At 36.0% G+C, this 57,671-nt stretch carries 61 protein-coding genes, 2 tRNA genes and 1 riboswitch (2 of these 64 cut by a window edge); of the genes, 7 read left to right on the forward strand and 56 right to left on the reverse strand.

All coding sequences use genetic code 11. The annotated features are described in order from the left end of the window. A protein-coding gene (locus tag RU87_RS04215; RefSeq protein WP_068161252.1) for a DNA polymerase III subunit alpha crosses the window boundary here: on the reverse strand, positions 1-85 show its 5' portion. Its footprint begins 3,041 nt before the window's first position; 85 of the gene's 3,126 nt are visible here — the first part of the coding sequence; the start codon lies at positions 83-85; the stop codon falls past the left edge of the window. A gap of 215 nt (positions 86-300) precedes the next feature. Here RU87_RS04215 and RU87_RS04220 point away from each other — a divergent pair, with 215 nt between their 5' ends. After that, complete coding sequence (locus tag RU87_RS04220; protein ID WP_068161249.1) at positions 301-492, forward strand: YjzD family protein; 192 nt, start codon at positions 301-303, stop codon at positions 490-492. Positions 493-570: 78 nt separating this feature from the next. Here the strand turns inward: RU87_RS04220 and pyrG are convergent, their stop codons facing one another. From pyrG to RU87_RS09625, 7 genes are all read right to left on the reverse strand, one after another. Next, the gene (gene pyrG / locus RU87_RS04225) at positions 571-2,178 is read right to left on the reverse strand and encodes a CTP synthase (RefSeq protein WP_197456615.1); all 1,608 of its coding nucleotides are present in this window, start codon (positions 2,176-2,178) and stop codon (positions 571-573) included. 435 nt (positions 2,179-2,613) lie between these two features. Then, positions 2,614-3,600, reverse strand: coding sequence for a GNAT family N-acetyltransferase (locus RU87_RS04230; protein ID WP_068161244.1), 987 nt, complete (start codon positions 3,598-3,600; stop codon positions 2,614-2,616). Between the two features lie 109 nt (positions 3,601-3,709). Next, complete coding sequence (truA, locus tag RU87_RS04235) at positions 3,710-4,471, reverse strand: tRNA pseudouridine(38-40) synthase TruA (RefSeq protein WP_068161241.1); 762 nt, start codon at positions 4,469-4,471, stop codon at positions 3,710-3,712. A 105-nt stretch (positions 4,472-4,576) separates the two neighbouring features. Next, positions 4,577-6,571: an ABC transporter ATP-binding protein/permease gene (locus RU87_RS04240; protein ID WP_068161238.1), complete on the reverse strand. Its 1,995-nt coding sequence runs from the start codon at positions 6,569-6,571 to the stop codon at positions 4,577-4,579. A 130-nt stretch (positions 6,572-6,701) separates the two neighbouring features. Beyond that, on the reverse strand, positions 6,702-7,016 hold the full coding sequence (locus RU87_RS04245; protein ID WP_068161236.1) for an AzlD domain-containing protein: 315 nt from the start codon (positions 7,014-7,016) through the stop codon (positions 6,702-6,704). Then, entirely contained in the window at positions 7,016-7,744 is a 729-nt protein-coding gene (locus tag RU87_RS04250; RefSeq protein WP_068161234.1) for an AzlC family ABC transporter permease, read from the reverse strand. Before RU87_RS04250 ends, RU87_RS04245 begins: the two co-directional genes overlap by 1 nt. Before the next feature lie 53 nt (positions 7,745-7,797). Then, a complete protein-coding gene (locus RU87_RS09625) occupies positions 7,798-8,013 on the reverse strand; it encodes a hypothetical protein (protein WP_068161232.1) in 216 nt (71 codons plus the stop codon). 272 nt (positions 8,014-8,285) lie between these two features. Between RU87_RS09625 and RU87_RS04260 the strand changes: the two genes are divergently transcribed. Next, the gene (locus RU87_RS04260; RefSeq protein ID WP_068161229.1) at positions 8,286-8,813 is read left to right on the forward strand and encodes a hypothetical protein; all 528 of its coding nucleotides are present in this window, start codon (positions 8,286-8,288) and stop codon (positions 8,811-8,813) included. Positions 8,814-9,105: 292 nt separating this feature from the next. On the opposite strand, the gene rpsD is transcribed toward RU87_RS04260, so the two are convergent. The 5 genes from rpsD to RU87_RS04285 form a co-directional block, all read right to left on the reverse strand. Continuing rightward, the gene (gene rpsD, locus RU87_RS04265) at positions 9,106-9,717 is read right to left on the reverse strand and encodes a 30S ribosomal protein S4 (protein ID WP_068161226.1); all 612 of its coding nucleotides are present in this window, start codon (positions 9,715-9,717) and stop codon (positions 9,106-9,108) included. A 169-nt stretch (positions 9,718-9,886) separates the two neighbouring features. Then, entirely contained in the window at positions 9,887-10,621 is a 735-nt protein-coding gene (locus RU87_RS04270) for a TrmH family RNA methyltransferase (protein WP_068161223.1), read from the reverse strand. A gap of 157 nt (positions 10,622-10,778) precedes the next feature. Further along, positions 10,779-11,531: a nicotinamide riboside transporter PnuC gene (pnuC, locus tag RU87_RS04275; RefSeq protein WP_068161221.1), complete on the reverse strand. Its 753-nt coding sequence runs from the start codon at positions 11,529-11,531 to the stop codon at positions 10,779-10,781. A gap of 18 nt (positions 11,532-11,549) precedes the next feature. Next, positions 11,550-12,680, reverse strand: coding sequence for a nicotinamide-nucleotide adenylyltransferase (locus RU87_RS04280; RefSeq protein WP_096835810.1), 1,131 nt, complete (start codon positions 12,678-12,680; stop codon positions 11,550-11,552). A 71-nt stretch (positions 12,681-12,751) separates the two neighbouring features. After that, positions 12,752-13,537, reverse strand: a complete 786-nt coding sequence (locus tag RU87_RS04285; protein WP_068161217.1) for an NUDIX domain-containing protein — start codon at positions 13,535-13,537, stop codon at positions 12,752-12,754. A gap of 164 nt (positions 13,538-13,701) precedes the next feature. Here RU87_RS04285 and RU87_RS04290 point away from each other — a divergent pair, with 164 nt between their 5' ends. Next, entirely contained in the window at positions 13,702-13,977 is a 276-nt protein-coding gene (locus RU87_RS04290; RefSeq protein WP_068161215.1) for an acylphosphatase, read from the forward strand. A gap of 88 nt (positions 13,978-14,065) precedes the next feature. On the opposite strand, the gene RU87_RS04295 is transcribed toward RU87_RS04290, so the two are convergent. The 16 genes from RU87_RS04295 to RU87_RS04370 form a co-directional block, all read right to left on the reverse strand. Next, positions 14,066-14,935, reverse strand: coding sequence for a methylenetetrahydrofolate reductase (locus RU87_RS04295; RefSeq protein WP_068161212.1), 870 nt, complete (start codon positions 14,933-14,935; stop codon positions 14,066-14,068). 69 nt (positions 14,936-15,004) lie between these two features. After that, positions 15,005-16,615: a chorismate-binding protein gene (locus RU87_RS04300; protein WP_068161208.1), complete on the reverse strand. Its 1,611-nt coding sequence runs from the start codon at positions 16,613-16,615 to the stop codon at positions 15,005-15,007. Positions 16,616-16,704: 89 nt separating this feature from the next. Continuing rightward, positions 16,705-17,298, reverse strand: coding sequence for a lysozyme family protein (locus RU87_RS04305; protein WP_068161205.1), 594 nt, complete (start codon positions 17,296-17,298; stop codon positions 16,705-16,707). A 40-nt stretch (positions 17,299-17,338) separates the two neighbouring features. Next, positions 17,339-18,322 (reverse strand): nucleoid-associated protein, encoded by a 984-nt coding sequence (locus RU87_RS04310; RefSeq protein WP_068161204.1) that lies wholly within the window; start codon positions 18,320-18,322, stop codon positions 17,339-17,341. A 6-nt stretch (positions 18,323-18,328) separates the two neighbouring features. After that, entirely contained in the window at positions 18,329-19,579 is a 1,251-nt protein-coding gene (gene glyA, locus RU87_RS04315; RefSeq protein ID WP_068161202.1) for a serine hydroxymethyltransferase, read from the reverse strand. Beyond that, positions 19,576-20,193 carry an L-threonylcarbamoyladenylate synthase gene (locus RU87_RS04320; RefSeq protein WP_068161199.1) on the reverse strand — a complete coding sequence of 206 codons (618 nt, stop codon included), beginning with the start codon at positions 20,191-20,193 and terminating at the stop codon, positions 19,576-19,578. The genes glyA and RU87_RS04320 overlap by 4 nt, the downstream gene beginning before the upstream one ends. Next, positions 20,180-20,998, reverse strand: coding sequence for a peptide chain release factor N(5)-glutamine methyltransferase (gene prmC / locus RU87_RS04325; RefSeq protein WP_068161196.1), 819 nt, complete (start codon positions 20,996-20,998; stop codon positions 20,180-20,182). The genes RU87_RS04320 and prmC overlap by 14 nt, the downstream gene beginning before the upstream one ends. Beyond that, positions 20,995-22,062, reverse strand: coding sequence for an A/G-specific adenine glycosylase (gene mutY / locus RU87_RS04330; protein WP_068161194.1), 1,068 nt, complete (start codon positions 22,060-22,062; stop codon positions 20,995-20,997). Before mutY ends, prmC begins: the two co-directional genes overlap by 4 nt. Next, positions 22,059-23,132 (reverse strand): peptide chain release factor 1, encoded by a 1,074-nt coding sequence (gene prfA / locus RU87_RS04335; RefSeq protein ID WP_068161191.1) that lies wholly within the window; start codon positions 23,130-23,132, stop codon positions 22,059-22,061. Before prfA ends, mutY begins: the two co-directional genes overlap by 4 nt. Continuing rightward, a complete protein-coding gene (locus RU87_RS04340; protein ID WP_068161189.1) occupies positions 23,125-23,724 on the reverse strand; it encodes a thymidine kinase in 600 nt (199 codons plus the stop codon). The genes prfA and RU87_RS04340 overlap by 8 nt, the downstream gene beginning before the upstream one ends. 350 nt (positions 23,725-24,074) lie before the next feature. Beyond that, on the reverse strand, positions 24,075-24,395 hold the full coding sequence (locus RU87_RS04345; RefSeq protein WP_082782142.1) for a bacteriocin immunity protein: 321 nt from the start codon (positions 24,393-24,395) through the stop codon (positions 24,075-24,077). Positions 24,396-24,877: 482 nt separating this feature from the next. Next, the gene (locus tag RU87_RS04350; RefSeq protein ID WP_082782141.1) at positions 24,878-25,231 is read right to left on the reverse strand and encodes an ATP-binding cassette domain-containing protein; all 354 of its coding nucleotides are present in this window, start codon (positions 25,229-25,231) and stop codon (positions 24,878-24,880) included. A 17-nt stretch (positions 25,232-25,248) separates the two neighbouring features. Beyond that, on the reverse strand, positions 25,249-26,205 hold the full coding sequence (locus RU87_RS04355; protein WP_068161181.1) for an ABC transporter permease: 957 nt from the start codon (positions 26,203-26,205) through the stop codon (positions 25,249-25,251). A gap of 2 nt (positions 26,206-26,207) precedes the next feature. Then, positions 26,208-26,948, reverse strand: coding sequence for an ABC transporter permease (locus RU87_RS04360; protein WP_068161178.1), 741 nt, complete (start codon positions 26,946-26,948; stop codon positions 26,208-26,210). A 22-nt stretch (positions 26,949-26,970) separates the two neighbouring features. Further along, positions 26,971-27,909, reverse strand: coding sequence for an ABC transporter ATP-binding protein (locus RU87_RS04365; RefSeq protein WP_068161175.1), 939 nt, complete (start codon positions 27,907-27,909; stop codon positions 26,971-26,973). Positions 27,910-28,132: 223 nt separating this feature from the next. Then, complete coding sequence (locus RU87_RS04370) at positions 28,133-28,720, reverse strand: TetR/AcrR family transcriptional regulator (protein ID WP_068161172.1); 588 nt, start codon at positions 28,718-28,720, stop codon at positions 28,133-28,135. A gap of 452 nt (positions 28,721-29,172) precedes the next feature. Between RU87_RS04370 and RU87_RS04375 the strand changes: the two genes are divergently transcribed. Next, on the forward strand, positions 29,173-29,718 hold the full coding sequence (locus RU87_RS04375) for a folate family ECF transporter S component (RefSeq protein WP_068161169.1): 546 nt from the start codon (positions 29,173-29,175) through the stop codon (positions 29,716-29,718). Positions 29,719-30,017: 299 nt separating this feature from the next. Here RU87_RS04375 and RU87_RS04380 read toward each other — a convergent pair whose 3' ends face one another. After that, positions 30,018-30,362, reverse strand: a complete 345-nt coding sequence (locus RU87_RS04380) for a bacteriocin immunity protein (protein WP_068161165.1) — start codon at positions 30,360-30,362, stop codon at positions 30,018-30,020. A 195-nt stretch (positions 30,363-30,557) separates the two neighbouring features. Beyond that, on the reverse strand, positions 30,558-31,979 hold the full coding sequence (locus tag RU87_RS04385) for a cryptochrome/photolyase family protein (RefSeq protein ID WP_068161162.1): 1,422 nt from the start codon (positions 31,977-31,979) through the stop codon (positions 30,558-30,560). A 328-nt stretch (positions 31,980-32,307) separates the two neighbouring features. On the opposite strand from RU87_RS04385, the gene RU87_RS04390 reads away from it, so the two are divergent. Next, positions 32,308-33,069, forward strand: a complete 762-nt coding sequence (locus tag RU87_RS04390; RefSeq protein WP_068161161.1) for a (S)-acetoin forming diacetyl reductase — start codon at positions 32,308-32,310, stop codon at positions 33,067-33,069. A 530-nt stretch (positions 33,070-33,599) separates the two neighbouring features. Here RU87_RS04390 and RU87_RS04395 read toward each other — a convergent pair. The 7 genes from RU87_RS04395 to RU87_RS04425 all read right to left on the reverse strand — a co-directional run bounded on the left by RU87_RS04395 (position 33,600) and on the right by RU87_RS04425 (position 38,815). After that, positions 33,600-34,874 carry a nucleobase:cation symporter-2 family protein gene (locus RU87_RS04395; RefSeq protein WP_068161157.1) on the reverse strand — a complete coding sequence of 425 codons (1,275 nt, stop codon included), beginning with the start codon at positions 34,872-34,874 and terminating at the stop codon, positions 33,600-33,602. Continuing rightward, positions 34,874-35,455 (reverse strand): xanthine phosphoribosyltransferase, encoded by a 582-nt coding sequence (locus RU87_RS04400; RefSeq protein ID WP_068161577.1) that lies wholly within the window; start codon positions 35,453-35,455, stop codon positions 34,874-34,876. Before RU87_RS04400 ends, RU87_RS04395 begins: the two co-directional genes overlap by 1 nt. 45 nt (positions 35,456-35,500) lie before the next feature. After that, positions 35,501-35,596: riboswitch (purine riboswitch) on the reverse strand. A 382-nt stretch (positions 35,597-35,978) separates the two neighbouring features. Then, positions 35,979-36,944 (reverse strand): ETX/MTX2 family pore-forming toxin, encoded by a 966-nt coding sequence (locus tag RU87_RS04405; protein WP_068161155.1) that lies wholly within the window; start codon positions 36,942-36,944, stop codon positions 35,979-35,981. A 352-nt stretch (positions 36,945-37,296) separates the two neighbouring features. Beyond that, positions 37,297-37,369: transfer RNA gene (locus RU87_RS04410), tRNA-Thr, on the reverse strand. Positions 37,370-37,415: 46 nt separating this feature from the next. Then, positions 37,416-37,488, reverse strand: a tRNA-Thr gene (locus RU87_RS04415). Between the two features lie 129 nt (positions 37,489-37,617). Next, positions 37,618-38,376 (reverse strand): DUF1803 domain-containing protein, encoded by a 759-nt coding sequence (locus RU87_RS04420; RefSeq protein ID WP_068161152.1) that lies wholly within the window; start codon positions 38,374-38,376, stop codon positions 37,618-37,620. A 196-nt stretch (positions 38,377-38,572) separates the two neighbouring features. Next, positions 38,573-38,815: a type B 50S ribosomal protein L31 gene (locus tag RU87_RS04425; RefSeq protein ID WP_068161150.1), complete on the reverse strand. Its 243-nt coding sequence runs from the start codon at positions 38,813-38,815 to the stop codon at positions 38,573-38,575. A 170-nt stretch (positions 38,816-38,985) separates the two neighbouring features. On the opposite strand from RU87_RS04425, the gene RU87_RS04430 reads away from it, so the two are divergent. Further along, positions 38,986-39,624 (forward strand): MBL fold metallo-hydrolase, encoded by a 639-nt coding sequence (locus tag RU87_RS04430; RefSeq protein ID WP_068161574.1) that lies wholly within the window; start codon positions 38,986-38,988, stop codon positions 39,622-39,624. Positions 39,625-39,691: 67 nt separating this feature from the next. Here the strand turns inward: RU87_RS04430 and thrS are convergent, their stop codons facing one another. From thrS to RU87_RS04470, 8 genes are all read right to left on the reverse strand, one after another. Continuing rightward, complete coding sequence (thrS, locus tag RU87_RS04435; RefSeq protein WP_068161146.1) at positions 39,692-41,632, reverse strand: threonine--tRNA ligase; 1,941 nt, start codon at positions 41,630-41,632, stop codon at positions 39,692-39,694. Between the two features lie 333 nt (positions 41,633-41,965). Continuing rightward, positions 41,966-42,901 (reverse strand): metal ABC transporter substrate-binding protein, encoded by a 936-nt coding sequence (locus RU87_RS04440; protein ID WP_068161144.1) that lies wholly within the window; start codon positions 42,899-42,901, stop codon positions 41,966-41,968. Between the two features lie 23 nt (positions 42,902-42,924). Next, entirely contained in the window at positions 42,925-43,764 is an 840-nt protein-coding gene (locus RU87_RS04445) for a metal ABC transporter permease (RefSeq protein ID WP_068161141.1), read from the reverse strand. Between the two features lie 8 nt (positions 43,765-43,772). Next, positions 43,773-44,504: a metal ABC transporter ATP-binding protein gene (locus tag RU87_RS04450; protein WP_068161138.1), complete on the reverse strand. Its 732-nt coding sequence runs from the start codon at positions 44,502-44,504 to the stop codon at positions 43,773-43,775. A gap of 13 nt (positions 44,505-44,517) precedes the next feature. After that, positions 44,518-45,858: an Nramp family divalent metal transporter gene (locus RU87_RS04455; RefSeq protein WP_068161136.1), complete on the reverse strand. Its 1,341-nt coding sequence runs from the start codon at positions 45,856-45,858 to the stop codon at positions 44,518-44,520. Between the two features lie 122 nt (positions 45,859-45,980). Continuing rightward, positions 45,981-46,640 (reverse strand): metal-dependent transcriptional regulator, encoded by a 660-nt coding sequence (locus tag RU87_RS04460; RefSeq protein WP_068161133.1) that lies wholly within the window; start codon positions 46,638-46,640, stop codon positions 45,981-45,983. A gap of 253 nt (positions 46,641-46,893) precedes the next feature. Next, the gene (locus RU87_RS04465) at positions 46,894-48,609 is read right to left on the reverse strand and encodes an ABC transporter permease/substrate binding protein (RefSeq protein ID WP_068161132.1); all 1,716 of its coding nucleotides are present in this window, start codon (positions 48,607-48,609) and stop codon (positions 46,894-46,896) included. Then, positions 48,602-49,825: a quaternary amine ABC transporter ATP-binding protein gene (locus RU87_RS04470; RefSeq protein ID WP_068161129.1), complete on the reverse strand. Its 1,224-nt coding sequence runs from the start codon at positions 49,823-49,825 to the stop codon at positions 48,602-48,604. The genes RU87_RS04465 and RU87_RS04470 overlap by 8 nt, the downstream gene beginning before the upstream one ends. A gap of 323 nt (positions 49,826-50,148) precedes the next feature. On the opposite strand from RU87_RS04470, the gene RU87_RS04475 reads away from it, so the two are divergent. Beyond that, entirely contained in the window at positions 50,149-50,766 is a 618-nt protein-coding gene (locus tag RU87_RS04475) for a GntR family transcriptional regulator (protein WP_068161124.1), read from the forward strand. Positions 50,767-50,856: 90 nt separating this feature from the next. Here RU87_RS04475 and RU87_RS04480 read toward each other — a convergent pair whose 3' ends face one another. The 10 genes from RU87_RS04480 to epsC all read right to left on the reverse strand — a co-directional run. Continuing rightward, positions 50,857-51,117, reverse strand: coding sequence for a hypothetical protein (locus RU87_RS04480; RefSeq protein WP_068161119.1), 261 nt, complete (start codon positions 51,115-51,117; stop codon positions 50,857-50,859). Between the two features lie 2 nt (positions 51,118-51,119). Further along, positions 51,120-51,437, reverse strand: a complete 318-nt coding sequence (locus tag RU87_RS04485; protein WP_068161117.1) for a hypothetical protein — start codon at positions 51,435-51,437, stop codon at positions 51,120-51,122. A 12-nt stretch (positions 51,438-51,449) separates the two neighbouring features. Next, complete coding sequence (locus RU87_RS04490; protein WP_068161114.1) at positions 51,450-52,712, reverse strand: Tle-like phospholipase domain-containing protein; 1,263 nt, start codon at positions 52,710-52,712, stop codon at positions 51,450-51,452. After that, entirely contained in the window at positions 52,709-53,080 is a 372-nt protein-coding gene (locus RU87_RS04495; protein ID WP_068161112.1) for a hypothetical protein, read from the reverse strand. The genes RU87_RS04490 and RU87_RS04495 overlap by 4 nt, the downstream gene beginning before the upstream one ends. Positions 53,081-53,473: 393 nt before the next feature. Continuing rightward, positions 53,474-54,082 (reverse strand): nitroreductase family protein, encoded by a 609-nt coding sequence (locus tag RU87_RS04500; protein ID WP_068161109.1) that lies wholly within the window; start codon positions 54,080-54,082, stop codon positions 53,474-53,476. Positions 54,083-54,397: 315 nt separating this feature from the next. Continuing rightward, positions 54,398-55,006, reverse strand: a complete 609-nt coding sequence (locus tag RU87_RS04505) for a nitroreductase family protein (RefSeq protein WP_068161104.1) — start codon at positions 55,004-55,006, stop codon at positions 54,398-54,400. Between the two features lie 179 nt (positions 55,007-55,185). Continuing rightward, positions 55,186-55,548: a DUF1033 family protein gene (locus RU87_RS04510; RefSeq protein WP_068161100.1), complete on the reverse strand. Its 363-nt coding sequence runs from the start codon at positions 55,546-55,548 to the stop codon at positions 55,186-55,188. A gap of 62 nt (positions 55,549-55,610) precedes the next feature. Next, a complete protein-coding gene (locus RU87_RS04515) occupies positions 55,611-56,012 on the reverse strand; it encodes a Mini-ribonuclease 3 (RefSeq protein WP_068161099.1) in 402 nt (133 codons plus the stop codon). Next, entirely contained in the window at positions 56,005-57,378 is a 1,374-nt protein-coding gene (cysS, locus tag RU87_RS04520) for a cysteine--tRNA ligase (protein ID WP_068161095.1), read from the reverse strand. Before cysS ends, RU87_RS04515 begins: the two co-directional genes overlap by 8 nt. A gap of 32 nt (positions 57,379-57,410) precedes the next feature. Beyond that, positions 57,411-57,671: the end of a serine O-acetyltransferase EpsC gene (gene epsC / locus RU87_RS04525; RefSeq protein WP_068161092.1), read on the reverse strand. The gene runs 333 nt beyond the window's last position; only the last 261 of its 594 coding nucleotides appear in the window; its start codon lies off the right edge, out of view; the stop codon is at positions 57,411-57,413.

Here is a 57,671-nt window from a genome sequence, read left to right on the forward strand (position 1 = left end):
TCTTGGCAGTCGTTAGATAGTCCTTTAATTTTACCGTAGACGACATAAAACTAAAAACAGTTTTTGTATTCAGTTGTGCGTACATCAAAACTCCTTTCAGTTGCTCAACGATAAGCGGTCATACAACATTACTGATTCACCGAAATGTATCCTATGGCTTACCTGTTCAAGCTTATATAATTCTTGCAAATTTGCTTTATTTCTATTATACTTTATTTTGTGAGAAGAAACAGACTAAGAGATATCTAAAAGAGAGACAATGTACTTTAGGTATTTCATTTGTAGAAAGAAGATGAGTTTATGAAATTTTTAGTTGTCCTATTCTGGTCACTAATTCTAAGTGAAGTTGCGGGATTTATCATCTCTAAACTGAATGACACTGCCATGAATCCTAGTTTATCAGCAATTATTGCCGTGGCCTTCGTTATCTTTATTTTTGTTTTAGATAAAGTGGGTATCTTACCAGATTCTGAGCCTTACAAAGCGAAATAAACCTTAGGGTTTATTTTTTTAGCTATCACATAAGACCTAAAAAAACATCAGAAGTTAACTTCTGATGTTTTTTGTCTATTAGTTAGCTGCATTTTCTACAGCTGCTTCGATAAATGCTTTATAAAGTCCTTCTGAACGATTTGGACGACTTGACAATTCTGGATGATATTGACATGCAACAAAGAATTTATTTTCAGGAATTTCAACAATCTCAACTAAGCGATTATCTGGCGAAACACCAGAGAAAACAAAACCAGCTTTTTCAAATTGTTCACGATAGGCATTATTAAACTCATAACGATGACGATGACGACGTTGAATCACTTCTTGGTTATCATAAGCTGCTGCAGTCACAGAATGTGCTTTTAATTTTGCAGGATAAAGTCCTAAACGCAACGTTCCACCCATATCCTCAACATCAATTTGATCACGCATCAAATCAATAATTGGATATTTTGTATCAGGATTTAACTCACTAGAGTTTGCACCTTCAAGTCCTAACACATTACGACCAAACTCGACACATGTTAACTGCATACCAAGACAAATACCAAACATTGGCACATCATGTTCACGCGCATATTGAATTGCTGCAATCTTACCTTCTGTACCACGTGGACCAAATCCACCAGGAACAATAATACCATCTGCATCCCCTAAAAGTTCCGCAGCATTTTCAGGCGTAATATCGTTAGATTGGACCCAGTTTAAATCAATATCAGTGTCAGCCGAATACCCTGCATGTTTTAAGGCTTCAACTACAGAGATATAAGCATCTGGCAACTCGATATATTTACCAACTAATGTAATCTTAGTCGTCTTCTTAAGGTTCATCACATGATCAACCATGTCACGCCACTCAGTCATATCAGCTTTAGGTAAATCAAGCTTCAAGTGATCTAAGATGATTTGATCCATATTTTGCGCTTGTAAGTTTAAAGGAATTTGATATAAATGTTCTACATCAAGTGACTCAATCACTGCTTCTGGTGCTACATCAGTGAATTGCGCAATTTTATTTTTTATGCCTTGTTCTGCTGGTGTCTCCGTACGGATAACGATCATGTTAGGTTGGATACCTAAGCCACGTAATTCTTTTACCGAATGTTGCGTTGGTTTTGTTTTCATCTCAGCAGATGCTTTCAAGTAAGGTAATAGTGTCGTATGGATATAAAATACGTTACTTGAGCCAACATCTGATTTCATTTGGCGAAGTGCTTCAAGAAATGGTAATGACTCGATATCACCAACCGTCCCACCAACTTCAGTAATGATAACATCTGAATCAGTCGTTGCTGCTGCACGTTTAATTTTTTCTTTCAGTGCATCTGTAATATGTGGAATGACCTGAACTGTCGCACCTAAATATTCACCTTTACGTTCCTTACGCAAAACCTCTGAATAAATTTTACCAGTTGTTACGTTAGAATATTTATTAAGATTCACATCCATAAAACGCTCATAGTGACCTAAATCAAGGTCAGTTTCAGCGCCATCATCAGTCACATAAACCTCACCATGTTGATAAGGACTCATTGTCCCTGGGTCGATATTAATATAGGGGTCAAATTTTTGAATCGTTACTTTTAACCCTCTGTTTTTAAGTAAACGCCCAAGACTTGATGCAACGATTCCTTTACCAATTCCTGAAACCACACCACCTGTTACGAAAATATATTTTGTCATCATCTCTCCTTGATTAAAATTTTGAAGTAGTTCATTTAACACAAATTCATCATACACAAGATCATGTATCTGTGTTAATCAACTAAACTGCAACTCGATTGTTAACAAACGGGAGTTATCTATCCTGCTATCTAAACACAAGCCTCAAAAGCTAATACACGTCTTTTTCCAATGATTAGCAGTTGTGCACTTACTTGTTTTTCAAACAGTTTATTACAGATAAATATAAAAAGCTCCCCAAAATGGGAGCTCCTGTCTGACCGCTACTCACGGTGCCCGATAATTATTATAGCAAATTTTTGCTGATATTGTCAAACTCGATTTTTAAGGCAATGAATCAGTTGAATGAATTATCTTCACGCCACTAAGCTAATCGTTAAACTCCTTGTAAATCCTACTATCGAGACTAACTTCTAGTACCCATATCATATCTGCTTAAAAATACTCCCGCAAGATCACATCACGCATCACATATTTTGTGAATTCGCCGATGGTCATCGTGACTTTTTCACCTTCACCAAACGATAAGTTATTTTCTGGTAAGATATCATCTATGATGGTAAATTGTTTGTTTTCCTTAATAGGAAAATGTTTTAAAAATGCTTTGAGATTGACGATACGTGCCATCATGTAGGGGAGCAAGCTAATCTTTGCTTGACTCGGTTCAAGCATATCTGCTTCAAGACGGCTGTCTGAAGGTGCAGTATAGCTGATCTCATCAAATGCACCAGCATGGCTAGATACAAACCGATAGATGGCCTGTTTGGCAGTTTCATCTAAAAAAATCATCTCATGAATGACAAATGTCATGTCTTTAAATTCATAGATGACATAGCCTGTTGGGTGTTCACCTTGGTAAAAGATAGCAAAAAGTGGCTGCTTTTTAATCTCAAAATAATATGACCACTCAAAGTCTTGACGATATAAACTACCGTTATTATTTGCTTTGCCATGTACATCAGCTAAATCTGCTTTTGCTTGATCAAAAGATAGTCTTTTTACTGTCAAGTCTGTTTTCTTGCCTCTTGGAAAATCAGTAGAGTTTAAGTAATAGTGTTTTTGATCAAATACATAATGATAGCCAAATTGGCCATAAAAAGCATATGAAAAAGGTGCTAAGTAAGAAAAAATCGTCTCTTGCTTATAATTTTCTTGAAGAATTTCAGTCATCAACTGACTTGCTGCACCATTTCCTCTATATTCTGGGTAACTTGCGACATAACCGATACCAGACATTGGGACAATTTGGTCTCGAAAATAGACTTTAAACTGGGTATCGACAATCATACTTGTGACTTGGCTATCTACCTTATGCGTATGTAGTGTCGATTGTTCAAGTAACTTATAGAACGCGTCATCTCCACCTGTTGGCGCTTTGTGAAATGCGTATTTGGCTAAAGTTAAACACTCTTGTGCTGTCATTTTTTCTCCTTACGGTCTAGCGGACTATTGATCATAATATTATCTCATAATATCAGATAGTCGGCAACTAAATAGCTAGGTGATCATATTATCAAAAACTAAAAGTAGCTTACTCTGGACTCACATCATCTCTGTAAATGACTTCAACTAAGCATAAGCCGTGTGCTGGTGCGGTTGGCCCTGCCAAATCACGATTTTCTGCCTTGATAATCTCAGTTATTCTGCGAGCTGGCCACTTGCCAGATCCAATTTTTATAAGCGTACCGACCATATTTCTGACCTGTTTATATAAAAATCCATTACCAGAAAAACTAATCACTACCTCGTCTTCATTTTTGCGTTCAACTGTGACGTCTGTGATCGTTCTTACTTTATACTCAATCGTTGTACCAGAAGCTGTAAATCCGGTGAAATCATGCGTCCCAACTAATAAGTTAGCACCCGCTACCATTTCATCATAAGCATCAAGCTTAGGCACATGAAAACTCGTGCGTCTGGTCAACGGATTAGCCGCACGAGAAGTCGTCAGATGATAGCGATAAGTCTTATGATGTGGATTAAATCGTGAATGAAAGGCATCACTAACTGCTGTTACACTTAATATATTAATATCGCAAGGCGACTGTGTATCCAAAGCAAACCGTAATTTCTCTGGATCACGCGCATGAGGTAAATCAAAATGTATGACTTGTCCCAAGGCATGTACACCACTATCGGTCCGACCAGAGCCATGTATTTTAATCTCTTGCCCAGATGAGAGCTTCATCAAGACACGCTCGAGTTCTTCTTGGACTGTTCGGCCATTATCTTGTATTTGAAAACCAGAAAAATCTGTTCCATCATAGGCTATAATTGCTTTATATCTTATCATAGACACATTATAACACGTTCACAGCGCAACCTTCAACACCATCAACTATTCACGTTTTATCTTCGTAACCAATAAAAAAAGACTTAAACAGTCTTTTTTAAAAATTTAATCGTTTGATAACGCTTCGATTGGATTGAGTGATGCAGCTTTACCAGCAGGCATCAAACTAGCAAACAAGGCAATGATGATTGCAATGATAATGCTACCAATAACAGCTCCTGCAGATACTTGAATAATACTGTATTTATCAAGTAAGTTACTAACTGCTGAGTTAACGATTACTTGACCTATGAAAGCCACAATAATCCCTAAGACTGCTGAGGCTAGTCCTAAAATAATTGTTTCAACGACAAATAATGACCGAATATCACGTTTACGTGCACCTAAAGCGCGAAGAATACCAATTTCTTTCGTTCTTTCAGCGACTGACATGTAAGTTGTTGCGATAATCATCATCAAACTAACTAATAGTGAAATCCCCGCAATCATAGCTAAGACAATCGTTACGATAGAGGTAATCGTATTGATTGGCTCCAATACTGTCCCAACAGAGAACGTAACAAAGTCTTTTTTACCATTTGTTTTCAATGATTGGATTTTCTTAACCACACTATCTACATTATGACTATCATCAATCGTTGGTACGATATAGTTAGGTTCACTCACTAGCCCTTTATCTTTAAAAGTTTGTGACACTGTTTTAAAGTTCATCGTTAGGGCATTAGTTGCTGCATTTCCTTTGATGACACCTGAAACTTTGAGGTCTTGAGCGATATCAACTTCTTTTCCAGCTGCATCAGCCATCTTATAGCTGATATGGATTGTTTTACCAACTAATTTTTTCCAATTTGATTTATCCCATTTTTTGGCAAAAGTATCTGTCACAACCACTTCGTTTTGTCCAGGTTTTTCACCAGTTAAGAGTGAACTATCCGTATTCATGTCTGTCCAAGTTTGAATTTGTCTGAAAGGTTCTTTAGTCGTCCCAATCGTCACCTCTAAATTAGCAGGCATTACGTTAAAGCCTTTTTCAACTTTTTTAACATGATCTAACTTGGCGACTTTATCAACCAGTGTATCTGTAATCGCTGTTTTTTCACTATTAACGATCATCGACTGTTGACTTTCACCCATGGCTTCATCATTTTTCTTGTTATTATCTTCTGTCACACGCTTCATGACAAGAGGTACATTAGGATTAGCTAAATCAGTAACCATCTTATTCATATAGCCTTTAGCACCATTTCCTAGGCCAAGGAAAAACATAACAGAGAATAATCCGATGGCTACACCAATCATAATCATCAAATTTTGTTTCCAGTTATGTAGAAAGTGTTGTGAAGCCATTCTTGTTTTAGCAGAAAATGATAGTGTTTTTGTTTTAAAATCACGTGCTTTTTCAACTGCTGGGTAAGCTGGTTTGATCCGTTCATCAGACGTTACTTGACCATCTGCTAGATGAACGATTCTTGTCCCATGATCTGCTACTTCTTGTGAATGTGTTACCACGATGACTGTTTTACCACTTTTAGCAATATCTGACAGAATTGTCAATACGTCTTGTGTGTTTTGTGAATCAAGTGCACCAGTGGGCTCATCCGCAATAATAATATCAGGATCGTTAGCAAGTGCACGAGCAATCGCAACCCGTTGCTTTTGTCCTCCTGATAACTGATTTGGATTTTTCTTTTTATGTTCGAATAATCCTACTTGTTTTAATAGTGCTTCAGCTTTTTGTATTTGTGCTTTGTGAGATAGATTCGTCATCTTAAGTGAAATCAAGACATTATCTAAAACACTCAGATAGCTGACCAAGTTAAAGGATTGAAAAATAAAGCCAACAGTATCTCTACGATACTCATCCATTGATTTTTCTTTTTTATCAGCTTGCTTAACACCATTCACGATGACTTCACCATCGTATTTACGATCTAATCCACCGATGATATTCATCAAGGTAGATTTACCACCACCAGATTCACCAAGAATTGAGACAAAATCACCTTTGTCAAAACTCAAGTCAATCCCTTTTAGCACTGGAAATTCTTCTTTACCAAGAAAATAAGATTTCCTAATGTTGTTCAATGTTAAAATTGTCATTAATATGACCTTCCCTTTTCTAAAATTACTTTCTCATTTATTGTAAAGTTTTTTCAGTAAATTTTCATGGGTCTAAAGGCCTATTTTTCAGTTTATTAATGCGCAATTATCATTTTATAGGGCAACAACATCAACTCATCAAGCGTAGACAAGCCATCACAATAACACCAGTCAAGACAGATAACATTAAGGACTTTCGAAAGTAACCGACCAAAAAAGAAGGGATCATGGCTAAAGTTCGCATCCAATCAAGACTTGGCAAACTTCCCTGATGCAAGACCAGTAATTCAGAGAGTAATAAACTTGTCATCATTGATAAGGATAGATAGGTTAAAAAACGTTTAAAAAATGGCGGAAATTGGATTGCTTTAGCAAGTGGAAAAGGGATAACTCTGGTTATCCACGTGACACTGACGCTTAACACTAAAGTAAGATAGAAATACATCAGGCGACCTCCACTGTCTGATCTTGTTTAGGCGAGGTTAATAACGCACCAACCAAAGCACCGATAACCGTCGCAATTAATACAGCTAAGTAACTAGATGCCCAGATCCCCACAAAAACGTAAATGAGTATAGAGGCAATCATAACAGTAAACACTACCGATAATTTTTCATGTGTCACCATCGAGTCTATCGTCAAGGCTAATAAGCCAATGAACATGGCAACTAAGGCATAGTCGATACCGTATTTTTCTGGGTTTGGGATCAAACTACCTAAAGCTGTTACGATAACTGTCGATAATACCCATGTCAAGTAACTCATGACATTTACACCATGCATCCACATCGGTGTGATAGGCGAGCGTTTTGCCTGCTCTAGCGTTAATACCCCAAATGATTCATCTGTAATCAATGACCCCATCAGTAAACCAGATATCAAGGATTGATTCGGAAATACTTGACTCGTCACTAGACTTTGCAAAAACATCCTGAAATTCACTAAAAATACAGTCAAAACCATGATAGATATTGGCGTGTTAACTGCCATCATTGCAACGATAATAAACTGTGAAGCACCTGCATATAAAAAGACTGACAAACAAAATACTTGCCAAATACTATAGCCTTGGGCACTAGCCACGATCCCAAAAGCTGCACCAATACTAATATAGCTCAAACTAACTGGGATCGCTGAGCGTACACCGTCCCAAAACGTCACCTTATTTTTCATCTTATAAACTCCTAGAGTGTAATAGGCATATTATAACAAAAAAAAGTTAGGTTTTACATTAAATCAATAAACACAGAAAAAATAAGATAAAGTATAAAAACTGGTAAATATCCCAAGTTCAGTATGAATTTAGATAAGGCAAGTGCCATTTGCATCAGCGCAATAACTGTAAGTATCAACCAAATATAAAGATTATCAAAATTTATCTTTCTTGCAAACACTCCCGTGTTCAAATCTCCACCAATTATTCCCTGTTCTACTAGAACCATTTCTGTTGCAACATAGCATTATTAAAGTGATCTAAGATGAAAATTAAAAAATATCGTATCAGTAGAAACGACAGATAATAATCAGAATAAGCGTAATTAGGCAATCACACATGTCAGTATTACCGCTAATTACTTCATCAAGGATAGCGTTAAAGTAAGCTTCACTATAATCTAAATATTTCTTATTTTTGTTATATAAAATTAAGAGTTTAAGAAATGTATGATATAATTAGGTTAGCAAGGAATTAATTTTTAATAACAAAGGAGAGATTATGAAAAAGAAAATATTTACTATTTTAACTGCTACTGTTTTATTGGTAACGTTGTCGGGTTGTGGCAATAAAGATACAGCTACGTCTTCAAGTTCAAAATCCAGCATCTCAGAATCTAAAAAATCTGATTCATCTAAATCATCTGAATCATCTAAATCATCTGAATCAAAGTCGAATAACACTACAAGTAACACTAATTCAACTGATCACTTTGATACCATGATCAGTGCAGCTCAATCTCAAACTGAACAGATAAAAAAACAATCTGGTGGTACATACTCAGACATTGCAGTTGAAAAAGGTGATAATCATACTATTATCTACAAGTACACTTATGCAAAAGATCCTGGTATAGAGATAGATGCAACAGCTTTGAAACCTACTTTAGTAAAAGGAATGAAGCCTGTCATCGATGGTATTAAAGCAATGGTTCCTGACGTAAAAATACGAGTTATTTATCTGAAACCTGATAAAACTGAATTAGCAAATATCTTAATTACACAAAGTGATACAGATGCAGTCAACTAATTTCATCTGTTAAAAAACCAATGATCATATGGTCGTTGGTTTTTTAGTATCTTGCTTTATCGTATACATCCTTATATATCAATTCTCGCAGAATTAAAATTACCCACTAAAAGCGATAGTAGAAAGAGCTGGTCACTTTGACGAGAGATTGACACTAAGTATTGATACTCATGAAACAGAAAATACTAAATAAATTTGCTAGTTTTTGCCCCTTTCTCGCCACTTTTAATAAAAATCAAGAACAAAAAGAGCTCTAAGGCCTTTGAAACAAAGGCTTAGAGCTTTTATGATATTACATTTGTTTGTTGTAGTATTCAACGATAAGTGCTTCGTTGATTTCTGGGTTGATTTCGTCACGTTCTGGTAAACGTGTGAATGTACCTTCAAGTTTATCAGCATCAAAAGTGATAAAGCTTGGACGTCCAAGAGTTGCTTCAACAGCTTCAAGGATTGCTGGTACTTTGATTGATTTTTCGCGAACTGAAATCACATCACCAGTGTTTACACGGTATGAAGGGATATCAACGCGTGAACCGTTAACCAAGATATGACCGTGGTTAACGAATTGACGTGCTTGACGACGAGTTGTTGCTAAACCAAGACGGTAAACAACGTTATCAAGACGACGTTCAAGAAGTAACATGAAGTTAAAACCAAGTGTACCTTCTTTAGCTTTTGTTGCTTGAACAAACAAGTTACGGAATTGACGTTCAGAGATACCGTAAGTAAAACGAAGTTTTTGTTTTTCAGCCAATTGCAAACCGTACTCAGAAAGTTTAGAGCGGTTGTTTGGACCGTGTTGACCTGGTACGTAGTTACGACGTGAAATTTCTTTACCAGTACCTGTAAGTGATACGCCTAAGCGACGTGATTGTTTCCATGATGGACCTGTATAACGTGACATGAATATGTCTCCTTCAAAAATAATATTTGAAGAGCATGATTTGGCAAGCTTCCGGTTCGTGCATATCCAGTTCGCCTCACAGCTTTGGTTACTTGGTAACACTGGATATGTTGACGATGCCCTATCTCGCGGCTGCATAACTCAACCTTATCAGTATATCATGGTAACCCTAATCTGTCAAGGAGAACATTAAAATACCAGCCGCTACAGCAACATTTAAAGATTCTGCTTGTCCCGGCATCGAGATATGTGCTAAGATATCCGCCGTATTTGCTGTTTCAGTCGTAATACCTGATCCCTCATTTCCCATAATCAAGGCAAATTTTTCAGGTGTTTTAATCGTTTTATAATCTACTGATTCATCAGATAAGGTTGTCGCAATGACAGCAACATCTGCATCTGCTAACTGTTGATAACAGGTAAGTGCCTCTACATCTTGAACAACAGGTAAATGAAACTGTGAGCCTTGCATGGTTCTAAGGACTTTTGGCGAGTAAACATCTGCACTGCCTTTAGTCAATACCACACCAGAGAACCCTGCTGCATCTGCAGTACGGATCATCGTGCCAACATTTCCCGGGTCTTGCACGTTTTCTAAAATGAGTAATTTTGTAAACAAACTAGGTACGAGTTGATCAGATGGTAAACTGACTTCTGTTATAATCCCTTGAGGCGTTTCGGCATCCGATAAAAATTTCATTACCTCATCAGATACAAGTGTCACATCTGGTAAATGACCAAATTTTTCTGTCACAAAAACTTGCTTAATCTCAGCATCAGATTGGCAAGCTTCTTCATATAAATGGACACCTTCTACTAAATAAGTATCGACTCTATTTTTTTTCTTGTAAAGTTTTTTCGCATTTTTGATGCGTGCATTATCTTTTGATGTGATCATTTCCATTGCTCCATTATATCTGTAATACAAGGTTACTGTCAATAGCTAACCCCATTAGTAATATACTAGCGATGCTATATTTCCTCATAAAAAAATATCTTGATAAAGGACGGTTTGATCCTTTATAGCAAGATATTTATTTTTATCTAATCGTACCGATAGTCTATTTTTCTCCAGCAGCGGTTTTATGAAACCAGATATATGCGCCATACACAGCATTAACTAGCATGGCGATTTGTAAGATAAACATCCCAAACACTGAATTACCTGTACTTTGCCATGTATTAAACCAAATGATGACATTGATTGCGTCTATTAATAACCAACCGATCCATTGACTACGGTAACCATACGTCATTAACAGTTGACTAATGATCGCTAGTGGTAATAATGTCGCATCTAAAACAATTTGTTGGCCGCCAAGATGATGACTTGTCAATAAAACTAAACCATAGAGTATAGCGAAGCCAAGAATAGCAATCATCGCGCGAGTCATTGTGATTTTTTTAGGTGTGACTTCTGCTTTATGCGTTGATAGCATATCTTTTTGCCAAGCATAAATACCGATAAATTGCATGATGAGATAGTAACTTTGTGAAAAAACATCCCCTACTAAACGTGTTTGTGCCGCAACAATTAGCCAAAAAACAGTTGCAATAATCCCAAATGTAAAATTGGTCAAACGGCCTCTATTGACTAAAATCAAGTTCATAATCGTAACGACACCTACGATCAAAGATAAGATACTCATGGTATCAAAGGTACCTGAAAATATAAAAGCGACGACTTGTGACACAAGTAAGATAGCAAGTAAGAGATAGTCTTGACGTGAGAGTGATCCTAATTCTTGGAAGACGACTTTAGGCGTTAAACATTTTTTTAATCCGATAGCTAAAGTGCTGAGTTTTGTATGCATAATCTTTTCCTCTATTTTTCATTGTAGGTGCTCTATTTTGATGTTTAAATGTGTTTCTAAAGCTTGTACGGCCTGTTGGTACCTGAGATAAAATCCTTCTTGGGGTGTTTGACCTTCTTGATCTAATAAAACAATCTTGTCTTCAAACCCATACTGTTTAAAATACCACATGAGTTTCTGATGATAGTCATGTCGGCTATTTTCCCATTCCATATTCCGAAAGCCATCATCGACATAGGCTGTAACTGGAGGGATTACTAAAATTAAATCAAATGTCTCTTTGGCGATTGTAATGTCAAATAAATCATTCAGCTGTTCATTTTCTGTTTTCGATAAATACAAGTCAGCATAGGCTTTAGTTACAATCGCATCTGTATCAAAAAATGTGACACCGTTATTAGATGGGCTACAAATTTCATTATAATTGGCACGACTTTGTCCGATGATAAAATTTGCATAATCACTTGCAGTCAACTCTTCATCTGTGATGTTAGCCGTCTCTTCATATAATCTAGCATATTCTTCAGAAAATGGTGCATTGATAGAGCGTGCCAAGCGTCGCACTAACGTTGATTTACCGGTACTAGCTGACCCTGCAATGATTACTTTCTTTGTAAAATGACGTCTAAAGACACGATTGATTTTTTCCCAATGTCTAACAGGATTTTCTCGAATTTCAGTAGCTGATATGGCAATACTCTTTCTATTTTGAAGTGCGACCTGAACATTTTGAGGTAATCTTTTTTCAAGTTCTACTTGATATTCTGGTTCACTCACATAAATCGTAAAGTTAGTTGCTTCAAACACACCTTCGATATTTAAGGCAATACTTCTAAGCAAGTGTAATGTCCATTCATCCCAGCCTTGTGGATATGTTGGGATGTCATTTTCATTCAACATCGCAACGCGTAAGTTAGCTTCGTCATTATAGGCTTCTCTCAGATAGCGAAATCGCTTTTCTAGAGATAAACCAATCTTATCGCCACGATCACCATCACTGCCTGAGACGATAACAAGCGCTGCATCATGGTTCATCAAAGATTTATAGATTAATTGTTGGTGTCCAACATGGAGCGGTGCAAAAGTGCCAAAAGTAATGCCAATGTGCTGTCCTGTTAGTTTTCGCTTACTAATATTATTAATTTCCATCATTTGTTCCTCTTGTTATCTTCCTAGACTACTCTACTACTCAGCAGTAAATCGACTATAGAGATGTCTTATCAGCTTCTAAAACGCAAAATCTTTTTAGGTCTACCTGGTTTTTGGGGATTTTGTTCAAACAACCCTGTATCCATCAAGATTGGATTATTTTTAACATAGGTTTTCACAAAATTACCAGTCGAATAGTCTTCGAATTTTGTATCAAAGTGCTTTAAGACGACTAGGGCATCTGTCGAGATAAATGTTTCACCTAAGACACGCAGAATATCCGGTGTCACATCTAAACTCTCTTTAATACGCTTAAAAGTAGCCAACACGATTGCTTTATGGTCAAATGCTAAATCATCTAAGGTAACCGTTTCATCAGGATGCTTAAATGCTAATTCATTTTCTGCAGTATGCGTTATGGTAAACCACTTGGCTTGCAACGCATCATCTCCTGCTTGTGGTGAGACAAAAGGATATAGAAATGTCGCGTGAGCAATCGAGATGATCCATTGTCTAGGGTCTCGTTTTGGATCTGTAAATGCACCAATTTGCCACATTTGTCTATTATCTGTAATCCTGACACCTGTCTCTTCAGTCGTCTCACGTAATGCAGCTGCTTTAGCTGATTCAGTCGGCTCTACAAATCCACCAACCAAAGCGAATTTTCCTTTAAAGGGATGCGCTTTTCTCTCAATTAGCAGAATTTTTAATTGCTCATCTGATGGATCAAACCCAAAGATAAGGTTATCGACTGTCATCGCAGGTTTGTCATAACTGCCCCAATCTTGTGTTTTGTACCATGCGAGATACTCTGCTTCACTGGCTTTTGTTTCATAGTATCGTTTATCTTTTTTCATAATAAAAGTATAACATACTTTTATTAGAGGTGTCAACACCTAAGTTGATAAAAAATAATCTAGTCATTATACCCTAATCAACTTTTTCATGCTTATCTCAGCCTATCTTAGCCACTTTTGATATAATTTAATCAAACACACTAGATCAAAGGAAGGTAAGTCATATGTATAAAGTGACCTTGATTGCGACAGGACGTGTACAAGGGGTAGGGTTTCGCTATGCGACATTTCAATTAGCCAATCAACTGGGTATCAAAGGCACTGTCAAGAATATGGATGATGGCTCTGTCTTAATTCAAGCACAGGCTGATGATAAACTGAAACTTCAAAAATTTATCAGTGATATCCGAAAATCCCCTACACCCTTTGGTAAAGTCAGCTATCTAGATGTCAAATTAGCAAATTTTTCAGATTTTGATGACTTTAACATGCTTAACTAAATAAACCCCCACCTCACTTTATGTTGAGGTGGGGGTTTTTCTATATAACATCGTGAGACAAGCTGAGCGCTTAAACTCACTAACCGAGTCACAGATAGTGCTCCATCATGGTATTGGCAACAAATGGTTTATTCATCGTATAGATATGTACGCCATCAACGCCTCTTGCCAATAAATCATCTATTTGTTTACAGGCATATTCCATCCCTGCTTTTTGTAAATCATCTGGTGAATCTTTATATTTATTCACAATCTTGATTAACCGCGTTGGGAGACTTGCTCCGAAAAATATCATCCGTTCAATTTGAGATTTTTGAAGCACTGGCATAATACCTGCAGCGATAGGTGCTTCAATTCCTGAATGTCTGATATAATCGTTTAATCTTAAGAATTTTTCATTATCAAAGAAGAGCTGGCTGACAAATAGATTGGCACCCGCTTCATATTTTCGCTTGACATGCTCTATATTTTCTACCTCTAGGGCACTATTAACATGACCTTCTGGGTAGATAGCCGCAGCAACATCAAAATCACCATTTTTTTTGATGTCTTCAATTAATTCATAAGCATAATGGTAGTCATCAGGTAACTTGCTAATCTCAGCACCAACAGGCCTATCTCCTCTTAAGGCTAGGATATTATTAACGTTCTTTGCTTTAATATCGCTGAGTATTTTTGAGATTTCTTCTGGATCATTATTAATCGATGTTAGGTGGTGCATCGTTTCAATCCCGTAATCTTTCTTGATTTTTTCAGCAATTTTTAGGGTTTTATTCTCCTGAGTAGCACTCCCCATCGCACCATAGGTCACACTAATAAAATCAGGTTTATGGGTCAATCCTGCAACTGTCTTATAAATCGTCTCAACCCCAGCATCGGTTTTGGGCGGAAAAATCTCTAGTGATATAACAGCTTTGTCTTTTTTATTTTTTGTTTTATAGATATCGGTTATTTTCATAACACTATTCTAACAGCTTTTGTTATAGTTTAAAACTTGTTAAAAATAGGTGTTTGTTATAGCTTAAAGTTATACCAAAATAACTTCTTGTATCCCTTGTACAGCGTTACAACAGAAAATTTTATCTGCATTTAGTAAATCTGAGTGATATAATACTTGTTCTTGACACTTACCACTACTGATCAAGTAGTCTCGATAGATACCTGGTAATAAACCACTTGAAACTGGTGGCGTTAGCCATTGACCATTTATTTCTAGCACAACATTTGCCCTAGACATTTCTGTTAATTCGCCACGTTCATTAAAAAAAAGTTCATCTTTTAAATTGTAATACGGTCGATAACTTGACTTATGATACAAAAAGTCCTGTTTGCTATCTACACGCATAGGAGAAATCGTGACTTTATCAAATGGCCGTGGCGCGCGATAAGTGACGTCAAGCTCTCCCTCGCGAGAAAGCGCAACGCGCATCATCCCATCTTGAGTTGGTAAGTTATCCCATTGCTCCTCTTTAAGAGTGTAACCATAAACTTTAGCAGATTGTCTTAAGCGAGCTAAATGCTCATCTTTAAATACCAGTTGCCCATTTTCAACTTTTATCGTCTCAATTAACTTAGGGTCATCTTGTAAAAACTGTGTTTTTGCTTGTGTTTCTAGCCATTCATCACTTGTCTCTGAATCCCACACGATGGCACCACCTACGCGATATTTAAAATTTGGACTAGCTGTTTGTCGCTGTAAAATACGAATAGGCACGCTAAATATCTGTTTAGTGGGACTAAGGAAGCCAACAGCACCACAATAAATATCTCTAGATCCCTGCTCAATCTGATCAATAAGCGACATGGTAGATAACTTAGGTGCCCCTGTTACTGAGCCATTAGGAAAAAGCGCAGCTAAAATAGCATATAAAGATGTCCCTGCTAGCAAGTCCGCTTCTATTTGAGACGTCATCTGGTGGACAGTCGGATGTGTTTCCACATCAAATAATTTTGTGACCGCTACGCTCCCATTTTTCGCAATACGTCCGATATCATTTCTCATCAAGTCAACGATCATCACATTTTCAGCTTTATTTTTGATATCAGTCTTTAAAAAATTAATCAGAGCTGCATCTTCTTCAGGTGACTGCCCACGTTTGACAGTGCCTTTCATAGGACGTGTGATGATATGCTGATCCTCAATTTCAAAAAAAAGTTCAGGCGAAAAACTTAATAAAGTATCATACTCATTTTTAATAAACGTATTATACGGCGTCTTTTGCCGTGTTAGTAAGTACTCATACAGCTCAAACTCATCCCCATCAAATGCAACCTCATAATCATAGGTATAGTTCACCTCGTAGGTATCACCTTGGCGTTGTGCACGCTTTATCTGATCAATTGCTTCAGCATAGGCTTCAAAACTCAAGGTAGCCTGTGGTGCTAAACTTATCTTATCGACAGGTTTTGCTTGATAAGGACTGTACCTATCAAAGATTTGAAAATATAAAAGCGGTGTCTGACTAGTGATCATTTTACCTAAAAAAATATCTTTGGCTTCATAACGAATATAGCCTACAGCGTAATGTGTTGCTTGCCATTTTTCAAGCTCTGATAGGGCAGATATAAAGCTAGCAGTATCAAAAGCAGTTAGTGTGATAATTGCATCTTCAAATTTTTTATCATCATAAATTATCATAGTAGTTTTATTATATCAAAAATTTCCATACAGCTTTCTACACTTGACTCTACAGTATTGAGCCTAAAAATAACAAAAAAAACTGGTTTTCACCAGTTAAATAATTGAATCAGTCTCATATTCCAACGTACTTCTTTAGCGTAGAATATGTTTCCGCCATCTTTATAGAGTTTTCCTTTGTTAAACAAAAGAGAATTTATCGTCACATGATAATATTCATCGCCTGTCTTATTCCCAAGACTAGGCGCAACAACATCTCTAGAATAAGCTTCTGATAATGGTAGTGTATTCTTACCACCATTTTTGGCAATATAATCAACATACGCTTTACCAAAATTATAGGCTTGTACACCTGTCCAGATATCAACACCTTTTTCATTGGCGTAAGCTAACACTTCTGTTAAGTTTGTGATACCTTGGTGAATACTGTCCTCTTCTGTTTCAATCGTTTCATGCGTAGATTCAGTAGATTGCATGACATCCGTATGCTTACCTTTAGTTTCTGTATAAATAATCGCTAGTACTAAATCCCGATTACCAGAAACGCCATATTTGTTCAGAGTCTGTGTCACGTAGCCATCATATTGCATGACGCTTTTAACATTTTCGTGTGTCCGATATATCCAAAACCCAACACCTAGTATAATAACGATGAACAATACTCTTTTTATAAATTTTAGCACTGCTCCTCCTTTTTGTTGCTAGATGATTAACGGTAGATGATTACCATTTATTTTTTATTTCTTCAATATTTTTGATAATAATAGAATATGTGCCATCATTATTTTGAATGAATTCAACACTTTCTGCATCTTCATACAGTGTTTGAGGCACACTCATCTCGATACCATTTGATAACGATAATTTTTGATTGGATAATTTTTTTTCAATCTTATCCATAGGCATTTGCTCAAACCGTATCTGATTAGGTATCGCTTCTTTGACTTGATCTTTAAACGCTAGTTTAGCCGTCAAATTGTCCGAAAACAATTGATCTGCCAAATGCTCTGGACTAAGATTTTCTTGTTTTTCCACAGCATGAAAAACAGTATTTTGTACCTTTTGAGAAAAGGCAAAATCATCATCATCAAAAGACTTTGCAACAGATTCAGCAGTTTTTTTAATGGCTTTTATCGCCTTATTTACTGAAATTTCTGGTTGCTCACAAAGCAAATTTTCTGAAATATAATGATAGCTTTTTCCATTATACTTAATCCGTTTTTCGATTAGATGGTAAGCATATGTTGCGCAATTAATTGCGATCGCTTCATCTGCTGCAGTGCCTGCTCCAGGGAGTGAAGACTCTGTTTTAGCAATCTTAATCTGCCCATTACTATGATCAAATGCGTGCGAAAAACTATCTCTTAAAGATAATCGAACAAATGCAAAATGAGGCTGAGTATCGATCTCATAAGAGACAAATAACAGGTCATTTTGTTTTTGATTCTCAGATAAAACAAATGCTTCTCGCCAAAAATTAGCTACTGCTTTTGTTGAGGCTAGAAAATCATCTGTAATCAGGTTTAAAAATTGATTATCTGCTGATAAAATGCCACGTTTAGCCTCATCAGAGTATATTTTTTCTACTTTTTTCGTGACATAATCCAACATGACTGGTGTTAATTCCATCAGTGCTGGAGAAAATAGGATTTCTGGATTTCCCGGATCAAAAGCATGTAGGATTGCTTTTTTTATATAGATATCCATTATGAATTAATCGTATAATGGGAATTCATCTGTTAAAGCAACAACATCAGCTTTGATTTGGTCAAGTACGGCTTGATCATCTTTATTTTTGAATGCACGAATAATAAATTCTGCGACTTGAATAGCTTGATCTTCTTTAAATCCACGTGATGTGATAGCTGCTGAACCAACACGGACACCAGATGTTTTAAATGGACTTAGTGTTTCATATGGGACAGCATTTTTATTTAAGGTAATTGACACAGTATCTAGTAGATTTTGTGCTTCTTTACCGTTAATATCAAATCCTGTCACGTTAAGCATGAACATATGGTTGTCAGTCCCACCAGAAATAACATGAAGACCTGCTGATTCAAAAGTCTTAGCCATAGCTTGGCTGTTTTTAATGACTTGTGTTTGGTAATCTTTATAAGCAGGATCTAAAACTTCTTTAAACGCGACTGCTTTCGCTGCGATCACATGCATCAATGGGCCACCTTGGATACCTGGGAAGATCGCTGAGTTAATTTTCTTAGCTAGCGCTTCATCATTAGTCAAGATTAGGCCACCACGTGGTCCGCGTAATGTTTTATGTGTTGTAGATGTTGTAATATCTGCATATGGTACTGGATTTGGATGTAATCCTGCTGCAACAAGGCCAGCAATATGTGCCATATCCACCATGAGTTTTGCGCCAACTTCGTCAGCAATTTCTCTGAATTTTGCAAAGTCAATTGTACGAGAGTAGCTTGATGCACCCGCTACGATCAATTTAGGTTTAACTTCTTTTGCTTGTTCCAAAATTTGATCATAGTCTAGTAATTCTGTTTCTTTATCTACATTGTAACCGAAAAAGTGGTAAGTTTTACCTGAGAAATTCACTGGTGATCCGTGTGTCAAATGTCCACCTGCTGCAAGATCAAGTCCCATAACAGTGTCACCTGGTTCAATCAAAGCTAGGTATGCTGCTGCATTAGCTTGTGAACCTGAGTGAGGTTGTACATTTGCAAATTTTGCACCAAAGATTTCTTTAGCACGCTCAATCGCAAGGCTCTCAGCGATATCTACACATTCTGTACCACCATAGTAACGGTTACCTGGATAGCCTTCAGCGTATTTATTTGTTAAAAGTGTGCCTTGAGCTGCCATCACAGCTTTTGATACAACATTTTCAGAAGCAATAAGCTCTATATTTTGTTGTTGACGACGCTCTTCTGCGTGAATAGCATCCCACAGTTCTTGATCGTAAGCTTCATAGTTAGACTGGTCGAAAATCATCCTTTTATCACCTCATTAATTTGGGAAAGTGTCAGCGCACCTTGGCGCAGAATCGTCGGCATCTCGCCTGTCAAGTCAATGATTGTGGAGTCAACTCCAGAGATATTCGCATCATCTTTCAAAACTGCGGCAATCAGACCATTTAAATCATGTAGGACATCATCAGCCGTTTTAGGGCTGGGATTTCCTGTCAGGTTGGCAGATGGGCCAACCATTGGTCCTGTTTGACGCAAAATTTCAAGTGTCGCTTGGTTGTCTGGCATCCGAAAGCCAACTGTTGACATCCCATTATTGACAAGAGATGGAACTCTATCATTAGCCTCCAAAATCACTGTTAAACTGCCAGGCATAAATTTATTATACAACTTTTCCAAATATTTTGGTTGATTTTTGGAAAAAAAAGTCATTTGTTCAAAGCTAGCAATGTTTAAATTCAGCGCATGGTCAAGACTTCTATTTTTAACATGATAGATTTTTTCAACACACTTGTCATCGAGTGCCAAACCAAATAAACCATAAACTGTTTCGGTCGGTAATGCAACTAATTCACCTGCTTTTAATAAACCTACTGCTTTAGCTACGTCTTTTGGTGTGAGTAGTTTAGTCGATTGCAATCATTCTGTCCTTTCCACTTAGATCCTTGATGATTCTGATACGTTTGTCAGGAAACTGCATTTGAAACAGTTGACTGACAGCTTGTCCTTGTAAATAGCCAATTTCTAAATATATTTTTCCATTAGTTGCTAGATATTTTTTAGCATTTTCTGCAATTTTTGCATAGATAGCTAAGCCATCTTGTGCTGCAAATAAAGCGAGATGTGGTTCATAGTTTAGGACGTTATCTGCCATCTCTGCTTTTTCAAACTCAGCAATATATGGGGGATTAGATACAATAATATCATAGCAACCTGAAAGATTACTAAACACATCTGATTGGGTAAATGAGACTGTTGAGATCTTATTCAACTCAGCATTTTCTCGTGCTAAACTCAGGGCATCTGAGGAGATATCTGAAGCTGTTACTGCCCACTCTGGATTTGCTTTAGCAATTGATAAGGCAATCGCACCAGTACCAGTGCCGATATCTAGTAGCTTAATCTCTTTTTCTGCAGTGTTTTCAGCTAAGATCAAGTGCACTAACTCTTCCGTTTCTGGACGTGGAATCAAAGCACGTGCATCAACAGTTAGTGTTAAGCCACAAAATTCAGTATTTCCAACGATATATTGTGCTGGTTCATCTACTAATAATCGCTCAAAGATGGCAGCAATGAAGGCTAAATCCTCGTCTGAACTTTCCGAGTTTAATAGCAAGATAAACTCAGTATAGGTTAAGTTTTTCTTGTATCGATAAACATAGCGTAATTCTTCAGGACGTGCCAACTGTTTTTCATATTTTTGAAATATTTGTAAATAGGTCATTGCATCTCTTTCAAGGCAGCTTGTAGTTTTAATTGTAAAGTTGTTTGTGGCAAAACGTCATACGCCTCATCTGTGAGATAAGTCCACTTCTCTTCGATTTTATCGACTTGTACGAGCATCACTTGCCACTTTTGATGCGTAAAGAGATGAGTAACAGGAGAAATCGTCAGCTGTTTTGCATCCGGATACTGCGCACTAACACCATCATATATAGCATCCCATGAGTCAAATTCAAGTAAAGGAAAAGTCCAAAAGTTAGCCAGCAAGCCCGTTTTTGGCCGTTGCTCATAAGCTAGAGCACCACTGGTTTCAGAAATAATGGCAGCATAAAATTTAGGTATCTGCTTGACTTTTTTTGACTTGATCGGATAAGTTAATTCTGTCCCATCCTGAAAAGAGAGATTAAACCTAGCAAATGGCGACTCACTTTTCGTCTCAGCTTTGGCACGCATGAGTGATGTCCCAAGATCCATAATTGCCTGATTAAAATCACCAGGTCTTACTGGATCGACAATGGGTAAGATACGCGTATAAAATAATTTTCTAGAACTTGGTTGGGCGATATCCGCATCTATCTTTAGTAAACGCGCAAAAACGCGGAACATATTCCCATCAAGCGCTGGCACGACCTCCCCAAAGCTAATACTCGCAATCGCTGCCGCTGTATATGGCCCAATTCCTGATAAAGTTTGTAAGTCCTTTGCAGTGCTTGGAAAAACACCACCATGTTCCGTCATAATTTGGATGGCAGCTTTTTGCATATTTCGGACACGAGAATAGTAGCCAAGTCCTGACCATAATTTCAGTAATACCGCTTCATCTGCGTTAGCTAATGCCGCAACAGTTGGTAGGGCAGATAAAAAACGCTCATAATACGGAATCACCGTCTCCACTTGCGTTTGTTGCAACATAATCTCACTAATCCAGATATGGTAAGGTTCTTTATCCACGCGCCAAGGTAAGTGAGTTCGACCATTGTGATCGTACCACGCTAATAAGGTCGCCCTAAACGCAACAACATCTTGCTCAAGTAACTTACCTGTTTTGTCATACCATGTGATCACTGTTTTAATGCCTCTAATTTTTGCGTCTGATCAGATAAGATTAAGGCATCAATCACCTCATCAAGCTTACCTGAAATAATGGCATCTAATTTTTGTAAAGTTAAGCCAATCCGGTGATCTGTCACACGGTTTTGAGGGAAATTATAGGTACGAATACGCTCTGAACGATCTCCTGTCCCAACCGTTGATTTTCTCATTTCATCATTTTTATCTTGTTCGATTTGTGCAAAATGATCATAGACACGCGCATTAATAATTTTCATGGCTTTATCTCTATTTTTTTGTTGGTTACGCTCTTCTTGCATCTCAACTTTGATACCAGTCGGAATATGCACCATACGTACGGCAGTCGCAACCTTATTGACATTTTGTCCACCAGCACCAGAGGCGTGATAGATATCTATTCTTAAATCCTTTGGATCGATGTTGATATCAAAGTCTTCTATCTCAGGCATGACAAGTACAGTTGCCGTCGAGGTATGTACACGACCTTGTGTTTCAGTTTTTGGGACACGTTGCACGCGATGTGCACCACTTTCATATTTCAATTTTGAGTATACTGAATTCCCTGAAATCATGACAGACACTTCTTTAATCCCACCAATTTCAGTGACATTTGATTCTAGTATTTCAAATTTCCAACCTTGATTTTCAGAGTATTTTTGATACATGCCAAGTAAATCGCCAGCAAATAACGCTGCTTCATCCCCACCTGCTGCACCACGTATTTCCAAAATAATATTTTTCTCATCGTTTGGATCTTTAGGTAAGAGTAGAATCTTGATCTCTTCTTCAAGTTCGTTTTTCTCACTCTTTAAGGCTTTCAACTCTTCCTTAAACATGTCCGCTTCATCAGCATCTAAACTGGCGTCAGACAGCATCTCCTCAGCGTCAGAAATACCAGTTGTCACTTCAACATAGCGTTCATAAGCAGCAACCGTTTCACGTAGTGAAGCCTCTTCTTTTGATAAGGCCATAAATCTTTTTGTATCGCTGACAACTTCTGGATCACTTAGCAATCCACCTAATTCCTCATAGCGATCTGCCATAATTTGTAACTGGTCAAACATCTTTTATCATTTCCTTCATTTTTTCTAAGTCTGGTTTAAACCAGTGTTTACGACAAACAGGCAGATAGCTTTCATTGCCACCTATTTGAATCTGACTCCCTTCATAAACGGGATCGCCATTTTCTGTCCTTAAAACCATCGTTGCTTTTTTACTACAAAACCAACAAATCGTTTTAATTTCTTCAATCTTGTCAGCCAGTAAAAGCAAGTGTTTACTACCTTCAAATAACTGATTTTGAAAATCATTTTTCAAGCCAAATGCCATGACGGGTACTTTTAACTCGTCTACCACTCTAGCAAAGTCATAGATATTTTTTTTGCTAAGAAATTGTGCCTCATCGATCAAAATACAATATGGCTTCTGATCTAACTCGTCGATATAATCATAAACATTTAATTTATCATCTATCGGTACTGCTTGACCACGCATCCCTATGCGAGAACTAACCACACCGATCTCATCTCGATTATCCAACGCACTCGTCATAATCACGACTGGTTTGCCCTGCTCTTCGTAGTTATGCGCTACTTTTAAAATTTCGATGGACTTGCCACTATTCATGGTTCCGTACTTAAAATATAATTGTGCCACCTGTTAACTCCTTTGATTTTAAACGCCAACTCATATCATCATCACTCAATAATCAAAACGTTTATTCTCTCTATTGCTATCTCATCACAAGCCTATTGACAAAATAAAAAAGGCAGCTATAAGAAATAGTCATTACCTTTCATTATATCATTATATTAGCTTTTTTTCTTTTTAGATTTTTGGAAAATGTGTGGGGGAGGGAGGGGCTGTATAGTTTTTACAATTAGGCATTTAGTGAGCTATTTACATTAATAAACAATAAAGTAGCTATAATTTAGCCACTTTTCTATTTCACTTACCTAATTATCTTATATCTTCGATACACGATAAAACTATTTGTCTATCAGATATTAGAATATATAACTTGACGCCATTAATCCAGATGCTACTGCTTGGTCCCTCAATAATTTTGAATCTAATTGATGATGTGCTACATCTGGTTTTATATAATCATAGATATTACCCATTTTTTCAGGGAGTATCTTATGAGACATATAATATTTTGAAATACCACGAGATAAATCAGAAATAACTGCTACGTAGTCACATTCTTTTTCAAGTTTATCAGCTGCTGACAGAATTAAATCTGTCAACTCTTTCTCTCCCTTTATTTCAGGATCATTGTAAGCTGAATCTAACATGTTGTATAATTCTTTTGATTTATCGTCCATTTTTCCCTCGTTTCTATATTTTTAAAGACCTTAAGCATGTTCTTGAGTAAACTCTTTATATCTATACTAGATTAAATCAAATAAAGATAAATTTGTAAACAAATAACTCATCACTCGATATACTTAAAGACTAAAAAATTTATTTCATGTACTGTGCCCTTGATTTTTGTCATTGTATATTTCTTTAAATATTTATGATAATCAATAACTTCTCTTTGAATACTTTTCATATATTCCGATTTTTATATCAAACTTAGTAGTTATTCTTCAAAATTTATCATGTCGTAGTTTACGGAAGAGTCTCAATAAATAGCATTGCAAAATTTTTTTAAAAAAATACATAATTATGAAATCTTGTACCGTATAGTAGGATTTTTTAAAACTTTAAAAATTATTATCCTGAACTAATTCAAACTTAAAATTTGAAATATTATATCTCTTATCTGCTAATACAATAATGCGTTCATCATGAGAAGCAATAATCACGGACTTCCCCTCTTTTTTAACTGATTAAATAAAGTTGTAATGACTTCAAAATTCTTTTGGTCTAAATTTGTAGTTGGCTCATCAGCAAGTATCATATCAGGATTTAACATTAGACTCCTTGCAATTGCAACACGTTGTTTTTGACCACCTGAAATATTTTTGACAACATTATTAAGCATATCGTTAAAGCCAAATCTCTTTGAAAGATTCCCTGCACGATGAATATACTCTTGCTTATGCTTTTTCTGATGCAATACTGGTACAAGCAGATTTTCAAGTACCGTATAATCTTGAAGTAAAGCAAAATCTTGTGCAATATATCCAATATGGTCTCTTCTAAACTGGCTTATTCTATATTCTTAGTGTATTAATTTAGCTCTTTTCGTTTCATTTGACAATAAATAGCAATAAACATAAACAGTATTATATAACAAATGATTACAGATAGAGTGTTATATAATTTGATATTTATGTTATCTAAGTGCATGCCTAATTCAGCAATGTAATGCTGTGGAAACACATATTGTATCTTATCTTGTAAAGTTCCTTTTTTCGCAGTGAACAAGGCTCCTGACAATAGCATTGTTAAGACTGTCAACATTGTCCCAATCAACAAAGCACCTTGGTTCTTTCTTGTAAAAGTTGATAGCATCATACCAAAACTTGAAGCAAATATCTCAATCAGAAAAGTTGTAAAAATTAATTGCCATGACAAGGCAATGTTAAGTAAAGGTAATAAAATAATCAATCCTATTATATTTATTAAAAATAGTACTATAAAATTAAATAAAAATTGTTGTAGTGTGTATGATACTGTTGATATGCCACTAAGATTAATTCTTTTATCCACACCGTTCCGATCATCAAAATAAAATTTATATAAAATTAACGATAAAATCATAGAAGTCATCGAAACAACCGTTAATATGACTTTAAAAATTGTTTTATTTTGTGATGATTTAGATTTAATGATTTTTCCTTCATTTAAAAAGTCACTAAGTGCCTTACTAAAATCTGATTTTTTCGTTGTTATTACTTTATAATTACCAGACTCTTTAGTCACATAGGCATCATACTTTCCTAAAATAATGTTTTTAAAATATTCCTTATCTTTTTTAACTTCTGTTACAGACAAATTTTCGTTATCCATCCTAGTCAATTCTTTTGCGCTTTGTGATACACCAATATGTTGCTTAGAAGCTGTCATAGTCACAACATAGGAGGTCGCAAATAGACTAGAAAACGTGACTAAGATAATAATCATAAAATATTTTTTTTCTCGTAAAAATCTTTCAAAATTGTGTCTTAATATGGTAAAATTCATTTTTATTCTCCAAACATTTCTGGTCGATACTTAAAGTGTATAATCAATATAAATATGAAAGAACTAATTAGTAACATAAGTATAGTACTGTACATTTTAGTAAAATTATGATCGTAAATAATGCTAAAAAAAGTGGATAACACATTCGCAATTGGTGACATATTAGAAATATCGGCAATTCTCTTACCAAAAATATATAATGGAAAGAAAAGACCAGAAGTAATCGCTATAATATTAATCACCAAATTTAAAATTTTAGTAGCTATATCCTCATTATTGATTAAAACACAAAATGCTCCACCAAATGTAATAGAAAAAATTATTAAAAAAAGTTCTAATAATAAGATTGAGCCAATGTTACTCTTACCATAATTGACAAATCCCGTAGCATTAAAAACAATAGTATAGAATGCTAAAATCAAATAAGATAATAGAATAGATACAGATAATTTAGACATATAGATTTGGTATCTGGGAATTGGTGAATATATAATACGATAATTAGCATATTTTACGCTACTACCAAAAAGCATTTCTGGTAAGATAATAACCGTTGCCATTGATAGATAGATCATCATCGTAACGCCATAGTAATCATATGAATTTAGTATCCCTCCAGTAAAAATAGAGTTAAAAACAAAACCAGTGATTGGAATAAGTAAAATAGGATATATTAATAAATACATCATAATAGGTTTATTCTTCCAAAGATTTATTAAATCTTGCTTCATAATTGTTAACATTAGACACTCCTTCGTCTTTAAATTAGTCTCTTAATTTCTTACCTGTCAATGATAAAAATACATCCTCTAGATTATTTTGATGAACAGCAATACTAATAATATTCACATTGTTTTCTATTAACATTTCAAGAACTCTGTTTAGAGATGAGTTATCCTCTACATCTAAAACAACAGTGGATTCATCAGTTAATTCAAGACTCTTTACTTCTTCTAACTCGTTTACTTTTTGTAAAACTTCTTCCGAAATTTTAAGTGATGTTGTGATAGCATATTGAGAAGCACTATTATCCTCTAAAATTTTGTTCAAGTTATCATTTAATAATATAACTCCCCCATCCATGATTATCACTCTATCACATATGGCTTGTACTTCTTCCATATAGTGGGTCGTATATATAATAGTAGCCCCTTCCTGACGAAGATTTTGGATAGACTGCAATATATGATTACGGGATTGTGGATCTATACCAACAGTTGGTTCATCAAAAATAATTAATTCTGGATTATGGACAATAGCGCAAGCAATATTTAATCTTCTCTTCATCCCACCTGAGAAAGTTGAAGCTTTATCATCTCTTCGTTCTTGGAGACCAACTTTATCCAATGCATCTTCAACTTTTTTATCAATTTCATTTTTATTCACTCCATATAGCGAAGCAAAGAATTTAACATTTTGAAATGCCGTATCATCTTCATAGATGGCTAGTTCTTGTGGTACAATTCCTAATTTTTGTTTGACTTCTTTTAATGTCAATTCACTATTATTAAAATATTGAATATCGCCTTGATCACATTTTAATAATGTAGATAAAATATTAATTGTAGTGCTTTTACCTGCGCCATTAGGCCCTAAAAATCCTAAAATTTCTCCTTTATAAACATTGAAATTTAAATTATCAAGCGCTTTTCTGCCATTTCTGTAAGTCTTCGACAACTCTTTTACTGTTAAAATATCTTCCATTTATATATACCTCTTTATCTAATAATATTTTTCAATGTGTCAATAAAATAGTCCTTATATCTCACTATCTCATCTTTGGTAAACAATTCATTTCTATATTCAATAATAGCTTTAAGTGTGCCATCAACTTTCACAAATTCCCACTTGATATCAAACATTCAGTATGAAAAAGGAGATGCTTATAGCTTTTTTTCTGCATTTGTTAAATCAAATTTTTTCATAATCATTCCTTTGAAATCGTTGAAAAACAAATACTATAAACAATTCTAACTATTTTCTCAATATATTCTTCTTTTTGTACTTCTGAATCAAAATCAGAAAATACAGGATAGGCATTCTGGATTATATTTAATACAATTTTCGCTTCTACATCAAAATTAATTTCTGAGTTTGGTTGAATCAATACCAAAACTTCTCTTATTATGTTTTCTAACTTCAAATTTATATCATACATTTGAAGTTTAAATTCTGAATCTTTTCTTGATAATAGTAAAATATCACTATTCAAAAATTGATTTTCCCAATTTTTATCAATCCCACTAATCAGAAATTCTTTGAATTTTATCTCAGACCGAATATTATTACCAGTTATATTTTTTTTTAAGCACTCCATCTGTTCTAAAGAATATTCAAAAAATCTACTAACTAAAATTTTAAAGATATCCTCCTTGCTTTCAAAATAATTATAAAATACTCCTACTGATACACCTGATTCTTTCGTAATATCCTTGGTAGTTATAGATGATAAACTGCGAGTTACTAATAATTTATCTGTTGCCTCAATTAGTTTATTTCTATTATCTTTTTTCATTTTCTTCTCCTTTATCAACGTTATAAATGAATTATAGTTCATTTATAAAAACAAATCAACATATAAATGAATTTTAGTTCATTTATTGATATTTTACTTTAAACACAAAATAAAATGCACCAACTTTGACATTGTTACACTTTATCCTATATTCAAATCACAACGGCGACTCTCAACTTATTTGCCCAGATTTTGTTACCATGGTTCTATCTTAAATTTCTAATGATATTCTAACCTATACTAGGCATTAGAAAACGAAAGTGTTATAATTAAATGCAAACAGCGTTTGATCCTAATTCGGCTGTTAAAAAACAATAGGAGAGTCAAAATGAACTTTTTTTTAATAACTTAGAAACTATGCTGTATACGATAACACATGTTGTATTTAAGCATCGTTTTTTTATGTCCACTTAACTGTTAATGATTGTATAAAAAAGAAAAGGTAATCAAACATGAACCACATTATATCTAAAAACATTTTTCAAGTCCCAAAGTTAGATGCAAAGCTTATTTCGGTTTCCGCTTTACTGCTTGCTATGGATGTCATTTTTTATAAAATTTCAATTGGTCCTGCGTTCGCCCCAGTTACATTTGGATTTATTTCAATGGCTTTAATGGGTTATATTTATGGGCCTATTTGGGGCGGCGTCCTTGAAATGATATCAAATATTCTTTGTTTTACTGTGTTTGGCTCGGGATCGTTCCAAATCGCTTTTCTAATTGCTGCTTTCTTGGGAGGATTCATTAATGGCGTATTCCTCTATCGTAAAAAAGTAAATGTTTTCTCTGTCATTTTAGCTCAGCTAATCATTATGATACCAATCAGTTTATTACTTAATTCATGGTTGATGTCTATTTTATTCAACACTAATTTCCAAGTCATTTTTTGGAACAGATTGTTTAGAAATATCGCCCTAATTCCTATTCAAATCATCATCATTATGGTCATATTTACCGCTTTAGAGAGAAGAAACGTATTCAAATCTTTGAAACTTTGAATATCATAAAGTCACAGTATGCCTCTAGTACTAAAACTTATTTGTATTAAAAAAACGCTCAACGGCGTTTTTTTTTGATTTTCACTTTGCTATGGCTAAAATTGAATAAAATTTTTCTCACATAAAGGTCACAAGTTAGTCTCATGATAACTGAATAGCTTTTTCTACTTAAAAAGTTTATTACGTACAGTCTGGCAAATTATTATCTATTAGATACTTGATTAGTTCGTTTACCAAATCATCTACCAACTCTTTTTTATTTCCGATTTCAATTTTTGTAATCATTTATTGTAATCGCTCTACCTATTATGAGTCGGCACTTGTTCTCCAAATTTATAGAATTGTGATTTATCAGAAAAATCAGCCATATACGAGCCGTTTAATCCTGCTTTTTGACCGATCACACTCAACTGAATCGTCAGTTTTTCTTCCTCAGAAGAAAAGCTAATTTTTCCTGTAGACGCTGTAATCCGAATATATTGAATTAATCTATTGATCAATCTCTCAGGATTTTTTTCTGTATCAAGTTTTTGATTAACTTTTAATAATACGTCAAGAATGTCTAACAGCTCACTCGATTTTGTATCACGTTTTGCTAACTGATTATATAGATCATTGACAATTTCTTTTTCTAACTGATTCATAATTTTTCTACTCCACCTATTTTTATTCCTACATATTATTTAAACACTATTGTTAAAAAAAGTAAACGAATAACTCGGTGTATGACGCGTTCATGATGAACACGCAACATTTCATTCGCTCGAAGTAGGAGGATACTTATGTTTAACCAAGATCATGTCTTTTTTCTATTCTATCTTTGACAAAATCTAGGTGACTCAACTCTCTTTCATATCCCCTGCATACGCCTTACTATCTTCATAAGCAGATAAGGTTTTTAGTCTAGCTGTTTTATGCACGACTATAGGATGTGGATAATCTTTTCCTAACGTAACACCGTAAAGACTCTCTTCCAACTCCGTCATTTTCCAAGGCTGATGGATTAATGCATCTGGTAATTCTTTCAATGCTGGTAGGTAGTTTCTGATAAATGCGCCAGAGGCATCAAATTTTTCAGACTGAGTGACAGGATTAAAAATTCTAAAGTAAGGCACAGCATCTGTTCCTGTACTTGCTGCCCACTGCCACCCCCCGATATTACTCGCAGGTGAATAATCAATAAGCTGTTGTTGGAAGTATTTTTCTCCTTTGCGCCAGTCAATCAAAAGATCTTTAATCAAAAAGGATGCCACGATCATTCTCAGTCTATTATGCATCCAACCTGTTTCATTTAGTTGTGCCATAGCAGCGTCAATGATTGGATAACCCGTTTGTCCTTGACACCATTTTTGAAAGTCTGTTTCTGATTTGTTCCAGTTGATGTGTTGAAACTCTTTTTTGATAGGGTCAGTTTTTTGGTTTGGATTTTCTTTGTAAATCATATTGTAAAAATCACGCCAACATAATTCTTTCTGAAATGTCTGCTTCCCAATACTATTTTCTGCAAACTCTAACATTGACCAGACCGTCCGAATCGAGAGTTCACCTGTTCTAAGATATGGTGATAACAGACTTGTCCCATTGACCGCTGGAAAATCTCGATTAGTTTCATAATCAGCCAAGTAATGACTGACAAAAGCCTTAAAGCGTTTTTTTGCTGCTGTTGAGCCTAGTTCATAAAACGGTTTTTGGGGTAAACTAGCACATAAGTTTGCAAATTCTGCTTCATCTTTTGGAAACAGCACATCCTTGACTACGATGGATGAGTTAAGTGGTGTTCGAAGCGGTGTTGGTTTAATCATCTCCTTCCACCGATTATAATAGGGTGTAAACACTTTATAAGGCTGACCACTTTGGTTTTTGATTAGGTCTGCATGATGCAGGTAATGATCCTGATAAGCATGAACTGTGATATCATTTTTTACAAAAAAATCTATCATGTCTTGATCTCTTTGTAAGCCAAAACCAGCCTCATCTGTGTTAAAGTAAATACGCTCCCAAGATGGAACTGCTGCTTTTAATCTCGTAAAACACGCGCGGATATCACCATAAAGCATCTGAAGGTGCATCTGCTCGTTCACTTGGGTTTGGAAAAATTGTACAGCCTGAAAAAAAGCTTGGTGATTCAAACTGTGATCAATAAATTGCGTTGGATTAACATGAAATAGTAAAATCAAGTCTTTGGATGTTGTCATGGCATGATACAGCGCTGTTTGATCTTCTAATCTTAAATCATGCCGAAACCACATGATATCTGTCATTTTAGGTACTCCTTTTATTGTATTGATTATTTTTTATTCTATAGGTTTTTATAGCCTATTCTTATAAGTCATGCAGTCTTTTAGGCGTTGCTAGATCACAATGATAGTGAAAACCCTTACAAAGAGAGCGTTTTGATCGTTATATAACACTTTTGAACTGTTTTTGGACTGCCTATCAAGAGCCTACAAACAGTAAGATATCGGTGCAGCGAGCCAATCTTAAAGTTGTATTCAAAAAATATAAGCGTATAATAAATTTGTAATTAAATATTAATTAAAAAACAAGGCTCGTATGATAACAGTGAGCCAAAAGCGAAAGGAAGAAATTATGTCAAAAGTAGCAATTGTTACAGGAGCCGCACAAGGAATTGGTCTTGCTATCGCAAAGCGACTTTATGCTGATGGGTTTAAAGTAGCTGTTTTAGATTACAATGAAGCTGTTGCACAAAAGGCTGCAACTGAACTCGGTGAAGATGCTTTTGCGATTACAGCTGATGTGTCAAATCGCGAGCAAATCATCACAGCATTTGATGCTGTAGTCGACCAATTTGGTGACTTAGATGTTGTTGTAAACAACGCCGGTATTGCACCGACTACGCCGATCGATACGATTACACCTGAGCTGTTTCATAAGGTTTATGACATTAATGTTGGTGGTGTACTTTGGGGCACACAAGCTGCCACAGCAATTTTCCGTAAATTAGGGCATGGTGGTAAAATTATTAATGCAACATCACAAGCTGGTATTGTCGGTAATCCAAATCTCATGTTATACAGCTCTTCCAAATTCGCAGTACGTGGTATGACCCAAATCGCAGCTCGAGATCTAGCAGAAGAGGAGATTACAGTGAATGCTTTTGCCCCAGGTATTGTTAAAACACCAATGATGATGGATATCGCTCACCAAGTTGGTAAAAATGCTGGTAAAGATGATGCATGGGGTCTTAATACGTTTGCCAAAGATATTGCTATGAAACGTTTATCTGAACCAGAAGATGTCGCTAATGTTGTGGCATTCCTTGCAGGTCCTGACTCAAATTATATCACTGGCCAAACCATCATCGTTGATGGTGGTATCCAATTCCATTAATATAAACCCAAGTAAAAAGACGACGCATATCCGATTATATGGCTTAAGTCGTCTTTTTATCTACCCTGATTACCTATTTTTGTTCGCGGTCGTCAAGCTGCTGTTTGAGCTCACTCAGAACCTTATAAATTTTAGGAATATAGTAAATGAGTACAAACATCGTTACCAAAATTGACCCGTACATTAAGAAACTAATCTATAACATTGTTTCAGCCATCATTCCTCTCCTTTATCATCCCACATCACTTAATTCGCCGTAGTTGCTAACCTAAGCTGAGTCAAATTCTCACGTTTTTAAAACTTTATGATTACCTTTAGTCTAACATAAACGCAAGTGTTTTTCTAATCATTTCCTTATGATATACACCAGATTAAAGATCACTCAAGACATATCAGTATCAGTTAACGCTCAAAAACAGATTGTTAATTGACCGCCAACCAATCGCGAGCGATTTAGTCAGCAAAAAAACTATGGCGTTAGCAATAGCTTTTTTACTTTATTTCAATGTCTACAGTCTTTTAACACTCGCTTATTTATTGATATCTTTATGATTAAAAATCATGTTTAAAATAATTGCGACTAAAGTTGCCATGACAATCCCGTTGTTTAAAAACATAGATACTGTACTTGGCAGACCTTGGAATAATGTCGTATTATTAAATCCAACACCTGTTGCGATGGACAATCCTGCGATCAATAAATTATGTTCATTTTCAAAGTTAACACGACTCAACATGCGAATCCCTTGGATCGTCACCATCCCAAACATAACAAGCATCGCACCTCCTAATACAGGACTCGGGATAATTTGCGCACATGCACCAAATTTTGGTAGCAAGCCTAAAATCACTAGAAATCCTGCAGTATAGAAAATCGGACGACGTGTTTTGATTCCTGATAATTGGACTAAGCCTACATTTTGTGAAAAGCCTGTATATGGGAAGGTATTAAAGAGACCACCTAAGGCGACAGCAAATCCTTCGGCACGATACCCATTTCTTAAGCGTGTTTCGCTAATTTCTTCACCAGTAATATCTGACAGTGCTAAGTATACGCCTGTAGATTCAACCATTGAAACTAATGAAATAATCGTCATCATCAAAATAGATGAGAAATCAAATATTGGTTTACCAAAGAAAAATGGAGTTGGAATATGTATCATCGGCGCTTGTGCAATTGGTGATAAATCAACAATTCCCATAAATCCTGCGATCACAGTACCGATGATTAAGCCTATTAAAATCGCTATTGAGCGGATGAACCCTTTTGTTAGCGCGTGGATGACTAAGATAATTAAAACCGTAATCACAGCTAATAAGACACTTGATAACTGCGGCTTAGTAACATTATTTCCCATGTTACCAACAGCTACCGGGATTAAGGTTAAGCCAATTGTTGTAATGACACTTCCGGTGACGAGTGGTGGGAAGAATTTTCGAATTTTGGAAAATATACCTGAGATAAGGATAACGATAATCCCTGATACGATAATTGAGCCAAAGATAGCACCCGAACCTAATTTAGCACCGATAATTGACAGGGGTGCCACACATTGGAAAGCAACACCTAAAACAACCGGTAGGCCAATACCAAAATATTTATTCACCTGTAATTGCAAAAATGTTGCCACACCACACATAAAAATATCTGTTGAAATCAGATAAGTCAGCTCTTTAGCAGAATAGCCTAAGGCTCCTGCTATCATAATCGGCACTAAAATAGAACCCGAATACATGGCTAGAAGATGTTGCAGTCCTAAAACAGCAGACTTGCCATGTGTCATTTCTTGATGTTGGTTATTCATTATAAATCTGCCTCTCTAAAGACAACTTGGCCTTGATCAAATCCTGCGACTCTAGCTAGACTAAAGACAGGGATACCAGTCTCTTCTACTAGTGCACGACCTGTTTGAAATGATTTTTCGATCACAATCCCAACACCAGCAACCTCACAACCAGCCGTTTTTAAAATACTAATCAAGCCAAGTGCTGCTTGACCATTAGCCAAAAAGTCATCGATGACTAGCACTTTATCCTGTTCTGATAAAAATTTTTGAGAAATTTGAATCGTTGAGGTTACCTTTTTCGTAAATGAATAGACATCTGCTGTAAGCAAGTCATCAGTCATCGTGACATTTTTTGCTTTTTTAGCAAAAATCATAGGAATACCTAACTCCTCAGCAACATAAGCAGCAGGGACATTACCACTAGCTTCTATCGTCACTATTTTTGTGAGTCCTGCAGTTTTGAATTTTTCTGCAAAGACCCGACCAATTTCACGCATCAGTTTTGGATCAACTTGGTGTGTTAAAAAACTATCCACTTTAAGAATATCTTCTCCTAAAACTGTACCATCTTGCTTAATTCTTGCGACTAAAGATTCCATATCCAACTTTCTAGAAATAAAAAAAAACTTCACGCCAAAACGCAAAGAGACTAACTCTTTGCTTATTGTTTGACATTACGGTGTCAAGTAGAGACGCTCGACCAATTTCGAGCATAAATAAGCTAATAGTTGAAAACCAATTAATATAATCCCTATTTTAGCACGTTTTCTTTAAAAGAAACGAAAAATATAACCAAAATGCTATTTTTTTACTTGATTGTTCGTATTTATGATTATCACTCAGTCATAACACTTGAGTTCATTTATGAATAAAAACTGCTGACAAGCTAAATAAGATGCTAACAGTTTGAGACAGACATAAACGCCTTCCGTTATCTAGTTGTCATCTCGGAGAGACTGTGATTAACTTGTATATAACAAAAAGCATGACCAACCCAATAGATTAGTCATGCTTTTAAATCCTAACGATACTTAATTATATGACATCAAGTGTGAATAGACTTGATCAAAATTTCTAATGTTATGCATTATTTTTTTGAGATAGGTCATATTTTCAGAGATACTAGCCAATCGTTTCAGGTTGAATAGGTAAAGTGATACGTTGTATTTCAACTGGCAATGCTCTACCTCTAGTACTAGTAACATCTGTAATCAACATAACAAGTTCGGTACCATAATTTGCTGTATATTTAGCATCCCCCAATTTTCGTAAGGCTGCTTCTCCATCGCTCGTAATTTGCCAATCATTTCTAGCACCCCAAATATAAGGAGATGTACGATTTTGCTTAACAGCTTCATCATATGCTTTTATTGATGATACTAAATCACGACTATCACTCCAAGCAAATCTACGAGGTACAAATAATTTGTAAGGTACTTCCGCTTCTACTCTACCAATAAGATTTACCGTACCAGTTGCGATACCTGTATTCAATAGCCAACTAACTCTATATTTTTTGCCTGCTGGCACTTTAATATCTTGGGCAGGCACTTTCCACTGTCTAACTTCCGAAGTTTGAACTGGCTTTGTTGTACCAAAGTCATATTTAGCTGTCATTGATACTGATGCTTCAAAAAATGGAAATTCCATTTTGCCACCTGATGTCATAGACACACCTACTGAATGTGTAGTTGATGTCGTAACAGTATCTGATTTAGTATAAGAAAATTCTGCAGTTTTATAGTTATGATCATTATTAGTTCTGTTCTCAAGCATTGCAACGTGTGCCGCTATCGTCTTACCTTTTTCTATGCGCATATCATTATTCAAACTAGTCAAAGGATTTACTTTTACAAACATGGGCCGTAAAGAATCCCATCTACCACCATCAGATGGTAATAGCTCAGCTTTGCTTATATTATTATTTCTAAATTCATTATACGTTCGGTTATAAGCAAGATCACCAAGTTCTTTATTTATAATCTTAGGTACATTTTCAGTGCTAGCAGATACCTGCGTCATTGTCACTCCTGATATCATTAGAGAACACCCAATGCCTACTGCGATACCCAAATTTTTCATTTTCATATAGTTTCCCACTCCTTACCAACTATAGCCATCATTATCATGACTAAACATAACTATCTGCAACCCATGAACTAGATTAAAAAAACTGACTTCCCAATCCACTAAGTTAATAATATCAGATAATTAAACTCAAGTCAATGATAAACACTTTTTTTGATGGTAATGTTTATATAATTTAATACTTATAAGAATTAAAGGGGTGCGCAATTAATATATCTAAGTAAGCAAAAGATGAAACCATCAATTTATCTATCAAAAAAACCTTGCGTAAAAGGCAAGGTTTTAGATGCTTAGAAACCGACCAAAGTTAAGATGCTATCAACTGTAATCAACTACAAACTATAACGATTAATGCCAGAAATCAGAATCGAACTGACGACCTTCACCTTACCATGGTGCTGCTCTACCGACTGAGCTATTCCGGCAACTCTTTAACACTGACAGTCAAAGCGCTATAACTTTTACTGCTACTGCCGATTGTAGGGATCGAACCTGCGACCTGCTCGTTACGAGTGAGCTGCTCTACCAACTGAGCTAAATCGGCTAAGATAGCTTTGTTTATGCGTTAATGTGCTATTGCTAGGAATAGCCTAGCACTGACAACTCCTGATTAAAAACAAAACTTACCTATACATTCTATCTAATTTTAATCTTTTTGACAAGAACTACGACATCAAAGTGACATAAAATTGTCTATTTTTTGCGTTTGTCTTAATTGTGCTGCGATGAACTCTCCAGCATTATCAAACGTAACTTGTGGCAACTGCTCTTCAGAAATAGCAAGCATGATTTGATAGTTATCTTCGTCAACTAATTTGATATAGTCAAATAAAATGAGTGCCTGTACAAAAATATCTGGTTTTTTATTTTTGACAATATCTTTTTTTAGAAATTTTAAGAGAAACGTCGTCATATACTTCAGCGCATACTCTGGATCAACATCGCCGATCAGCTGAAAAACTTGCTGTTCAAGCGGTGATAACGCAACTCTTTGTGCTACATGATAAAAATAGTTGGCTAAATTATCTTCTTGACGTAAAAAATCGGATGAAAAATGAAGGGTGATGCTATTCGTTTGATTCGCTAATGTCTGTTGCACGCGCGTTTCAGCTAATTTTGTTGCTAACTCAGACTTCGCAGCAACAAAAAATGGTTGCTCAAAAACTAGCGTTTCAGGCTGCCTTGCTGGCAATGCATAATCAACGTCACTATCTGTATAGACTTTAAAATTGTTAGTATAGCGTTTATCTTCTCGTGCAATAAAACCCGCTTGAACAAAATTTTCTATCTGACGCTCAATGTTGGTCACATCTGTAAAAGCAGCCTTAATTTTTCGTAAGGTCACATCATCGTGACTTGCTAAAAAATCGATAAGTGTTTGAAAAAAAGGTGTTGCTGTCAGTTTTGTATGATTAAAAATCTTTATTAACATATGGTGGGTTCCTATATAGTCTAAGCTATTTATTTGTGATATCAGGCTAGCACAAGCATATGCTAAACAGGGTTAATATCAGGCTAAACGCGTTATGATGTCATGATGCGAACATATAAAAAAAATGCGCTCATGCGCACTTTTTTTAACCGTAATTACTGTTATGTCACTTGCGTTCGATAAACAGAAACAAAAATTACAGGTTGTATTTTTTGTTGAAACGGTCCACACGGCCATCGGCTTGTGTGAATTTAGCTTTACCAGTGTAGAATGGGTGTGAATCTGATGATGTTTCCACACGGATTAATGGGTAAGTGTTACCATCTTCCCACTCAACAGTTTCTTTAGAGCTCTTTGTAGAACCGCTCAAGAATTTGTAGCCTGTTGAAGTATCCATAAATACAACTGGTCCATAATTTGGATGGATGTCTGCTTTCATGTTCAATATTTCCTTTCTGCCTTGGACTGTTTGCCAGACCAAAGTAATCAATACTAAATCATTTTACCAAAAAATAAGAGGAGTTTCAAGCCCTAAATTACCATATTTCACCAAATCCTAGTCTATAGTTTATCAGCATGACTCAAACTAATTTTTGCTATAATAAAGGTATGAAAATTCAAATGATTAGAAATACGATTGCCGCAGAAAATACTTACGTCATCAGTAATGATAAAGCGACGATAATCATAGATCCAGGTAGTGAAACTGAGCAGATTATTAGTTTGATCAACCAACTTGACACACCAGTCGTTGCTATTTTACTGACACATACGCACTATGATCACATCATGAGCGTAGATCCTGTACGCGAGTTAACCAAGGCACCCGTTTATGTGAGTGAACTAGAGGCAGACTGGCTTTATACCCCAACTCTAAATCTTTCAGGTCTGCCACGTCATGACCACGATTTACCAAACGTTGTTGTTAAGGCCGCTGAATACACCTTTGAGATTGATCAACCTTATCAGATATCAGGGTTTTCATTTACAGTACTTGCCACACCCGGTCACTCTCAAGGTGGTGTATCCTTCGTCTTTGAAGACGAGCAAGTGGTATTCACAGGTGATGCACTCTTTTCAGGTACTATCGGACGAACAGATTTAAATACTGGAGATTTAGCAACCCTTAAACAGTCGATCATCACACAACTCTTTACACTGCCTAGTCACTTTCATGTGTTTCCAGGTCATGGGCCGCAAACAACGATTGATATCGAGAAACATACCAATCCATTTTTCAACGACTAAAGTCAACTTTTATAGATAACAAAAACGGCTATCCTGAGATAACCGTTTTTTGTTATAAATACCTAGCTTAGTTGTTTTTTGAAAAATTTGCAACATCTGCTGTGATGGCAGTAACAAAGTCAGCCAAGCTTGCTTCGGCCGTTTCTTTACTACCGTAACGTCTTACGTTAACTGAATTTTCAGCTTGTTCTTTATCTCCTACAATGATTTGATAAGGAATTTTATTGGTTTGTGATTGACGAATTTTATATTGCATTTTTTCGTTACGTTCATCTACATTAACACGTATGCCTGCATTTTTAAGTGCATCTGCCACTTCCCATGCATAATCCACATGCGCTTCGTTTGAAACAGGGATTACAGTAACTTGAGTTGGTGCAAGCCATGTTGGGAACGCACCTTTATACACTTCAGTCAGATAGGCAACAAAACGCTCCATAGTCGATACGATACCACGGTGAACCATAACAGGACGGTGTCCTTCACCATCAGCACCAACATATTCAAGTTCAAATCTCTCAGGTAATAAGAAATCCAACTGAATCGTTGATAGTGTTTCTTCATTACCAAGTGCTGTCTTAACTTGTACATCCAGTTTAGGCCCATAAAAAGCTGCTTCGCCTTCTGCTTCAAAATATGGCAATTCAAGCTCATCCATGGCTGCTTTCAGCATTTTTTGGGCATTTTCCCACATCTGATCGTTATCAAAATACTTATGTGTATCTTTAGGATCACGATAACTTAAACGGAAACGATAATCTGTAACATTAAAATCTTCATAGACATCAGTCATCAACTGTAATGTGCGTTTAAATTCATCCTTGATTTGATCAGGGCGAACAAATACATGACCATCATTGAGCGTCATTTCACGCACACGTTGTAATCCTGAAAGTGCACCAGATTTTTCATAGCGGTGCATCATACCAAGTTCAGCGATTCTGATTGGTAATTCACGATATGAATGGACATCGTTTTTATACACTTCGATATGGTGTGGACAGTTCATTGGGCGAAGGACTAACTGCTCACCCTCACCCATATCCATTGGTGGGAACATGTCTTCATGATAGTGGTCCCAGTGACCAGATGTTTTGTAGAATTCAACACTAGCCATGATTGGTGTATAAACGTGTTGGTAGCCACGCGCGATTTCTTTATCAACAATATAACGCTCGATAGTCCGACGGATTGTCGCACCATTTGGTAACCAGAATGGTAAACCAGACCCTACCTCAGGATTAACCATGAACAAATCAAGTTCTTTACCGAGTTTACGGTGATCACGTTCTTTGGCCTCTTCACGCATTTTTAGATAAGCTTTCAACTCTTTCTTATCAAACCATGCTGTACCATAGACACGCTGCATCATGGCATTATCACTATTACCACGCCAGTATGCACCAGCGACATTTAACAAGTGGAAGATTTGAATACGGCCAGTTGTCGGCACATGTGGGCCACGGCAAAGGTCAGTATATTCACCTTGACTGTAGATTGTCAAACCACCTTCATCTTCATTATGTTCTTCGATGAGCTCAAGTTTATAAGGATCTTTAGCAAAGATTTCTTGTGCTTCAGCTTTACTGACTTCACGACGAATTGATGGTAGATTTTCTTTAACAATCTTCATCATTTCTGCTTCTATTTTAGGTAAATCTTCATTAGAGATTTGTCCTGCATCATTATCTGTATCATAATAGAAGCCATCTTGAATCGCTGGTCCTACACCTAATTTAATATCAGGAAACAGTCTGCGTGCAGCTTGTGCAAACAAATGGGCAGCTGAGTGACGAAGTAGAGGTAGTGCATCTTCATGATCAGGTGTCACGATTTCAATCGTACCATCTGTTGTAATCGCACGAGTTGTATCGATTAATTTACCATTAAATTTACCAGCAAGTGCTTTTTTAGCTAGAGATTTGCTGATTGATTCAGCAATCTCAACTGTTGTTACACCACTATCAAATGCTTTTTCTGCACCATCAGGGAATGTAATCTTAATCATTTAAAATCTCCTTTTCAATAAAAAAAGTCCTATGTTCATAACTGAACACAGGACGTTAAACACGTGGTACCACCTGAATTTACTGTTATCCCTATATAGGGCTAAACAATCTCTTCAACCGTAACGTGGTCCGACGTGATATTTTTCAAAATCATATTTGGGTAAAGTAGTATTCGCTTCATGATTTTACAGTGCTTTCACCATCCACTGCTCGCTTTTAACATCGTTAAACTGAGGTTAACCAAGTTAAAAATCATTTGAGACAAACATGTCTTCACATTTTTATTATAAAACTTTATCAGGTATTTGTCAAAGTCTTCATACATCGCTTTCTTATGAGATAAGACCTTGATGGATTTTATCTAAATTCCACTTCATCATGTCATAATAGTTATCTCCTGCTTCACCTTTTTTAGCTAAAGAATCTGTAAAAATAATCGACTTGATAGGCAGTCCCATTTCTTTTGAAAGTTGTGTCATGGATTTAGGCGAAACAGATGCTTCCACAAATAGGCCTTTCACATCTGATTGTTTAAGCTTTGAGATCACTGCAGCCATTTGTTCAGGCGTCCCCTGAGACTCAGTATTAATTTCCCAAATATAGAGGGGTGTAATATGATAAGCTTTCGAAAAATACTTGAAAGCTCCCTCAGAGGTGACTAATAGACGTTGATTTTGTGGTACATCTAAAAATTTAGATTTTGCAGTTTTATCCAGTTGCGTTAGTTTAGCAATATAAGCATCTGCATGGCTTTGGTAATCTGTTGCGTTTTTAGGGTCTTTGTCTTTCAATACTTTGGTAATCAGCTCAACATACTTAATCCCATTACTTAAATCAAGCCAAGCATGTGGGTCTTCTTCAGTTTGATTAGTCGTTAAATACAGAGGGGTTATGTTTTGACTTACTGCAAATACCTGCTCATGATTTTTTTTATGAGCTGTTTGAATTAATTTCTTAAACCAACCATTGCCCCCAGTCTCTAAATTTAGGCCATTATGAAAAATCAAATCTGCTTGAGAAGTTGCTGAGATATCATTTGGTTTTGGATCATACTCGTGTGGATCAGTCCCTCTTGAGACAATACTATGAAGCGAAACTTTATCCCCAGCAACTTGCTTTACCATATCTTCAATGATCGAGTTTGTGGTAACAACGTTTAATTTTTTATGCTGTGATTGCTGAACAACATCTTTATGACTTACAAAATACAGCACACCACCTAATAAGATAGCAAGGGGGACTATGGTCAAAATCATTCTTTTTAACATATTTCCTCATTTCTAACTCATCGTTAAGTCCTTTTAAATATAAGCCCTTGCTTGGGTGAACTCAAAAATGATAAACCAAAAACAAGCGCAGAAACTAAGACAATCGATGGACCAGATGCCCAATTCAAGGTATAGCTTAAAAATAAGCCAACAATCGCTGATACCGCACCGATAATAGCAGAAAACACAAGCATCCAGTGTAGTCTATCAGTCCATAGAAATGCTGTAGCAGCAGGTGTGATTAACATGGCAACGACTAAGATAATCCCAACAGTTTGTAAAGCAGACACAGTAACTAAGGTTAGCATCAACATCAACCCATAATGAATAAACTGTGTATTTAACCCATAAGTTTTAGCAAAGGTTTCATCAAAGGAGCTGATTAATAATTCCTTATAAAACAACGTGATAAATAAAATCACAACGATTAATATACAAGTCGTCGTAATTAAATCACTATCACTAACTGCTAAAACATTACCAAATAAAATATGGTGTAGATTGGTCGCACTTTCTGCAGCAGCAATCAAGATAAACCCTAGTGCATAAAAGGCACTAAACACAATACCAATAGCTGTATCATTTTTTAGTTTACTGTGACTTGCCACCAGACCAATTAACATAGCTGCTAAAATACCAAATAGTGATGCACCTAAAATTATATTAATCCCTAACATATAAGCGACTGCAACACCAGGCAGAACAGCATGTGAGATTGCATCTCCCATCAAAGCCATTCCTCTTAATATGATAAAACTGCCAATCAAACCGCTCATAACACCTACTAAAACGGAGGTAATTAAAGCAGTTTGTAAGAAATTATATTCTCCCAATGCCACTATAAAGTTACTAATACTCTGCATGAACCACCTCACTCATTTTTTTGAAATAATAGTTCTCCGAAATCTTGACTATATGTTTTTTGAATATTAGCTAGTTGATATGTTTCATCTACTGGTCCTTGTACAATTAGCTTGCGATTTAACATCACCAGTTCATCAAAATATTCACTTACTTTATTCAAATCATGATGTACGACGATGACCGTTTTGCCCATACGACACCACTCTTTTAATATCGCCATGATTTTTTGCTCACTTACCATATCAATGCCAACAAAGGGCTCATCTAAAATAACAACATCTGCATCTTGGACAATAGCCCTAGCGATAAAAACACGCTGGAGTTGACCTCCTGAAAGTTGACCAATTTGATGGTCTTTAAGAGTCACTAAATCTACTTTATTTAGTGCCTCGAGTGCTGCTTTTTTTTCGCGAACGCTAGGTGTACTAAACATGCCTAATTTAGGATAAGTACCAGTTAGTATGACCTCTAAAACACTGATAGGAAAACTTAAATCAAGCACGGCACGTTGTTCAACATAAGCGATTTTATTTTTTACTTTATTTAAAGGTATCCCGTTACAAAATGTCTGACCACTTTGACTTTTAATCAAGCCAAGCGCACCCTTTATCATTGTTGATTTTCCCGCACCGTTTGGCCCGATAATACCAGTTAATTTTCCTAATGGGAAATTAATATCAAGGTGATCTAAAATTAGATCACCTTGATATGCAACGGTTAAGTTTTTAATCTCAAACACGTATCATCACTTTCTAGAACATATCAATAATTAATTTAATGTTCAATCCTGTCAAAACAATTGCTGAAATCCAACCAAGTAAGGCAATCAACTTGCTATTTTTAAAGCGTTTACCCATAATTTTTTCACTAGAGGTAAAATACACAAGTGGAATCATCGAAATCGGTAAGGCAATAGATAAGAAGACCTGTGATTTAATCATAACGTCATCTAGTCCCCCTTCTTTACCATGATAGTATATTGCAGCAACCAATACTGGAATAACTGAGAGACCACGTGTTATCAAACGACGTGCCCATGTTGGTACTTTAAGATTAATAAATCCTTCCATGACGATTTGTCCAGAAAGGGTCCCTGTAATCGTTGAATTTTGACCAGAAGCCAGAAGTGCTACCGCAAATAATGTCGAAAGCAGAGGACTTGCGACCGCTCCAGCAATTTTGTTATCTTGTAAAGCATCATAAAGGGAATTAAACGTACCAAGTCCATCACCTCTACCAAAGAACATGGCAGCTCCTAAGACCAGTAAGAGTGTATTGATGATAAAAGCTACCGTTAATTGGATATTTGAGTCCCATGTTGAAAAACGTACTGCACGCGCAACATCATCCTCATCTTGACGATCATAACGTCTAGTTTGTGCAATAGAAGAGTGTAGATAAAGATTATGTGGCATAACAGTTGCCCCTACAATCCCTAAAGCCATCATTAATTGGCTACGACTAAAAACTTCTTTTTGAGGGACAAAGCCTTTTAACATATCGGCAATATTCGGATTTGAAATAGCCACTTCATAGCCAAATACGACCATAATCACGATAATTAAGGTAATGACAATCGCTTCAATTTTTCTAAATCCTAGTTTCATTAAAAGTAATAATAATAAAACATCAAATACAGTTAGGATGACACCCCACACCAAAGGGATACCAAATAATAAGTTCAAGGCAATCGCACCACCAATAACTTCTGCGATATCGGTTGCCATAATCGCGAGTTCTGTGACAATCCAAAGGACAAAGCCTAGTTTTTTACCAGTATGTTGGCGTGTTGCTTGTGCCAAGTCTAACCCTGTTACAATCCCTAATTTTGAAGCCATGTATTGGAGTAACATGGCGATAAGGCTTGAGATTAAGACAACTGATAAAAGTAAATACCCATATTGAGCACCACCACCGATAGAGGTGATCCAATTCCCTGGATCCATATACCCGACAGCGACTAGTGCGCCAGGCCCTGAAAACGCTAAAATATTTCTCCAAAAACTATGATTTTTAGGAATTTCTACAGTCCCATTTATTTCAGCCAGACTAGGGCCATTGGCATAAGCTACAAATTTTTTGTGTTTCTTCACGACTACTCCTTTTTATTTAATGACTACCTGAGTGATTTTGATTCAGGCATTCGCACTATTTTTTATAATTACCTATTTTACCTGTGTCATCTTATCCGATAAACTGACACATATTAGCCAACTTAATGACTATAATACTTCAATTCCCAATCCGTTTTTTGAAAGTTAGGGATAAGAAATCTTGTCTCATCATCTAGCTTAACGATGACAGATCCATCAGGCAAGATCTTAATCACCGTGATAAATTTGGGTTGACCTAAAGTTAGATCCATCAAAAACTCACCAATCTCATCAGAGATAGTGATCACTTCATATCGATGACCAATCTCCCCTTGGCTCAAGTTAATCTCAATCACGCTACTTTCCCAAAATCGATCTGCTGGAATTTCCGATCCATGTGGATCAGCTTTTGGAAAGTCCATCAACGCATACAATCGCTCTACTAGTTTTCTAGATGAAGCGTGCTCTAAATTTTCAGCTTCCTCGTGCACTTCATCTATCTGATAACCAGCTTGTTCTACCAAAAAAGTCTCCCAAATACGATGAGATTTCACAATAAATCTTGCTTCTTGGTAGCCGTCTGTTTTGAGTGAAACACCATAGTATTTTTTATGGTCCACTAACCCTTTTTTTGCTAAACGTTTAATCATCTCGGTCGCACTGGGTGCAGCGACTTTAAGATAGTTGGCGAGCTCTGTTATCCCAACTAATCCATTTGTTTTTTCTTGAATCTGATAGATTGCCTTCAAGTAATCTTGTTCGGTTTTCGAAAATTCGTACATACTACACTTTCTAATGTTTTTATACTCAATAGTTTAGCACGTGCTAAACTTTGTGTCAAGTACAGATCATAAATTTGTCACTACAGACAGTTTTTTATCTCATCTTCTGTTTAGTTTGTGATAATCTGCAGTTCTCTCTAGCAGCGCGCTGCCATCAATCATAGTTTAGGGTAGCCTAAACTATGATTGATATAACCCGTAATTTCTTCTTACTAACGCAAAAAAACCGACTTTCGTCAGTTTTTTACTTAACTTATTTTTCAAACCAGCTATCTACAGTTTTCTGATTTGCTTTAATCCACTTATCAGCAGCTTTGTTGACATCCATACCAGATTGTACATCAAGCATAACACTTTCCATGTCTTTTGTGTCCCATTTAAAGTTTGCTAATACTTTATAAGTTTCTGGATCATCATTTTTCAAATCCTTACGCGCTATCGTTTTGATTGCTTCATTGTCACCCATCGCTTTTTTAGGATCTGATAAATATTTTAATTTATATTTACTAAACATCCAATGTGGTGACCAACCAGTCAATACAATATCTTCTTTATTTTTATACGCTTTTTCAAGCGCCGATACCATGGCACCACTTGAAGAGACTTGTAGATCCCAACCGTTTAGGTTCGGATAAGCTTTTAGCGTATTAGCCGCTGATGTCATAATCCCAGCACCTGGCTCGATACCTGTTATTGTTTTATTGGCTTGTGAAGAGAGCTCTTCTATCGAATTCACCGCCATATAATCTGGTACGACAAGTCCTGTTTTTACGCCTGAAAGGTTAGTTCCGACTACAGTGATATCTTTTTTATATTTTTTAAGTAAATTACCATGTGTGTTTGGTAACCAAGCTGATAGTGAGCCATCTACTTGACCATTAGCGACTGATTGCCAAAGTACAGCATTATCTAGTGGTGTCATCGTCACATCATAACCATGTTCACGCATCGCTTGTGCTAAAACAGTTGTACTTGCAACTTCTGAATCCCACTGAACATAACCTAAACTTACTTTTTTATGTCCACCACTTGTGTTAGAAAATGATGTCACAATACCACCAATAACCATAACAACTAAACTGATAATTACAATCCAACGTCTTTTCTTAGCGTCGGGTAAATTTTGACCAGGTTTAGTATTTAATTTTTGTGCGAATCGATCGATAATAATCGCTAAAATAACAAGCGCTATACCATTAACAAACCCTGCACCAACGTCAGCATGCTGTACAGCTGATAGTACGCCACGACCAAGTCCTGGTGCACCAATCATACTAGCAGTTACAACCATCGATAAGGCCAACATAATCGTTTGATTTGCCCCGGCTAAAATCGTATTCTTAGCATTTGGTAGCTCTAGTTTAAAGAGTTTTTGCGCAGTTGTTGACCCAAATGAGTCAGCAGCTTCCACTAATGAAGTGGGCACTTGACGAATACCTAAATTCGTCATCCTTACAACTGGTGGTAAGGCAAAGATGATAGAGGCAAAGACACCTGGTACGACACCAATACCAAAGAAAGCAACTGCTGGAATTAGGTAGACAAATCCTGGCATTGTTTGCATAAAGTCTAAAATCGGTTGAACGATAGCTTGTGTTCTATCTGATTTCGACATCAAAATCCCTAACGGTACACCAATAATTAATGAAATCAAAGCCGACATGACAACTAAAGTCAGTGTACTCATCAAATCATTCCAAAGGCCTTGGTTAGCGATAATAGCTAAACCAATTAACGTAAAGATTGGGAAACCCCATCTTTTAGGAGAGGTCACAACTGCAATGATAAACACTCCTGCAATAAATAAATACATGGGAATTGCAGTCAAGCCATCAGTCATCCCATTCATCAAAGCGTTACCGCCATGTTGAATGACTTCAAAGAATCCTGCTAAATGCGTTGTCAGCCACTCCACAAAATTAGAAGCCCACTTACTAATAGGCAACTGACTTGTTAGTAGGTTAAACATATGATACATCCTCCTTCTCAGCTTCTACTTTGTCATCTAATTCATCCTCTACATCTGCTAAAGCCTCAAGCACAGATCCTTTAATGATAACGCCGCGGAGTCGTCCTTCATCCACCACAGCAACGGGAGTATTAGCATCGTAAATAACCGGTAAAATATCAGAAATTAGCGTATCTGACGTAATTTGTGGCATTTCTTCAATTACATCTGATAATGGTAATTTTTGTTTTCTAGCACGTACTGCAGCATCTGCTGATAGATAGCCTTGGAACTGACGATTTTTATTGACAGCAACTAGACCTGATACTTCTTCTTCTTGCATACGACGAAGCGCAACTGTCGGTCCATCAACAGTTATATTTGTTGTAAAAGCCGGAATCATAATATTTTCAGCGATTAAGACTTTTGATCTATCAACACCCTCTGTAAAGTTCCTAACATAGTCGTTTTCAGGCGTCGTCAATAATTCTTCACCTGTTCCGACTTGTACTAATTTACCATCCTTCATGATCGCAATTCTATCACCAATTCTCAGTGCTTCATCTAAATCATGGGTAATAAAGATAATTGTTTTTTGAACGGTTGCTTGTAAATCTAGCAACTCATCTTGCATTTCCTTACGCACCATAGGGTCAAGTGCTGAAAATGCCTCGTCCATTAACAAGATATCCGGATTATTAGTTAACGCTCTAGCTAATCCAACACGTTGTTGCATACCACCAGAGAGTTGATCAGGGTACTGATCTTTAAAGGCTAATAATTTTGCATTATCTAACGCTTTTTCAGCACGTTCCTGACGTTCTTTTTTAGAAATATCTTGTACTTCTAGACCAAACTCTGTATTTTCTAAAATAGTCCGATGTGGAAATAAAGCAAAGTTTTGAAAGACCATAGACATTTTTTTACGTCTGATATCTAACAGCTCTTTTTTATTCAGTTTTGTGATATCTTCTCCATCGATAATAAGCTGACCTGCGGTTGGCTCTGATAGACGGTTCAACAATCGAATCAATGTTGATTTACCTGAACCAGATAATCCCATGATGACGAATATTTCACCATCATTGATTTCCATATTAATATCATAAACACCAACTGTACTACCAGTTTTCTTCAAAATTTCGTCTTTACTAGCATTTTTTTTAACTAATTCTAATGCAGCTTTACGACGTTTCCCAAATATCTTGGTTAAATGTTTAATTTCAACCTTTGGCATAATTTCCTCCTTTTAATTATGAAACATGTTAAAATAGATTTACAAGTGACAACTTTATTTTTATAATAGGTTGTCATCAAGTGACAATTTATATTCTATAAAGAAATGGTCACTTTGTCAAGAATTAAGACTCATTTTTTTAATAATTTGATTTTAATTCCTTATTTTCCTTATCAGAAATTAGGATTTAAAGTCTTAAATAATGCTATTTTAAAATTTTTAACTGTCTCTTAAACATTTAATGATATAATAGTTATACTCAAATTATCAAGATAACATCAGTGCTACAAAATCAACCAGTCAAAAAAGAAAGATTTATAAATATGAAAGCTATTAGAGAACCCCGCTACCGTAAAATCGCTTATGATATCGCTGAAAAAATCGCTAAGGGTGACTACGCTATTGGGAGTAAATTACATGCTAGATCAACTCTTTCAGCACAATTTGGTGTGTCTGCAGAGACAGCACGAAAAGCCATCAGTATTTTAAATGATCTAGACATCGTTAGGGTCGTTCATGGTTCGGGTGTAGAAATATTATCACAAGAAAAGGCCAAGAACTTTTTAAATCAAGCACAAGAAACATCAGATATTCAAACTATCCATGCTCAGATTGATAATTTATTAACCGTACAAAAGACAACCATCGATAATCTATCTGATTCACTTAGTACTTTATTTGAACAAACGGCACGTGCACAAAAAAAGAGTCCCTTAACGCCTCACGAACTCCTCTTATCCCAAGATTCTGAACACATTTTAAAATCAATTGGCGAACTCAATTTATGGCAAGCAACTGGTGCGACAATTGTTGCCATTTTACACCATGATGAACTCGTTTTATCTCCTGGTCCATATGCGATATTAGAAAAAGGAGATACTATCTATTTTGTTGGTAACGAAACAACTTTTCAAACTGTCAAAACCTTTTTTAACCATTAATCGCTAGCTAATCAAAACGCAACATCAAAAAAGCTAATCACATGCTCATGTGATTAGCTTTTTTGATTGTTTTAAGACGTTTTTTTGAGTTTAAAGATGTGCTAACAACTTTTTTTGATGGTCAAAAGTATCTGATAATTTATCGCCAAACTTACCTTTGATTGCTGCTTTAAGCTCTGATGAATTGTTCGAAATAGAGTTTTTAGCAGTCTCTGATACTAAGTTTGTCTTTTTTTGCCGCTTATTTCTTTGTTGATAACTCGTGACTGTGCCTGTCTTTCCTAATGTTTGAATTTTTATTTTTTGTAATTCTTTTTGAGCTCTTTTAATCAATTCTTCGACTATATCCATGCTTACCTTCTTTCTTGAAACTGTCTATATTGTCGCTTAAAATCATCCTCTGATTGCTCTATTTTTTGTCTAACTGCTCTTTTTTCTATTGCAAATGCTTCAGACATTTCTTGTGAAAAGTGACTTAAACGATAACGCGAAAAATCATACGCTTCAGAAACATCTCCATCTACTTCTCGAAGCATATGCCCAATTTCAGTTGTCGCTTGCTCAATCATGTCATTAACCCTACGTTCTCCTCTTCGAAGTTCATCTTCTTGGTCTTCTAGCTGTGATCTTTGACAACGATAATCACGTAATAATTCCTCTTCCTTAGTCAAACTCTGTCCTCCTCATCCTTTTAATTGTTGTGCTAATTCACTATCTCGAGCCACTAGTTCAGAAATTTTACTCTTTATCTCACTCTCAAGCCTTTTAAACTTATCCGCCATTGTTCTCACTTTATCAATTTTACTTTGGTACTGTCCTATCGGAAAGCCAGCAATATTTTCTTGGGTAAAGCCGACCATTTCAAGTGCTTCGTAGATCTCCCAAGTATCAAGAAGATTACCCATAGCAACTGCTTTGTTGACAGTGTCTTGCCATAAGCTTTTTGATTCTTCAATGCCATCTTGATAATTTTTCATGAGATTAACCATAGCTAAATCAAACTCAGCTCCAGCTGTTGACACGATCACAAGCGCTTGAGCAGCATCTAAATAGATTTTTTCTCCTGAGGATAAACCACCACCACTTGCAGTGAATTTGGATTTTAATGTATTCAGTCCTTTAATTTGAGCCTTAAAACTTTTTTGAATCAAAGAAATTCCATTGCTTAACATCCCCTTATCTGTAATGCTCCATACCCCACATTTAGTATCTTTTAGAGAACCGTCTTTGGCAAATTCATAAGTAGTTAAAAAATGTCCTGACAATAAAGCACCACTTCCAAAATCTTCTGCATAAATTGCTGTTCCAAAATTTGAAGCATTTGTCATAGAAGAAATTTGGTCACCTTTATGCATGAAATTTAAAACAAATTTTTTCCCATCTCCGTTAATCCAAGCTTTCTCTTCATCTGTTAATTGTGACCCCACTCCAGCTGTTGAAAAAGTAACTGCAGGGATATGATTGGCAGCTGCCACTTTTTGAGCTAAAGCGCCACCTAATGAATGACCGGTCACAGCTTTAATATTACTAGCGCCATATATCCTAGCCATTTCATCATAAAATTGTAGGGCACTAGCAAATTGAGACTTTATGGTGCCATCTCTTTCAAAACCAAGCACGACATTGGACAAGTCTGCACTCAAATCATTCAAATGCCAGTCTGTGGCATTGGTACCAGCAAAAGCCATCGTAATATCACCATAATCTGGCTGTCCACTTACGACTGGCGCAACAACCATGCCTTGAAAGCCATTTTTTTCATATCCTTGACTATTATATTTATCGTTTGTATCTACAGTGTATAGGATTTTGTATTGTTGACCTGTCTTTTTTATATCATCTTCATAAAATATTTTTCCTCCTCTAAAAACCTCAAAACCTTTTTTTAATCTATCCGTTTGATATACAATATCATCAATAATAGAATATTGCTTAGGAGTCGTCATTTTAGAACCTCTTCTTTCCCATTACTATAAATTACTTTGACAGGTGTTTTTGTGCCAGTATTCCCATCAGGTAATTCATCTCCCCCCATTAAACCCTCTTCCCTAAAAATTTCACTATATTTTTTTCCATCAACCATTATATTAACGCCTACAGACCAAGTACCAGCACCAGAGTATGAACCTTCTTGCATAAACTCAATTTCCTCAACACCTGGTTGTACTTGCTTAAATCCAATCGCTGCCGTTCGTTGTTTTTCCAAATTGTCATTTTCTTTATTGTTCATATATACTTTTCCTCCTAAATCGACTAACACTATGATAATTATGGTTGATAATAGTCCTCTTATTATTTTCTTTTTGCTATTCATATTCAGCTTCCTTTAGCTTTCAAAACTTTGCAAGTCAGATCCATCACGTGCTACAACTATACTCACTTCAAATATTTGCATAGTAAACGCTTTCAAGTTGGATTAATCTTTATTACTTTAATCTAAACAATGACTATTAATAATCACTTAGATTAAAATGACTGTTTTTTTATTCTTATTATACACTCAATTCATTTTACTGTCAATTTTATTATAACGTTTCTGTTTTTATATAGCGTTGTGATGCTAGTTCATGAAATGACTACTAAATATTGGTTTAATTATAATAGTAAAAAAAATCAAGTACGACTACTTGATTTTTAAAGGCTATGTTTCATCAGGATAACTTATATATCAACAAAATTATTGATAACTTGTTAACTTGACTAAAAATTACGCACTAAAAATTTTAAACCTGTCAGCATCATCCATAAATGATTTAGGCGTTGGTATAACTTGTGGTGTTCCGACGACTAATTGACCACGTAATGACCATGATGCTGGAATATCAAATGTTTTGGCAACACTATCATCAATTATTGGATTATAATGTTGTAGATTCGCACCAAGGCCTATATCACTTAAGGCAACCCATGCGTTAACAGATGCGATACCTGTTGACTGCTCAGACCATGCTAGAAAATGATCAGCATAATGTGGAAATTGTTCTTGGAGTCCTTTTACAACAGCCATATCCTCAAAAAACAATGCAGTCAACCCAGCAGCGGCAAACCCATCAAGTTTTGCTTTAGTGCCTTCCCAAACAGATTTTGGAAATCCTTGACGCTCCATATCTGTTTTAACATCTTTTGCTACAATATCTTGCCAAAATTTATCATGCGCTTGCTCTATCAGAATCAACACACGTGATGTTTGACTATTAAAAGCTGATGAAGATAGCTTAACAGCTTCTTTAATCGCGTCGATAGCCTCATCTATATCAATTGACTTACCAAGTACATAGATAGAGCGACGATCTTCTAATGCGTTTAAGAATGACATATTTTTCTCCATACTAATAAAATAGATTTATATAAGACGCCTTCTATGTAGGGTTTGTAACTTACAAGTTATCAAATCTTTTAATCCCCTCGTCTAATGTTGCAATATATAGTTTATCATTACTGTTTACGCTTGTAAATTAAATTGCTCATCAAGTATAAAAAAATAATAATCAGCTGAAATTAGTCACTTAGATTAGCTATCAACGTATAATTTTCTTGACTTTCGTAAGCGAACGGCCTACTGAAACATAACAAAAAATCAAGTATGACTACTTGATTTCTCTTTTTTTACTATTTTTAATCGAACAACACTTTAAGCACCGAAAACTTTGAATCGTTCAGCATCATCCATAAATGCTTTAGCCTCTGGCGTCGCTTGTGGTGAGCCGACAACGAGTTGACCACGTAATGCCCAGGATGCTGGAATGTCATACCTTTTAGCTACACTATCATCAATAACTGGATTATAATGCTGTAGATTCGCACCAAGTCCAAGATCGCTTAAAGCAACCCACGCGTTGACAGATGCGATACCAGTCGACTGCTCAGACCAGACTGGAAAATTGTCAGCATATAGTGGAAACTGTTCTTGAAGTCCCTTTACAACAGCGGTATCTTCAAAAAAGAGTGCTGTAAGACCAGCAGCAGCAAACCCATCAAGTTTTGCTTTAGTACCTTCCCACACAGATTCTGGCACGCCTTGGCGATCCATCTCTGCTTTCAAGTCATTAGCCACGATATCTTGCCAGAGTTTATCATGGTCTTCTCCTGCCAAAATCAATACACGTGACGTTTGACTATTAAAGGCAGATGGTGATTGTTTGACAGCTGCTTTGATTGTTTTAATTGCTTTTTCAGTATCTATTTCTTTTCCAAGTGCATAAATAGAACGACGATTTTCTAGTGAGTTTAAAAATGACATAATTTTCTCCTTATTAAGTTAATAGCATCATAGGACTAAAGACGTCTTCTATGTATATTTGACTAACCGTCAAACTTTTTAATACCCTCGCCTCATGTTTACAGTTTTATTCTAACACTTGTGTTTACGTTTGTAAACTAAAAAGCTTATATAAAAAAAGAATTAGTCATCTAATTCTTTTACCTTTTATAGTGGCAGATTTTATCTGGATTAAATCCTGATTTTTTTGCATATGGCAGTCGATTTTGAAAACTTTTTACAGGTGCCCAATCTTCTAATAATGCTAAGCCATGGTATTGCTGTAAATCCTCATCGCATTCAACACACCATCTTGTCTCTGATTTTACCCAAAAAGCCGCTAAAAAATCTTTTTGACTTTTAAATTCTGGATAAAGTTTTGCCATCCGTTCCCACTCCTGCTTGTAGAAACGTAGTGCATCATAAAAATTCTCAAATTCATACTTTGCAATAATATCATGTCGCCAATTTTCAAAAAACCACCAAGGTTCATTATCGCCACTCATTTCAACTACTCTGTACATCGCCCAACCCCTTGTATCTTCGGTTAATATAATAACTATTCTACAAGAATAATGGGCTTTTTTCAGAAATTTTGCTCAGAAATTTTCTGAATACAATACCTCGCAAGTTCTTTAACCCGTGTGTCATTTCCCTTCAAATGATTGAACCCAAAAACCGCCTCAAAGCCAGTAGAAATTCGGTAAGTAATCACATCAGTATTTTTGGCTGTTGTTTTACTATGTGCATTTCGACCACGTTTAAAATAAGTTAATTCTTCTTCAGATAAAAACGCATCTTTTTCCATTTCAGAAATCAAGAATGCTTGCGCTTTAGCACTAACAAATTTAACAGCATTTCTTTGGAGTTCACCAGGTTTTGTAATCCCCATTAATAACAAATGGTCACGCACAAATACTTCGTATACTGCATCTCCTGCATATGCTAATGCAATCCCATTTAATAACTCAGCTCTTACTTCAGTCACGTGTCCACCTCACACCATCTGGTGTATCTAATAAAGCAATTCCTTTTGTAGCTAAACGACCTCGAATCTCATCTGCAAGTTGATAATCTCGATTCACTCTAGCAAGTTGTCGCTCAGCAATTAATTGCTCAATCTCATCATCTAACATATCTGGCGCTTCAAATTCAATACCGATAATCATCAAAATTTCATTAAATAACGCTAAAGCATCCACTGACATATGTCCTAAGTTAATATATTTAATCAACTCATAAAAAACAGTCAAACCATTTGAGATATTAAAATCATCGTCCATTTCTTTGATAAAGGCTTGACGAAATTCGGCTATTTTTGGATCTACTTTTGGCACTTCACTTGCCTTTTCTTTGACTTCAAAGTTTAGTTTATCATAAGCGTGCTTAATTTTTTTAAAATTATTTTCAGCGTCTTGCACTGAAGCATCTGTAAAAACAAGTGGTTTTCGATAGTGTTGACTGACTAAGAAAAATCTCAGTACTTGACCATCAATAACGTCTAGCATGTCATGAACAGTTGTAAAGTTGCCTAATGATTTAGACATTTTTTCGCCATCTGCTGTCGTCACAAACCCATTATGTAACCAGTAATTGGCAAAAGTCTGACCTGTTTTCCCTTCAGACTGTGCAATTTCATTTGTATGATGCGGAAATTCTAAGTCTGCACCACCACCATGGATATCTATCGTATCGCCTAAAATGCTAGTGGCCATGACAGAACACTCGATATGCCAGCCAGGTCGACCAGCACCCCAAGGACTTTCCCAAGAGGGTTCATCAGTCTTACTTGATTTCCAAAGTGCAAAATCTAACACTTCTTCCTTAGCTAGTTCAGCACTTCCTGTTCTTCCAGACGCACCAGCTTCTAGTTCATCTATATTTTTATTAGCTAGTTTGCCATATCCGACAGATTTTTTCACGCGGAAAAAAACATCTCCATTGGCTTCATAAGCAAACCCCTTATCGATCAAAACCTGAATAAAGTCAATAATCTCAGACATATAAGTTAGGACGCGTGGATTTTTGGTTGCCTGTTTAACACCTAGTTTTGTCGTATCATCATAAAAAGCTTGAATATAAGTCTCGACTAATGTTTCAATTGATACATTAGCCTCACTCGCTGCTTTAATGATCTTATCATCTACGTCCGTAAAATTAGAGATGAAATTGACGTCATACCCTCTGTATTCAAAATATTTGCGAATCGTATCAAACGCCACGACAGATCTAGCATTACCAATATGAATATAATTGTAAACTGTTGGTCCACAAATATACATACTAACTTGCCCTTGTTTTAGAGGCACAAAAACCTTTTTTTCACGTGTCATGGTATTATATAGTTTAATCATGTCATTCTCCTATAATTATCAAACTTTTCAGTTTAGATGCCACCCATATGATCATAAAAACTGACGTGTCTTTCTCGCTCAAGTTTAGCCTTGTCACGATCTGCTGTAGCAGGACCATGTACACGAACAATTTTAGCTGGAATCCCTACAACCGTTACTGCGCTTGGGACGTCTTTAGTGACAACGGCACTCGCACCTATTTTAGCATTTTCACCAACCTCGATAGGCCCTAACAACTGTGCATGTGCTGATACTAATGCACCTTTTCTGATCGTTGGATGGCGCTTTCCTGT

It is taken from the genome of Pseudolactococcus plantarum, from assembly GCF_002441715.1.
In the GTDB taxonomy this organism is placed as follows: domain Bacteria; phylum Bacillota; class Bacilli; order Lactobacillales; family Streptococcaceae; genus Pseudolactococcus; species Pseudolactococcus plantarum.

Excerpts from the sequence above, each read along its gene's own strand:
- RU87_RS04220 (WP_068161249.1), top strand. The coding sequence starts at position 301 with ATGAAATTTTTAGTTGTCCTATTCTGGTCACTAATTCTAAGTGAAGTT.
- pyrG (WP_197456615.1), bottom strand. The coding sequence starts at position 2,178 with ATGACAAAATATATTTTCGTAACAGGTGGTGTGGTTTCAGGAATTGGT.
- RU87_RS04230 (WP_068161244.1), bottom strand. The coding sequence starts at position 3,600 with ATGACAGCACAAGAGTGTTTAACTTTAGCCAAATACGCATTTCACAAA.
- truA (WP_068161241.1), bottom strand. The coding sequence starts at position 4,471 with ATGATAAGATATAAAGCAATTATAGCCTATGATGGAACAGATTTTTCT.
- RU87_RS04240 (WP_068161238.1), bottom strand. The coding sequence starts at position 6,571 with ATGACAATTTTAACATTGAACAACATTAGGAAATCTTATTTTCTTGGT.
- RU87_RS04245 (WP_068161236.1), bottom strand. The coding sequence starts at position 7,016 with ATGTATTTCTATCTTACTTTAGTGTTAAGCGTCAGTGTCACGTGGATA.
- RU87_RS04250 (WP_068161234.1), bottom strand. The coding sequence starts at position 7,744 with ATGAAAAATAAGGTGACGTTTTGGGACGGTGTACGCTCAGCGATCCCA.
- RU87_RS09625 (WP_068161232.1), bottom strand. The coding sequence starts at position 8,013 with ATGGTTCTAGTAGAACAGGGAATAATTGGTGGAGATTTGAACACGGGA.
- RU87_RS04260 (WP_068161229.1), top strand. The coding sequence starts at position 8,286 with ATGAAAAAGAAAATATTTACTATTTTAACTGCTACTGTTTTATTGGTA.
- rpsD (WP_068161226.1), bottom strand. The coding sequence starts at position 9,717 with ATGTCACGTTATACAGGTCCATCATGGAAACAATCACGTCGCTTAGGC.
- RU87_RS04270 (WP_068161223.1), bottom strand. The coding sequence starts at position 10,621 with ATGGAAATGATCACATCAAAAGATAATGCACGCATCAAAAATGCGAAA.
- pnuC (WP_068161221.1), bottom strand. The coding sequence starts at position 11,531 with ATGCATACAAAACTCAGCACTTTAGCTATCGGATTAAAAAAATGTTTA.
- RU87_RS04280 (WP_096835810.1), bottom strand. The coding sequence starts at position 12,680 with ATGGAAATTAATAATATTAGTAAGCGAAAACTAACAGGACAGCACATT.
- RU87_RS04285 (WP_068161217.1), bottom strand. The coding sequence starts at position 13,537 with ATGAAAAAAGATAAACGATACTATGAAACAAAAGCCAGTGAAGCAGAG.
- RU87_RS04290 (WP_068161215.1), top strand. The coding sequence starts at position 13,702 with ATGTATAAAGTGACCTTGATTGCGACAGGACGTGTACAAGGGGTAGGG.
- RU87_RS04295 (WP_068161212.1), bottom strand. The coding sequence starts at position 14,935 with ATGAAAATAACCGATATCTATAAAACAAAAAATAAAAAAGACAAAGCT.
- RU87_RS04300 (WP_068161208.1), bottom strand. The coding sequence starts at position 16,615 with ATGATAATTTATGATGATAAAAAATTTGAAGATGCAATTATCACACTA.
- RU87_RS04310 (WP_068161204.1), bottom strand. The coding sequence starts at position 18,322 with ATGGATATCTATATAAAAAAAGCAATCCTACATGCTTTTGATCCGGGA.
- glyA (WP_068161202.1), bottom strand. The coding sequence starts at position 19,579 with ATGATTTTCGACCAGTCTAACTATGAAGCTTACGATCAAGAACTGTGG.
- prmC (WP_068161196.1), bottom strand. The coding sequence starts at position 20,998 with ATGACCTATTTACAAATATTTCAAAAATATGAAAAACAGTTGGCACGT.
- prfA (WP_068161191.1), bottom strand. The coding sequence starts at position 23,132 with ATGTTTGACCAGTTACAAATTATGGCAGATCGCTATGAGGAATTAGGT.
- RU87_RS04345 (WP_082782142.1), bottom strand. The coding sequence starts at position 24,395 with ATGGACGATAAATCAAAAGAATTATACAACATGTTAGATTCAGCTTAC.
- RU87_RS04355 (WP_068161181.1), bottom strand. The coding sequence starts at position 26,205 with ATGAATTTTACCATATTAAGACACAATTTTGAAAGATTTTTACGAGAA.
- RU87_RS04360 (WP_068161178.1), bottom strand. The coding sequence starts at position 26,948 with ATGTTAACAATTATGAAGCAAGATTTAATAAATCTTTGGAAGAATAAA.
- RU87_RS04365 (WP_068161175.1), bottom strand. The coding sequence starts at position 27,909 with ATGGAAGATATTTTAACAGTAAAAGAGTTGTCGAAGACTTACAGAAAT.
- RU87_RS04370 (WP_068161172.1), bottom strand. The coding sequence starts at position 28,720 with ATGAAAAAAGATAATAGAAATAAACTAATTGAGGCAACAGATAAATTA.
- RU87_RS04375 (WP_068161169.1), top strand. The coding sequence starts at position 29,173 with ATGAACCACATTATATCTAAAAACATTTTTCAAGTCCCAAAGTTAGAT.
- RU87_RS04380 (WP_068161165.1), bottom strand. The coding sequence starts at position 30,362 with ATGAATCAGTTAGAAAAAGAAATTGTCAATGATCTATATAATCAGTTA.
- RU87_RS04385 (WP_068161162.1), bottom strand. The coding sequence starts at position 31,979 with ATGACAGATATCATGTGGTTTCGGCATGATTTAAGATTAGAAGATCAA.
- RU87_RS04390 (WP_068161161.1), top strand. The coding sequence starts at position 32,308 with ATGTCAAAAGTAGCAATTGTTACAGGAGCCGCACAAGGAATTGGTCTT.
- RU87_RS04395 (WP_068161157.1), bottom strand. The coding sequence starts at position 34,874 with ATGAATAACCAACATCAAGAAATGACACATGGCAAGTCTGCTGTTTTA.
- RU87_RS04400 (WP_068161577.1), bottom strand. The coding sequence starts at position 35,455 with ATGGAATCTTTAGTCGCAAGAATTAAGCAAGATGGTACAGTTTTAGGA.
- RU87_RS04405 (WP_068161155.1), bottom strand. The coding sequence starts at position 36,944 with ATGAAAATGAAAAATTTGGGTATCGCAGTAGGCATTGGGTGTTCTCTA.
- RU87_RS04420 (WP_068161152.1), bottom strand. The coding sequence starts at position 38,376 with ATGTTAATAAAGATTTTTAATCATACAAAACTGACAGCAACACCTTTT.
- RU87_RS04425 (WP_068161150.1), bottom strand. The coding sequence starts at position 38,815 with ATGAAAGCAGACATCCATCCAAATTATGGACCAGTTGTATTTATGGAT.
- RU87_RS04430 (WP_068161574.1), top strand. The coding sequence starts at position 38,986 with ATGAAAATTCAAATGATTAGAAATACGATTGCCGCAGAAAATACTTAC.
- thrS (WP_068161146.1), bottom strand. The coding sequence starts at position 41,632 with ATGATTAAGATTACATTCCCTGATGGTGCAGAAAAAGCATTTGATAGT.
- RU87_RS04440 (WP_068161144.1), bottom strand. The coding sequence starts at position 42,901 with ATGTTAAAAAGAATGATTTTGACCATAGTCCCCCTTGCTATCTTATTA.
- RU87_RS04445 (WP_068161141.1), bottom strand. The coding sequence starts at position 43,764 with ATGCAGAGTATTAGTAACTTTATAGTGGCATTGGGAGAATATAATTTC.
- RU87_RS04460 (WP_068161133.1), bottom strand. The coding sequence starts at position 46,640 with ATGTACGAATTTTCGAAAACCGAACAAGATTACTTGAAGGCAATCTAT.
- RU87_RS04465 (WP_068161132.1), bottom strand. The coding sequence starts at position 48,609 with ATGTTTAACCTACTAACAAGTCAGTTGCCTATTAGTAAGTGGGCTTCT.
- RU87_RS04470 (WP_068161129.1), bottom strand. The coding sequence starts at position 49,825 with ATGCCAAAGGTTGAAATTAAACATTTAACCAAGATATTTGGGAAACGT.
- RU87_RS04475 (WP_068161124.1), top strand. The coding sequence starts at position 50,149 with ATGAAAGCTATTAGAGAACCCCGCTACCGTAAAATCGCTTATGATATC.
- RU87_RS04480 (WP_068161119.1), bottom strand. The coding sequence starts at position 51,117 with ATGGATATAGTCGAAGAATTGATTAAAAGAGCTCAAAAAGAATTACAA.
- RU87_RS04490 (WP_068161114.1), bottom strand. The coding sequence starts at position 52,712 with ATGACGACTCCTAAGCAATATTCTATTATTGATGATATTGTATATCAA.
- RU87_RS04495 (WP_068161112.1), bottom strand. The coding sequence starts at position 53,080 with ATGAATAGCAAAAAGAAAATAATAAGAGGACTATTATCAACCATAATT.
- RU87_RS04500 (WP_068161109.1), bottom strand. The coding sequence starts at position 54,082 with ATGTCATTCTTAAACGCATTAGAAGATCGTCGCTCTATCTATGTACTT.
- RU87_RS04505 (WP_068161104.1), bottom strand. The coding sequence starts at position 55,006 with ATGTCATTTTTAAACTCACTAGAAAATCGTCGTTCTATTTATGCACTT.
- RU87_RS04510 (WP_068161100.1), bottom strand. The coding sequence starts at position 55,548 with ATGTACAGAGTAGTTGAAATGAGTGGCGATAATGAACCTTGGTGGTTT.
- cysS (WP_068161095.1), bottom strand. The coding sequence starts at position 57,378 with ATGATTAAACTATATAATACCATGACACGTGAAAAAAAGGTTTTTGTG.